Below are 57,671 nucleotides of genomic sequence, written 5' to 3' on the forward strand. Positions count from 1 at the left end.
GGTAAGCTCCACGCGCTCTGCCAGCCAGCCAGCCTTGAACGCCTCGGCAAGCTCTGCCACCTGCGCTGAGGTACGCACGCCGGTGAGCACACGCATCGGTGTCAGCGCGATGACGGTTTCAGGCTTGGAGTAGCGATCCTTGTAGTTACGGTGCGGAGCGTCAATGGCGATACCACGTGCCTGCTCATCCTCGAAGCCGGCAATAGCCTGCTCAGGGGTGGGGTGCACCTGAATCGACAGGGGTGCATCAATCGCAAGGATCTTAAGAGGAAAGGGAACCAGTCGGAGGTACGATCCGGGCGCAGGAATCGAGAGGGCTCAGCCTGAATCAGCTCGTTGAGCGGGGACTCGGTGCCGTCAACGGTTGCGCGGGAGGGAGCAGCCGGATGCGCACCAACCCACACCTCAGCCTCGGGCTGCTCGGTGGGCACGGGTACCCCGCGCATGCGTCCGAGAATTTCGCGGGAACCCCACGCATAATTCTGAATCTGGTTTTTTAGGGAAAAAATCTCACCCATGGGGGAAAATACCTCTCGACGTGAGTTGTTTGAAGCAAACGACGTGATAAAAAACCCATACATTCAGCGGAATTTATAAGGTTTTACCAGCCCATTATAGAGGCTAGTTGTATTTCTTTACCGCTAGAATAAAAGGCGTGACTACTATTAATCTACATGACTCATTCAAAGCGTACGACGTGCGTGGCATTGTCGGTGAAACCATTACCGCAGAGACTGTTCGCGCTACTGGCGCGGCTTTCGTAGACGTTCTGGGCCTGGAGGGCCAGACTATCCTGGTCGGCGGCGACATGCGCCCCTCCTCCCCTGAATTCATGGATGCATTCGCCCAGGGTGCAACCGCTCGCGGTGCAAATGTTGAGAAGATTGGTCTGATCTCCACTGACGTTCTGTACTTCGCATGTGGCGTTGAGAACGCTGCCGGTGTTACCTTCACCGCTAGCCACAACCCCGCAGAGTACAACGGCATGAAGATGGCTAAGGCTGGCGCTGTTCCGCTGTCTTCCGAGTCCGGCCTGTTCGACATTCGTGACCTGGCTCAGAAGTACCTGGATTCGGGCGAGATTCCTCCGGCTGAGAAGGTCGGCACCGTTTCTGAGAAGGATGTTCTCAAGCCTTACGCAGATTACCTGCGCAAACTGGTGGACCTGTCCTCCATCCGCCCCTTGAAGGTTGTTGTTGACGCCGGTAACGGCATGGGTGGTATGACCACTCCCGCTGTTCTGGGTAACACCATCCTGCCGGGCCTGCCTCTGGAAATCGTTCCGCTGTACTTCGAGCTGGACGGCACCTTCCCGAACCATCCGGCTAACCCGCTGGAGCCGGCTAACCTGGTTGACCTGCAGAAGGCTGTTGTTGAGCACGGTGCTGACATTGGTCTGGCATTTGACGGTGACGCTGACCGTTGCTTCGTTATCGATGAGAAGGGTGAGCCCGTCACTCCTTCGGCTGTGACTGCTCTGGTTGCTGAGCGCGAGATTGCTCGTGCGAAGGCAGAGGGCAACGAAGAGCCCGTCATCATCTACAACCTGATTACCTCGAAGGCTGTTCCTGAGCTGGTTGAGAAGCTGGGCGGCCGCTCCGTGAAGACCCGCGTGGGACACTCCTTCATCAAGGCTGTTATGGCCAAGGAGAACGGCGTTTTCGGTGGCGAGCACTCCGCTCATTACTACTTCAAGGACTTCTTCAACGCAGACACCGGCATGCTCGCTGCAATGCACGTGCTGGCTGCTCTGGGTGGCAATGACATGCCCCTCTCTGAGATTAGCGCGAAGTACTCCCCGTACGTTGCCTCTGGTGAGATTAACTCCGAGCTGGAAGACAAGGCTGCCGCTGTGGACCGCGTGCGTGCACACTACGCTAACGCTCCTGTGGTTATTGAGGACTCCGACGGCACCACCTTCACTAACACTGAAGAAGGCTGGTGGGTCAACCTGCGTCCTTCAAACACTGAGCCTTTCCTGCGCCTGAACCTTGAGGCACCGGATGCTGCGACCATGGAGCGCGTCCGCGACGAGGTTCTGGCTTTGGTTCGCCAGGGCTAAGCACTAGCTAGCTACTAAAAATCCCGCCCCGCAGATTATTTCTGCGGGGCGGGATTTTTGTTTTGAATTCTCAATCCGGCCATGTTCTTCTGTCTCAGAGAAAGAACCTAGTCGGCCATAAGAAAGCTAACCGGTAATCCGGTGTGCTCAGTTTTTAATCCTCGCGTGCCTGATCGTGGAGCATCCACTGGTCGGGGCCGAAGATTTCGTAGTTGATGTTCTTGCCGGGGACACCTGCCTCTACCAGCGCGGAGCGTACGCCCTGCATGAAGGGCAGCGGGCCACAGAGGTAAACGTTAGCGTTGGCGGGAACATCTAGCTTGGAGACGTCAACACGGCCGGTGAAGTCGCCGTCTTCACCCTCAATAAAGGATACGAGGCGTGCATTGGGCAGCTTACCGACGAGCTCGGTAAGCTCTTCACGCAGGGGCCAGGTATCCAGGCGGCGGTCTGCGTGCACTACGGTCACGGGACGCTCAGAGCCCTTCTCAGCCAGCTCGGAGAGGAAGCTGAGCATGGGGGTGGTGCCAATGCCTGCGGAGAAGAGGTACAGGGGTGCCTGGGGGTCGCCAAAGCCTTCTAGGGTCAGGTCACCGTAAGGGTTGGAAATCTCGACAACAGCGCCAACTTCGAGCTCGTGCAGGACAGAGGTCATCTCACCGTTGGGGTCGAGCTTCACACCAATGCGGCGCTGGTTCTTTTCGCTGGGCAGCAGGGTGTACTGGCGTGCCTGGCGCAGGCCATCGCGTGCGGGAACGATGATGGAGATGTACTGCCCGCCCTTGGACTCGGTCATGGGGGTCTTGTCGGCAGGTTCGAAGGTCAGCACGACAACGTTCTCCCCAGTCTCCTTGCGGTCAACGAGCTTGAAGGGTGCGAACATCACATCGTTTGCCTGAGAAGCATACAGGCCCTTCTCCAGCTTGATGAGGGCGTTGCCCATAAGCCAGTAGACCTCGGTCCATGCCTCAACAATTTCGGGGGTAGCCAGGTCGCCCAGGTTAGCGGCGATTGCCTCGAAGAGATACTTGTAGACGGTGGGGTATTCTTCTTCCTTCAGGCCCAGGGATGCGTGCTTGTGTGCTACGCGGGAGAGGACCTCGTCGGGGTAGGAGTCCGGGTTCTGGACGATATAGGAAGCGAACACAGCGATGGAGCCAGCCAGTGCCTTGGGTTGGGTTCCTTCGAGCTGAGAGGAGCGGGAGAACATGCCGTCCATCAGGTCGGGGCGAGCGGCGAACATTCGACGGTAGAAGTCGGGGGTGATGTCGTTGATGCGCTCAGCAATGATGGGTAGCGTTGCCTCAATAATGGGGCGGGACTTCTCGGAGAGCATGTCTTGCCTTCTTCCTGTACGGTCACCGCGGTCGTTGTGGTGACACCCTTGATATATGTGATGCGGGGGCGTTCACTCGGACAGCTCAGTTGGTGACGGAGTGTTTATAAAGCACCCTTACCGTAGCATTTTGCAGGGTGTTTGCGCTGAGTGCAGGTCACTCTCTAAGGGGTGTTGATGGGTTTAGGTGAGGCTTATGGTTCAGCCTGACTCAAAGAGAGAGCCCTGCATCACACTATATATTTTCAGCACTATCTTTGAGTTCGCCGCGTGACTAGCCCCGGAGTGTGCATAAAAATTCTGGCATCAAAATATATTTACTGCGGAAAGTATGCAATGCGGTGCAAAAATGAACATGGTCACATTTTCCGCATCTGAAAAGTAGATTTGCAATATTTTGTATTTCCTGCACAAATTTAGGATTCATGCAGACTCCAACAGCCCCCTCAAATAGAGGCAGTATACCCCCGATTTCCTTCGAAAACTCTATAGAAAGTCATCACAGAAAATCTCCAGCAACCCCGGTAGTGGTCACAGAATTCCCCTTTAAAACCCTGTGGAGCCTCCCGCCGGGAAGCTCCACAGGTATCACGTATCCCTTTTAGCATGCAGACTTACCACACAGACAGCGCTTCCTCCGGAGGTGCAAAGCCCAGCTCCACAAACACCGGACCCGCGGGGCGCGCACCGGCAGGCAACTCGCTAATCACAATCGAATCCACCGAAGCGTAGAACGCCTCACGCGCCTTCGCCAGCACATTGCGCAGTCGGCAGAACTTATCGAGGGGGCAGTGGCCGTTCTCATCCTCGCACTCAATCATGGGGATATCTCCCTCAGTAGCCCGAAGAACCATGCCGACGGTCACAGAACGACCCGCATCCGAAAGCATGACACCACCAGAACGACCACGAGTCGAATCCAGGTAACCCATGTTCACAAGGAAAGCCACAGCCTTCGCCACATGGTTATAGGGGGTGTCCACTCCCTCAGCAATCTTCTGAGTAGAGAGCTTCTGGCCGGGCTCCAGGGCAGACAGGAGCATCAGAACACGGAGCGAGACATCCGAAAATGCTGTCAAACGCATGGATACTCCTTCTATCCTCTCGTGTTAGCACCATCTTAACAGAGGCAATAACGGGTGCTCCGAACCGTCACAGGCTCAGAGCGCTCAAAATCTTACATTGGAATTGTATTCCGTGCAGTGAGAGTGCAAGAAATTAAGGTGAGCAATTACCAAACCTTCAGTGCTCCCCAAAAATTTTTTGAGTATTTCTCAAGAGCAAGTGGACTGCATAGCCTTGCACTCACACTGTTGAGAGAAAACTTATCATTTCACATCTGATAGGGATTCAAAAATTTCCCCTAAATACAAGGAAGGAGCGAAACCTCACAGCGAGATTCCGCCCCTTCCAAACGCCTAACCATGCGGTTCAGCAGAGAACTTTAGTCTTCCAGGGCCTTAGCCAAAGCATCGCGCTGCTCACGAACCTCAGCAGGCAACTTGTCACCGAACTTAGCCAGCCACTCGTCGATGCCAGGCAGCTCAGCAGTCCACTCTTCCTTCGAGACAGCCAGAGCAGCCTTCAGCTCATCCTCGGAGATTTCCAGACCAGTCAGGTCAAGGTCTTCCTTGGTGGGAACGGTGCCCAGGAAGGTCTCCTGGCCGCCAGCCTTACCGTCCAGGCGGTCGCAAATCCACTTCACAACGCGAGAGTTCTCGCCGAAGCCCGGCCATGCGAAGCTGCCATCGGGGGTACGGCGGAACCAGTTGACGTAGTAAACCTTCGGCATATTCTCAGCGCCGTGCTTCTTACCCAAGTCAATCCAGTGCTTGAAGTAGTCACCAGCGTTGTAACCGATGAAGGGCAGCATAGCCATCGGGTCGCGGCGAATCACACCGACAGCACCCTTAGCAGCCGCGGTGGTCTCGGAGGAGAGAGTAATAGCGCGGAAGACGCCCTGCTCCCAGCTCTCAGACTCGGACACCAGCGGGATGGTGGTCTTACGGCGACCACCCAGAACAATAGCGCTCAGCGGCACGCCCTCGGGGTCGTAGTACTCGGGAGCGAGCATGTCGACCTGGGATGCGGGGGTGCAGAAGCGAGAGTTCGGGTGAGCTGCCGGGCGGCCAGACTCGAGGGTCCAGTCCTGACCGGTCCAGTCAATTAGGTGCTCGGGAGTCTCGTCGGTCTTGCCCTCCCACCAGACGGAGCCGTCGTCGGTCAGTGCAACGTTGGTGAAGATGGTGTTGCCCTTTGCGATAGCCTTCATAGCGTTCGGGTTGGTGGAGTAACCGGTGCCCGGTGCCACGCCGAACAGGCCAGCCTCGGGGTTGACCACGCGTGCCTGGTGGTTCTCGTCGAACTCGATCCATGCGATGTCGTCGCCGACCATCTCAGCCTTCCAGCCGTCAATGGTGGGTTCCATCATTGCGAAGTTGGTCTTGCCACACGCGGAGGGGAACGCTGCGGAGATGTAGCGAACCTTACCCTCGGGGTTGGTGACCTTCAGGATGAGCATGTGCTCTGCCATCCAGCCCTCATCGCGACCGATAACGGATGCGATACGCAGTGCGTAGCACTTCTTACCGAGTAGTGCGTTACCGCCGTAGCCGGAGCCGAAGGACCATATTTCGCGGGTCTCGGGGAACTGGACAATGTACTTCTCGGGGTTGCAAGGCCAGGGGACATCTTCCTGACCGGGCTTCAGGGGTGCACCAACAGAATGCAGAGCCTTGACGAAGAAACCGTTGGTCTCGTTCAGCTTGGCAAGAACGTCCTTACCGATGGTTGCCATGATGCGCATGGAGCAGACAACGTATGCGGAGTCGCTGAGCTCAACAGCAATCTTGGGGTTCTTAGCCTTCAGGGAGCCCATGACGAAGGGAATGACGTACAGGGTACGACCGCGCATGGAGCCCTCGAACAGACCGGTCAGGGTCTGCTTCATTTCGACGGGGTCGCGCCAGTTATTGGTCGGGCCTGCGCCTTCTTCAGTCTCGGAGCAGATGAAGGTGCGCTCCTCGACACGTGCAACGTCGTCAGGATCGGAGAAAGCTGCATAAGAGTTCGGGAATTCGTGATCACTGAGGCGAACGAAGGTACCGGCGTCAACCAGTTCCTGTGCCAGGCGGTCATATTCTTCCTGAGTGCCATCCACCCAGTAGATGTGTGCGGGCTGGGTCAGTGCCGCAACCTCGCGAACCCAATCCAGGAGGCCCTGGTGGGTGGTGGGTGCGCTCTGCAGCTCCTTTTCGAGTTCAGCAGAGAGAGTACGAGTTGAGGTGTCAGCCATTGACGTTTTCCCCTTCAATCGGTGGCCCGGATACTACATTGATCCGGTTAGGTCTGCGGTAACAAAGAAGCAGTTAAACACTACAAGCGTGCAAACAAAGGTGAATATGCACGCTTGGACAGTCTCCACTTCCTCGTGATGCTTACAGAATAACGCATTAATGGCCTGCAGAGCTTTCTATGACGCCATTTCTTAAGTTCTGCGCATCACATTCTTAGAGTACGGGAGATTTTCTGTAAAGAATTTTTAGGTCGTATGGTGGGACCCTTCGGGGATTTCAGGGGCCCACAGCATCGATTTTAGGGCGCTGAGAAAATATTTTGAAAAAATTTTACGCCACCAAAAACCCTGGAATCATGCGGCAAAACAGGTTGTTATCAAATTTTTCGGAGAGAATTTTGGGTCAATTTCGAGCTTTTCGGCTTGCATACCCTTGGGGACATCCGTATAGTAATACCTGTTGCCGCGACGGGTTGAACAAATCCGAAACGAGGAACATGCGCCTGTAGCTCAACGGATAGAGCATCTGACTACGGATCAGAAGGTTGGGGGTTCGAATCCCTTCGGGCGCACCACCGATCCCCGGTTCTTCGGAACCGGGGATTTTTTATATACCCAGAAGGCACACCCGGGAAGATGTCTTTGGGAAACAAGCACACAGAAAACGCTCTGACACAAGCCCCGGGCAGAGCTCAAGCCACCGCATAGTACAACATGTTGCAGTACGACACGTTGCAGGGTCTAGCTAGGCGTAGCAAGGATGCTTCACCAGCTGACGCTGCCCCATCCGTGCCAAAAGCCGCACCTAAAAGTACCCCAACCTGTGAATTCACAGATTTACGCGCCCAGATGACGTGCTCCGGGGCACACCCGCCAAAAAACGCCTAGGATGGAAAGAGGACCCTCCACGCATAGGTTGGAGAGTAGACAACGCAAAGGAGTACTATGGCACAGCTATCCATTCCGCAGTCCCTGATAGGTACGCTCATTGATATTGCTGACTTGGGCACCCTCGATTACTTCCCACCCACCGAACGATGCGCCCACTGGTCCCTCTATGACGCGCATCGCCAAGAACTCCTCTGCCCTTGCGCACCCGCCGCCAACACCACCGCAGAAAAGCTCTTTGAGGCCGCGGCGAAGATTCTCTACGAGAATTTCCCCCGATATATCGACTCACCTGAGGAAATCATTCCTTATACTTCCCGTCAGGAACTCATTGCCGCCCTCCGACGCGGCGATGAGAAAACCAGCGACAGCAAGCCTCTTAAAGAAGAACAGAACGACCTGCAGGCAACCGAAACTACCGCAGACTCCACTGCTGAGGCTCCCGTTGCAGAGGCCAACGAGGGTGCAGTCAGTGAGGATGCCGTGGTAAGCGCAGCCGCCACTCCCAAGCCTGCAGCGCCGAAGCCCGCAGCCCCTACGTCTGCAGCCCCCAAGCCTGCAGTGCCTACTCCCGGTGCTCCCTCCCCCGGCATGTTCCGCAAGTCCACGCTAACCTACCGTCCGCCGCGCATCGAAGAGTACCTGGAGGGTCTGCATGCCCGTCAACAGACTGCCGAAGCTGCAGAAGCTACTCATACGGAAGCATCTAGCGAGCAGGCACCTGTTGAAGAGTTGCCCGTACTCAGCCAGCCCCTACCGAGTGCGCCCGCCGCCCCGGAGATGAGTGTCCCGAAGCCGAGCAAGCCGAAGCCCGCAGCCCCGATCCCCACGGCTACGGCAGCCATCAGCGCGCCCGCCACTCAGCCGGTAACCACTGAACCGACCGCGCCTCGCGGCATCAGCGAAGAGGACCGCGAACGCAGCTACCGCCTGCGCCCGAGCCTGCGTGCCCGCCTCGAACGCGAAAACATCAGCGAAGAGATCGTGCGCACCATCCTGCGTAAAGGCGCGGTAGAACAACTCAACGACTGGACGATTCGCTTCACTCACGATGATTACCGGGTGGACGTTAACACCGCCTCCGCAGAAATCATTACCGTCATTGACGAATACGACGCCGAATACAACGAAGCGGCACAAGTATCCCTGGCGCACGGCAAATACAACTCGCTCAACGCCCTGGAACTCGAATTCAGCGAGCGCGCCCGTACCTTCTTGAAGAAGAACCCGCCTTTCGTCTTCGACCTGATGCTTCATGCCCTGAGCAACCCTGAGAGCGTGCGTATGGCTGAAGGCTGGACCCGCATCTACGCGGCACAGGGTCTGGAAATTGCGATTTCGCCCGATGAGCGGACCGTTATGGCTCTTGCGAAGAGCCCGGACTTCCATCACCTGCACGCCGAAACCCTGCGCAAGGCGCAGCTCGAAGAGCTCAGTAATGCCCTGGCTCAGCAGGCGGAAGACTCAGAAAATGCCACTGACCAGGCAGAAGATGGCGTAACTCAGACAGAAAACACCACCGAGGAGGAAAATAATGTCCGTTAAGCAGATCACCGTTCCTCTTGAGGTGTACGTTCGTCTGCAGGAACTTGCCTCCCTCGCCGCCTATAGCTACCGCGATGAGCAGGGTTCCGAAGATAGCACTGCAAACAATAAGCCGTGGGATTTGCTCTCCAAGGACGGCGCATCCCTGCTCGATGAGAACGGTGCGCTCAAGCCCGAAGCAGCAGAGCTCTACTTCACCCTCCTACCGCTCATTGCCCAGGAATTCATGGAGCAGCAGCAGGCACTCGTGGACGCGTACCGTCAGGCACCCAAACCCGCCGCCGCACGCGCCAAGATTCGCCCCTCCAACCAACGCCTCATTCCGCTGACCGAGGTACCGCTGGAGAACCAGCGTATTGCCGCGCGCATTGAGAAGGAATTCTACGGTGACGTGCCGCCGCACCGCCGCATCTACGGTGTGCTCCCCGGTGTAATGGATTACATGATGCGCCACGGGCTCACCTACGAGCTGCTTCTGGATATCATCGAATCCCCCACAAGCACGGTGGTTCAAGAAAGCGCACAAGAGAACCGCTACGGCCGCGAAGTTACCCTCTACACGCATGAAGAGGAAGGCTACCAGGTGGTGCTCAACCCCCTGACCGCCGAAGTGCTCGCGCTACGCCCGCTGCAGGCTCTCGCTGGAGGCTATCAGCTCTCCCCCGAGGCTCAGGCTCAGCTCAAGTCGCTCGGACTGACCGGCGAGTACATTGCCCGCATCCTGGATGAGGCCGAGGACCGCCGCCCGATTCCCGGTAGTAGCCGCACCGTGTACTCGCTCAACGGCTACCAGATAGAGTTCTCGCACTCCGACCAGCAGGTAGTTCGTATTAGTCGCGGCACCGCGCCCAACCGTAACCCCTTCGAGTCGCAGCCGAGGATGAGCGGTACCAAGAGGCAGCGCGGCCGTAAGATCCCGCACGATGTGGATGCATTCGTGCACTTGCTGCAGGAGCACGGCTTCACCATCACTATGGGCGGTAAGCACTACGATATTCGCCACGAGAAGCTGGCTCCGGGTCAGAAGGCGGTCACCTCCGTAACCCCCTCGGATTCGCAGCGCTGGCACCTGAACTCGGCTCGCCAGATCCGCAATACCTTCGGTATCGACCTGCGCTACGCTGATCCGCGCGATAGTGTATGCGGTATTGTGCGCGGCCCCGGAGGAAGCGTCCAGAACGCCGATCACCACAGCGCAGACACGCAGGACACCGAGAAGACCTCGGAGAAGGAATCCGAGTAGGTCTTCGTCACCATTAAAGCGCGCCTACGTGCCGGTTCTCTATACTGCCCCCAGCATGTCTTTCCATCTGGGGGCAGTATTCATATATGCCTATATCCTGCGCTGTCAGGGCTTTAAGCGGTAGACTGGGAACAATACAGACATGCTATTCAGCATAAAAATTATTCTGCGTTCCCGTGATATGCGTGACGGTAGGGTTGGGGATACACCACAAAGTACGGTGAATAACAGTCCCTACCTCTACAATAGAAACGCATCACTACAGAAGAAGGAGAACGCATGGGCGTAACGATTAAGGTCACTGACGAAGCAGGCGTAAACTACGATATTCAGTGGGAAGACCACCACACCCTCCTGGAAGCCCTCCAGGCTAACGGCGTACCGGTCCTCGCAACCTGCGGTGGTAACGCATCCTGCGCTACCTGCCACGGCTTCATCGACCCCGAGCACTTCGAAGCTTCCGGTGAACGCACCGAAGCTGAGCAGGATCTGCTCGACATGGTCGATGATGTTGCAAACGAGTACTCTCGCCTGTGCTGCCAGGTCGAGTATGCCCCCGGTATGGACGGAGCAGAAATCCAAATGCAGGCGGCGATGTAACTATGTTCAAATCGGCTCAGGTGCTCGCATCAACCACCTTCCTCTGCTGCGCGCTCGCGCTCAGTGGATGCGGCGCGTCCCAGGCCGGTCAGGAAGCTGAAGGCACCTCAGCAAATCCGAGCGCATCAGCTTCGGTCAAGCCCGGCACGATTCGAGTAGCCTCTGACGGGGCTACCGCTTCGGTGACACCGGGCTCCATTACCGTGGTGAATTCCCCCGAGGCGGAGAACCACGAATCTTCCTCTGAACACTCCGAGTCTTCTTCCCACACCGAGACTCACAAGTCTGAGCAGAACTCTGACTCTCATTCTTCTGAGTCCTCCCGCGAGGGTTCCGATCAGAATAAGTCAGACAACTCTGCAGATTCTCAGAAGAGCTCAAACTCGTCTTCACAGTCGGGTTCCAACTCTTCAGGTAGTTCCTCGAACTCCTCGGGTTCTTCGAGCTCGTCGAATTCTTCCAATTCCTCGCGCTCCTCGAAGAAATCCTCTAGCTCCTCCAGCAATACTGTTGCTGAGGGCCCGACCCAGTGCGATCTGGATGATTTGAACATTTCAGTATTCATTGGAAATGGCTCTCCCGGCGCCCGAAACTATACCCTGTACTTCCAGAACTCTTCGGATTCTTCCTGCACCCTGCGCGGCTACCCGCGTGTGGTACATGCGGGTCCTTCAGGCACCTGGATTGGTCGTGAGGCATCCACCTCCGACGAGTATATGAACCCTGCAGGCGTAACCCTCAACCCCGGCGATAGCACCACCGCGGTACTGCGTTCGGTGTACCCGGCACGCTTCGGTGATGATTGCGGTAGCCGCCCGGTTCAGGGTTTTCTGGTGGGTCTTCCCTCGGGTTCCGGTGGCGTGATTGTTCCGCTGGATACTACCGCTTGTTCCTCATCTGTTCCGCAGCTGTCGGTGGGTCAGTTTGGTGCCCGCTAACGCGCCCGTTGCAGGTGTGAATACTCTGGCACCTCTTGTGGACCTATAGTTCAAGGGCGGTTCCCCATGATGGGAGAACCGCCCTTGAACTATCTATAAGTCTAAATCTAGGGTTTAGCTTTAGCTATACCGTAGGCGCTCGCTTAGAGAGAGCGAGTAATCTCATCGTAGCTGAAGCGTGCACCGCGCGGGTATGCGGGACCCTCACCGTGACCGAGGTTGACGATCAGGAACGGGATCTCGGCATTGTCCGCGAAGAATTCTTTCCTGATGCCGACGAAGTCTGCGCCGGTCATGGGGCCAGCATCCAGACCGAGGGCACGGATTGCGGTGATGAAGTAGCCTGCCTGCAGGTGAGCGCTCAGCTCAGCGGCGGGGGTGGCAAGCTCCTCAGTGGTGTAGTAGCTCTTGATGAAGCCGGCAGCATTGGGGTTGAAGGTGTCAGCGTGCTCTACCCAGTTTGCGTCTGCGGAGAGAATCGCAGTCACCGGTGCCGCCTGAGTCTTTGCCTTATTGCCGTCTGCCAGGTGTGCGACGAGGCGCTCGCGTGCCTCGGAGCTCTTGACCCAGGTGATGCGCAGGGGCTGGTTGTTGAAGGCGGTGGGGCCGTAGAAGGTCAGTTCCTGGATGCGGCGCAGCTGCTCGTCGGTGACGGGCTCCTCGGTGAAGGAGGAGGCGGTGCGCGGCTCGTGGAAGAGGTTGATGAGCTGTTCTTCGTTCAGGCGGGTCATGGTGAGGCTCCTTTTGGTTGTTCCCTCGGTCGATTACTTTACGGGTAAAACATTACATGCTCTGTAGAAACCCTGTCAAGCACATCTTCCTCCCCCAGCCCCCAACAATTCAAGAGGTGCACACCATAAACCCCGCCATAATAGATACATGACCGACGCACTCTCCCATTTCTCCGCCCCCGTACGCGACTGGTTCCGCGCCACCTTCAGCGCACCCACCGCTGCCCAAGAATGCGCCTGGGAGAGCATCCGCAACGGCAACAACACCCTCATTATTGCCCCCACCGGCTCCGGCAAAACCCTCGCTGCCTTCCTCTGGGCACTCGACGCCCTGCACCGCGAACACGAAGCCGGAACCACAGGCGGCACGCGCATCCTCTACATCTCGCCCCTCAAAGCACTCGGCGCCGATGTTGAACGCAATCTGCGCGCACCGCTGACCGGAATCACACGCCTGAGCGGAAACAACACAGACGAACCGAACATCAGCGTGGGCGTGCGCAGCGGCGACACCCCCGCACGCGAACGCCGCCAGCTCATCAGCAACCCGCCCGATATTCTCATCACCACCCCCGAATCCCTCTACCTCATGCTCACCAGCGCCGCCCGCAACACCCTCGCGGGCGTGACCACCGTGATCGTGGATGAGATTCACAACCTCGCCGCCACCAAACGCGGCGCACACCTGGCGGTCTCCCTCGAACGCCTCGACGCGCTCCTCGAAAAGCCCGCACAGCGCATTGGACTCTCCGCAACCATCGAAAACCCGGAGACAGTCGCCCGGTTCCTCGGCGGCATTCAGCCGGTGACCATCATGAGCCACCCGGGCACCAAAGAATGGGATCTGCGCCTGAGCGTGCCCGTACCCAATATGGCGGCGCTCGGAGGCGCCAACGACTATGGGCAAGGGCTCTACGCATCCTCGGAGGTAACGGGCGGCGGGGGCTCAGAATCTACCGGCTCACCGCGGGGCACAGCACACCCTACCTCTAGCGCAGCAAATACCCCGGCGAGCGTGCCCTACACCCTGGAAGATGCCATTGGCCTATTCCCCGGACAGGAAACCGGTCAAGAAACCGGACAGGCAAACCCGGCGAGAAAGGGCGATAACGCCGCGCCCGAAAATACGCTCACCGTTTCGGAAGAGGTATTGCGAGAAGGGGCGCTGCACGAAAAGGCGTTGCGAGACACAGCCAATAGCGAGCGCCCCGAGACCTCTATCTGGCCGCGTGTGCAGGAGCGCATCGTCGACCATATTGAGAACAACCGTTCTACGATTGTTTTCGTTAACTCGCGCGGACTAGCGGAAAAGCTCACCGCGGCACTCAACGATATTCACCTGCGCCGCGTCCTCGCAAAGCAGGGAATCGACCCCGAAGACTACACGGCAGGCATCTGCGACATCACCGAGGTACCACCGCTCGCCCGCGCACACCACGGCTCCGTATCCAAGGAACAACGCACCCTCATCGAGGAGGCACTCAAGGGCGGAACCCTGCGCTGCGTCGTCGCTACCAGCTCCCTGGAGCTGGGTATCGACATGGGCCACGTGGACCTCGTAATCCAGGTGGCCGCACCTCCCTCAGTCGCCTCCGCACTGCAGCGCGTGGGCCGCGCCGGACACCGCGTGGGGGAAATTTCGCGCGGATTCTTCTACCCCAAGCACCGCGGCGACCTGCTCGGTGCAACCGTCACACTCACCGGAATGCGTAGCGGAACCCTCGAACCGCTCACCATCCCCACCAACCCCCTGGACGTACTCGCACAGCAGACCGTCGCCGCCTGCGCGTTGGGCCCTATTAGCGTGGACTCCTGGTACGAGGCGCTACGCCGCAGCGCACCCTACGCCGAACTGCCGCGCGCCCTCTTCGACTCCGTGCTCGAAATGCTCGCCGGACGCTACCCCTCCGACGAGTTCGCCGAACTGCGCCCACGCATCATCTGGGACCGCACCCCCACCGAGGAGGCGCCCTCCGGCAGTATTGAGGGCCGCCCGGGCGCACAGCGCCTCGCAGTCACCAGCGGCGGCACAATTCCCGACCGCGGGCTCTTCCCCGTCTACCTGGTCAGCGGCGATGAAGAGCGCGGCCCGAAGCGTGTGGGTGAGCTCGACGAGGAAATGGTGTACGAATCCCGCGCCGGCGAGGTTATTACTCTCGGCGCGAGCAGTTGGCGTATTGAAGAAATTACGCACGATGCGGTGCGGGTCTCCCCCGCGCCCGGTCAGCCCGCGCGCCTACCCTTCTGGCACGGCGACCGCATGGGCCGCCCCTACGCCCTGGGCGTGCAGACGGGTGCATTCACGCGCGCGCTCTCCAGCCTGGACGCCATCGATAGCGCCGCCGCCCGCCAGCAGCTCGAACAGCTCGGACTGGACACCTGGGCGGTTGATAACCTGCTCACCTACCTGCGTGAGCAACGCGAATCCACCGGGGCGGTCCCTTCCGACACCCGCATGATCGTGGAACGGCACCGCGACGAACTGGGCGATTGGCGCGTGATCCTACACTCACCGCTCGGCTACGGGGTGCACGCGCCCTGGGCTCTAGCGGTACGCGCCCGCATTGAGGAGCGGTACGGGGTGGATGCCTCCGTCATGGCGAGCGATGACGGCTTGATTCTGCGCCTGCCCGCCATGGAGGATGTGCCACCCAGCGCTGACCTGTTCCTTTTCGACCCGGATGAGCTGGAGGCAATCGTCACTGAAAGCGTGGGCGATTCAGCGCTTTTTGCGTCTCGGTTCCGTGAGAATGCGGCGCGTGCCCTGCTGTTGCCACGCCGTGATCCGGGTAAACGCACCCCCCTGTGGCAGCAGCGTCAGCGCGCTGCGCAGCTGTTGGATGTGGCGCGTAAGTACCCTGACTTTCCGGTGCTTTTGGAGACGGCACGCGAGTGTCTGCAGGATGTCTACGATGTTCCGGCGCTAGTTCAGGTACACCGTTCGTTGCAGTCTCGGGCGGTGTCCATGCTGGAGGTTGAGACAAACGACCCTTCGCCTTTTGCAAGAACTCTACTCTTTGAGTACGTTGCCGAGCACCTCTACGACGGGGATGCGCCCGCCGCCGAACGCCGCGCCGCCGCGCTGTCGCTGGACCCCGCGCTACTGGCTGAGTTGCTGGGGTCGAGCGGTCTGCGTGACCTGCTGGATCCGGCGGTGCTGGTGCAGACTCAGCAGCGTCTGCAGCGCACAGGTGAGCGTTATCGTGCCTACGGTGTGGAGGGCGTGGCGGATCTTTTACGTCAGCTGGGTCCGTTGAGCGCGCAGGAGTTGAGTCTGCGTATGCGGACTGACAGCCTGCAGACTGCGGCGCACGGTTCGCAAGATTTCGGCGAGTCCGAGGACTCTGAACACTACGGCGAGGAGTACGGCGCGCACGCCAGCACGACTGAGGCGCATGCCCTAGCGGAGGAGCTGGTGCGCTCACGCCGCGCGTTCTCGTTCATGGGAGCTGCCGGTAGTTCCGCCGAGCCGCAGCTGTACTATGCGGTGGTTGAGGATGCCGCGCGCCTACGCGATGGACTGGGTATTATGCCCGCCGCAGCGCTTCCTACTGCCCTGTTAGAGCCGGTCGCCGAGCCTTTAGAGGATCTGGTTTCTCGCTATGCGCGCACCCATATTCCCTTTACGGCGCAGCAGGCGGCGGAGCATTTTTCGCGTCTGACCCCGGTGGGTGTGGGTGTGCTGGCTCCGGTGTTGCAGCGTCTTCAGCAGCAGCGCCGTCTGAGCTCTGGTGAGTTCCTGCCCGAGGTGTTGCGTGCCTCCGGGACGGCTGGTGTTGAGTGGGTGGATGCGCAGGTTTTGCGCACGATTCGCGCCAGTTCTCTGGCAGCGTTACGTGAGGAGATTGAGCCGGTATCGGCGCAGGTCTATGGCATTTTCCTACCTTCGTGGCAGAACGTTCGTTCTTTATCTGTGCGGGTTGCGCAGACCCTACCGGAGGCAAGCGCCTACGGTGCATTCATACCCTCCCGCCGCACCGCCGCTGTGGTGGGCGAGAGGGTGGCACCCCTCGGCTCGGCAGCACCCAACCCGATGGCACTCAACCCGGCGGCACACACCCCGATAGCACAGAACGGTGCAGAAAACGGCATCGCTCATGCGGGCCAGGATTCCGCCTCCACCACGGAGGATCTGCTCACCGCCATCGACCAGCTCGCGGGTGTGCGCGTACCGGCTTCTGCACTGGAGACGCTGATTCTTCCAGCACACGTGCCCGGTTACCAGCCGCACATACTGGACGAGGTCATGGCCAGCGGCAGGGTGTTCTTCACCGGTGCCGGTCAGCTCGGCGGGGGTAGCACGCAGAAGTCTGACGGCTGGATTCGCCTGCATTTGAGCGAGAGTTCTTCGCTGACTCTGGGTGAGGACTACCCGGAGCAGCTATTGCGCACGGAGAACCCGGAGCTCTGGGAGGCGCTGCAGGCTCCGGGCACGCTCGAGCACGCCATCTATGAGGCGCTGGCTCACGGCGGCCTGTTCGTGTCGGCACTGCGTGAGCGAGTGGTGCAGCTGATGAGGGCGGCGGCACCTGCTGGTCAGGTAGTGACTTTCCCGGATGCTGCGGAGGTTTCGGTGGCATTGTGGCGCTTGGTGTGGGCTGGTGCGGTGACGAACGATAGTTTCGCACCGGTTCGGGCGATGCTTGCCGGTGTCCGCAGTGCGCATCCGACTCCGGCGGCTGCCGCGCGTCTGTCGCGGGTAGGTCGCCGCGGTGCGGGTCGTATTGCGGCGGCACGCGCCTCCATGGGTAACGGCATGGCGGGCGGTTTCAATGCTGGCAGTTATGGTTCCGGCGGCTACTCTGCGCCTGCCACCGGGCGCGGTCTGCATTCCCTGCGCAACAGTTCCCTCCGCGGCGGGCTCCATACCATCACTCCCACTGTTGCCCCGCAGGATAGCGGTCGCTTTTCACGCGTGGACACGCTGCTACAGGAGCCCGTGGAGGCAACGGTTGCGGCACTCGCACGCGCCGACCTGTTACTGGACCGCTACGGTGTGCTGACTCGCGGATGCTTGCAGGTGGAGGATTCTACCGGCGGGTTCTCGCAACTGTACCGGATTTATTCGGCGGCTGAGGATCGTGCGCTGGTACGTCGCGGCTACTTTATTGAGGGTTTGGGTGCGGCGCAGTTCGCCGCCCCCGCAACCGTGGACCTGCTGCGTTCTACCGCCGATAATCTCAGCGTTCCCACAGGTCCACAGAGTTTTGGTGCGAGCGCCTACACCCCGCAGCGTACAGATACGGAACAGGTGTACGGCACGTTCACGGTGACCCTGTTGGCAGCAACCGACCCGGCGAACCCGTACGGTGCGGCGCTGAGCTGGCCCACGATTCCCTCCTTCGCGCATGAGGGGGCGGGAGTCGTCAAGCACCGCCCGGCACGCAAGGCGGGCGCCTGCGTAGTACTGGTGGACGGCGCACCGGTGCTGTATGTGGAGCGTGGCGCGAAGACCCTGCTGGCTTTTACCACCGACCCGATACTTCTGGAGGCGGCAGCCCCCGCCCTGGCGCGCCTGGTGTCTGCCGTTGGTGCGGAGAAGATTTCGGTGGAGAAGGTCAACGATGTGGAGCTTTTGAACACCCACACACTGGATACATCCCCACCGGGCGCATCTACGCTGGGCATCTCTGGCGGCGAGGTTATGGAGCATCCGCTGGAGGCACTGCGTGCAGCACTGCAGGCGCAGGGTTTCTACGCAACGGTTCGTGGCCTGTCGCTACACCGTTCCATTTAGGCTGAGCAGAACCTCAAACTTAGCATCAGATTGAATTATTTCTCTCACCCTCAACCTGAGCATCATAATGCCCCGCACCCCTCACGGAGGGGGTACGGGGCATTATGTTTCCCTACTCACGAACCGGGTGGTGTTTCCGGAATCCACCACGTCGCAAGCGGCGCGGCGGAGGAATAACCACCCGGATGCCCACGGCATCTTCACCCTGGAGCACATAACCAAACATCGGAGCGGGAAGTCTAGGGCGCTCCCCTAATAGCTTCAGAATTGTCGGCTAGTAGCCACCGGTGAGGGTGTCAACGGCACCCAGGCACAGGTCGATGGCTTCTTCGAGCCCGAGCCCGCGGGAGCGAACGGTACGCTGATCGCGGGGGTTGAGTTGCACAACGTGCAGGGCGAAGTAGTCGACAAGTTGCAGCCAGCCTCCGAGAATGACGCGGGTGCGGTCATTAATCGGCATACCAGTACGTTGAAGCATCCATTCGAGGTAGTCGGTGGGGTTGTTCGGGAAGTCCTCCCCACCGGGGGTGGGGACACCGGCTACAACGAGGAAGTAGGTGCGCAACGCCCTGCGGAGTGCTTCCTCGGGGTTTTCGTGATGCTCGCCAAGAGCCTCAAGGACTGAGTTGGCTTCGCGTCGGGTGACGGCTGCCGCCAGGGAGTCCTTGCCGGGGAAGTAGTGGTAGAGCAGAGCGCGGGTAATGCCTGCATCGCGGGCGATAGCGCTCATGGAGGCACCGAGCACGCCACGTCGAGCGAAATGTTCTGCAGCAATTTTTAGAATTTGCTCTTCGCGTTCGTGCGGGTCCATACGCAGGGCACCGGTGCGAGGCTCCGCATTCTTTTGTGAATGTTCCATACCCTCTCCTATCGCATTTTCCGGTGCTTTGGAATTGTCCGATTGCACCGCTGTAATTTGGGGTTTTCCTTTAATCTGTGCGCCCTTGCGCTGTTTCTGTCCCATTTCGACCCCTTCGTTCGAAATATCGAACTTCTGTTTCTTAATCGTACCGCTTTAAGGGTAATTTCAGTCTTTATTAAGGCTTTTATGACGTAGGTTGCCTAGCTTAGCAGGTCTTTAATTGCTTTACATCTTTTATACTTAGAAAAACCACAGGGGCTAAATTGAGGCTTATTAGTTTCTGATTTGACAGTATTTTCGAAAATACCGCACTTAAACGCTGTTTTTTGCAAAAATAATGCAGTTTTTTTAAATTAAATTCCCGATAATTTCAAGAATTTGTGAAGTTTTCGTTTTTTGTTCCACATATTCACACAAACATTCATGAGTGTCAGACAAAACTGATTCCCCAACCGCACATCAAACCCACGACAATATTTCTGTCTGCCTCATCAGCAGGCAATCCGGTTCAGCTTACCTCGACCCCAGCCCCGCTCAGGTGATAAGGTTCAGGCGGTAGAGTAGAGCCATGCCCACACAGAACACCGCACGTACACAGCCTAACGCACGCCCCGATACACAGCAGAGAATACAGCCCGGTGCCACCTATCAGGCAAAACCGGCACGCCGCACGCATCGCCGCCTACTGACCCCTCCGCTGACTCAGAAAAATGGTATCGACCCGATTCAGTTGACCCTGCCACTCTTTGAGGAGCTCCCCGCCGAGCTCACCCCAAACAATGCAGCTCCGGTAACCATTGCGGATTATCTGGTTGCGCGCTTCTACCCAAACGACCCGCAGATTATTCACGCCCGTTTCAATACCGGTGAGGTGCGTCTGGATGACGGCACGATTCTGAGCAGCGATAGCCCGTACATGCCGGGCGAGCGCATCTGGTACTTCCGTGAGCTTGCCGATGAGCCGCAGCTACCCTCCGATATGCCGGTGCTCTACGAGGATGAGCACGTGCTGGCGATTGATAAGCCGCATTTTCTGCCGACCACCCCGCGCGGCTCCTATATTGCGCAGACCGCGCTAACCAAGCTGCGGGTGCGTGAGCAGAACCCGTTGCTGATTCCAATTCACCGTCTGGACCGCCCAACCGCCGGCGTACTGCTTTTTGCTAAGACGGTTCAGGCGCGCCGCCCTTTCCAGATGATGTTTCAGCATCGTCAGGCGTCGAAGACCTACCGCGCTGTGGCGCCGGTTCCCGCCGATGTTACCGCCGCCGAGCAGGCGTTGAGTACGGAGGGACTGCAGGTGCGTTCGCATATTCAGAAGATTCGTGATCAGCTGCAGGTTCAGCAGCTGTCCGAGCAAGAGTGTGCGGCACAGGGCGTGGAGCCGAATACGCTAACGACCGTAAAGATTCTGCGGACTTTCACCCCGAGCGCGCAGGCTGTTGAGGGGTGGCGTGCCGAACCTGCACTGAACGAAAAACAAGAATGGGCGCTCTATGATTTGGAGCCTCACACCGGTAAGACCCACCAGTTACGGGCGCACCTGAACCTTTTGGGTTCCCCCATTCTGGGCGATGTGCTATACCCGCAGGTGCTGCCCGACACCCCAGACCGTCCCGAGTACCCGTTGCAGCTGCTGGCGTACAGCCTGCACTTTGAACACCCCATCACCGGCGAGCGGGTTGACCTACACAGTGGGCGTTCACTGGCCGCCGCCTAACCCGTTTTTGAGTGGCGTTCACCCCGTTCCCCGCATTGTGTCTTCTCGGCAGGCTCTCGAAAAGGGGTCACACCCGAGAGCCCACCCCACAGTGTTCAGGCGCTCAGAGGGCAAAAGGTGGGATAATTTCAGACGTAATACTTCACCACAACTACAGAGGGTCCATGAAATTCCAGCCGCCTTCCCACAACGAGCAGTCTCTGGAGTCGATTAGCGAGTACGCCCAGCGCACCTCCTCGCAGGCTGCTACCGCAGCCGACAGCGTCACCGACACCTTCGTGCACCGCATCCTCGGTGTTCCCGGCGCCCTCATCGGTTCGGTGCAGGTTCCCGACCCGCGCCCGCTGAGCCAGCGTCTGAGCACTTGGCACTACTGGTGGCAGGCGCACCTGCTGGACTGCATGATTGATGCCGGTCAGCGTCACCTGCGTGAGGGCGATATGACTGCCGCCCAGGAACAGTTGCACCGCGCCCGCGCACTATTGCGCGGCATTAACATGCGTAACTACGGCCGCTTCGCCAACGATTATTTTGACGATATGGCGTGGCTGACCCTCGCGGTGGACCGCATGAACTCCTTCTGCATTGACCTGACCGGCGCTACTGACGTTGCCGCCCAGGACGCTGGCGCAGCTCTTTTTGAGCAGCTAGCAAAGGGCTTCTCATCGGTGGGCGGCATGAGTTGGCGCAAGTCCAAGCGTGATTTTGTAAATGCTGCAGCGACCGCGCCAACCGCTCTGGCGTATGCGCGTGCAGGCGACCCGAAGACTGCCGCCGCACTCATGGACTGGATGAACGAAACCCTCTGGGATGCAGAGCATTCGCTCTATATTGACGGTGTAAACGTGCGCGGCGACAAGTACGAATACGAGCACAGCGAATTCACCTACAACCAGGGAACCGCCCTGGGCGCCCTACTGGGCCTCGCCGCATCCGATGTACCCTGCGAGGTGGACCCGGCAGAACGCGCCGAGCGTCTCATCGTCGGCATCGTCAAGCACATGACCGAAGAGGTAGAATTCCTCTCCGGTATGCGCGGCCGCATCCTCATCTCGCACGGTGACGGCGACGGCGGCCTATTCACCGGCATTCTTGTGCGTTACCTAGGCGTGGCGGCTTCTTCACCACTGCTCAGTGACGAGGCTCAAATACTCGCCTCGACCCTGGTGTACTCGACCGCACGCGCCCTGTGGGAGGGCCGCCGCGAGTTCGACCCCAACCTGCCGATGAACGAGTACGGCATTGACCCGAATGAGATTCGCGGTAAGGCGCTCGTGCAGTTCTCCCCGCGGTTCACCGAGCCGATGAGCAAAGTTGTGAAGCCCGGTGCGCCGGTGGAGCTGTCCACTCAGGTGCAGGCGTGGACTATTTTCGAGACGGCGGCACGCCTGGCACATGCGCGTCACCTCGCCTCCCACGACCTCTAAAAACTACGATTCTTTGCCCCACCCCTCATCTTCTCCGTTCAGCGCAGAAGGTTAGGGGTGGATTCATTGCAGGGGCGTACACACGGGCGTACGGTGAATTTTATGCTTGCTTCAGAATCACAACAGGTCACTGCCAGCCCGAACACTAACACCATTTTCATGGTCTGGAAGTTCAAGGAAGGTATCTCTCAGGACGCGCTCATTGAGGGGTTCCAGAACCTCTGCGGGCTCGTCATTAACCTTAACCACACCGCCGCGAACCGCTACTCGCCCGAGAATGCCAGCATTGTGCTGGGTATCAGCCACAGCGCGTGGCTGGCCCTGGACCTGCCCAAGCCGCTGCCGCAGGAACTCGTGGAGTTCGAGGAGATTCGGGGCCCCAAGCACACCGCAGTGTCTACTCCCGGCGACTTGCACTTCCACATCCGCACGACCCAGCCGTCCGTTGCCTACGATATGGCCTCCGCTATTACCGCGGCGCTACGCGATATTGCTGAGAGCGTGGATGAGGTACACGGCTTCCGCTACTGGGACGGCCGCTCCATTATCGGTTTTGTCGACGGCACCGAAAACCCGCAGACCCCCGCGGCACGCGAATACTTCGGCCTCATCGGTGACAACGACCCCATGTACAAGGGCGGCAGCTACCAGTTCGTTCAGAAGTACATCCATGACATGACCGCGTGGAATGCCCTGCCCGTCTCCGAGCAGGAGAAGGTCATTGGCCGCTCCAAGCACGACGACATCGAGATGAGCGAGGACGAGAAGCCCACCAACTCGCACTCCGCTATTGCCAATATCGGTGACGACTTCAAGGTCATTCGCGATAACATGCCCTTCGGCACCGTGGGCAACAACGAGCTGGGTACCTACTTCATCTGCTACGCCAGCACCTTCTCGACCGTTCAGAAGATGCTCATGAACATGTTCATGGGAGTGGATGGCGCCAACTACGACCGTCTACTGGATTTCAGCACCGCGGTGACTGGCACCCTCTTCTTCGTGCCAACCGTAGATATGCTCGGCGACTTCGCTGGCTAAGATCAGCTACCCTCAGCTGAAATCTCGTGAACTCCGACTCCGGCAAGAGAGGCGGGGTTTTCCGGTAGGCTAGGGTGTAGACATTCAGACGGAAAGCAAACAATCGAGAGAAGAATGAGCGTTCTAGATAACTCTTTCCCCACCGAGGACTTTGGCTTCGCTATCACCAGCCGCCTGGCGGACACCGCATCCCCCAGCGCTGAACGTATAGAAGCCAACGGCGGACAGTTCCGCGGACGCACCGGTGTTATCACCACCCCGCACGGACAGATCCAGACCCCCGCCTTCACCCCCGTGGGCACCAAGGCAACCGTCAAGGCGGTCCTGCCCGAATCCATGAAGGAGCTCGGCGCTCAGGCTCTGCTCTCCAATGCCTACCACCTGTACCTGCAGCCCGGCCCCGAAATCCTCGACGCGGCAGGCGGCCTGGGGGCCTTCATGAACTGGGACGGTCCCACCTTCACCGACTCCGGCGGCTTCCAGGTTATGAGCCTGGGCTCCGGCTTCAAGAAGGTGATCGACATGGGTACGGTCGCGGACGCTAAGGGGGCCGACGGCCGCCCCCTCGGTGACGACGACGTGGCACAGGGCAAGGAACGCCTTGCTCACATTGACGATGACGGCGTGAACTTCAAGTCGCATATTGACGGCTCAATTCACCGTTTTACTCCCGAGGTGTCCATGCAGGTTCAGCACCAGATCGGTGCCGACGTCATGTTCGCCTTCGACGAGCTGACCACCCTCTACAACTCCCGCGGCTACCAGGAGGAGGCGCTCGAACGCACCCGTCTGTGGGCGCTGCGCTGCATCGCTGAGCACCAGCGTCTGACCGCAGAGCGCGTGGGCAAGCCCTACCAGGCACTATTTGGCGTCATTCAGGGTGCACAGTACGAGGACCTGCGCCGCAAGGCATGCCAGGACCTCGGCTCCATGCCCTTCGACGGCTTCGGCATCGGTGGTGCGCTCGAGAAGGAAAACCTCGGAACCATCGTGCGCTGGTGCGCCGAAGAGCTGCCCGAATCCAAGCCCCGCCACTTGCTCGGCATCTCCGAACCCGACGATATCTTCGTCGGCATCGAAAACGGTGTAGACACCTTCGACTGCGTCTCCCCCACCCGCGTGGCACGCAACGCCGCCCTCTACTCCCCCACCGGCCGCTACAACATCACCAACGCGCGCTTCAAGGCGGACTTCTCGCCCATCTACGAGGGCTGCGACTGCTACACCTGCACCCACTACACTCGCGCCTACCTGCGTCACCTTTTCAAGGCGGACGAGCGTCTGGCGGCCACCCTCGCCTCCATCCACAATGAGCGCTTCATCGTGCGCATGGTGGACGACGCCCGCAAAGCCATCAAGGACGGCACCTACTTCGAGTACCGTGACGAGTTCCTCGGCAACTACTACTCCGGCAAGAAGCCCTAAACCCGCTCTTCAACCCGTTTAAGGAGAACCCTATGAGCATCACTCATGTTCCCGATGAGGAGCTTCTCGTCTTCGACCACGAGATCGCAGCCTCGGTCGAGGATATCTTCGGCGCCTACCTGGATCCCGAACTGTTGGTCCGCTGGTACGGCCCTGCCGGCTGGCATGTGCGCCCCACCGACGTTGTGGTGGAGCCCGTCGTCGGCGGTCTGCAGCGTCTGTCCATGATCAACGAGGTTGACCCCTCGGTGTCCTGCATTCTGCAGAGCCGCTTTTTGAGCCTTGAACCGTTCAAGGAGCTCGAATACGCCGAGCAGCTGCCCGACCACCTGGGCAACCCCGGTAGCGTGCTGGTGTACCAGCGTCACCGTTTCTTCCCCGAAACCGTGATTACCGCCGACGGCGTGGGTTCCGGTACCCGCATCGTCATTGAGATTGGACCCATGCCCGCCTCGGTCCACGAGGAGGTGCGCACCACCTGGCGTTCGACCTTCGCCCGCCTGGATGATGTGCTTGCCGCCCGCGCTCGCGGAGAGTTCTAACTCGCACCAGCTCTAATTCTGCCCGGCTGCAAGTGGGAATACTAAAGCGCCGCGTTGACGAATGATTCGTCAACGCGGCGCTTGTGTGTAATACCCATGCCTTGCCGGGTGCGCCTAGCCGGGTGTGAGTCGTAAACTAGTTGGTCAGCTTTACAGTAATGACGGTGCTGCCACCATCCAGGGACACGCACTCGGGGGTTGCACGATCCGCGCCGTCACCCGGCTTCCAGTAGCAGCGCGCCGACATGACGGTACGCTCACCATTCGCCTTATCGGTCACCTCGGCGGGGTTCTGCACCACAAACTGGCGAATCAGCTCACGCGCAAACAGGCAATCCACCGCGCCAGAGGCTACCTGCACGGTCGCATTATGCTTCAGGTAGCCGGTAGCGTCCATACTGCCGCAGCTACCGCCCGCAGACTGAACGTCCGAGCTGGATAGACTCGCGGTGCTCGACGCCTTCGCCACTTCACTCGCCGAAATATTCGCCTTAGCCGATGCCGCCGCGTTCGCCTGAGCAGTCATTACCGGGCTTACGGTAGTGATGGTTCCGGGGCTCACGGTAGCCGCCGCGGTGGGGGTGTGCACAGTACCGGCAGTCGGAGTGCTTTCAGTGACCGTTGCGGTGCGAGTGAGGCTGGGGGTCGCCTTCGCGCTCGTAGCACTGGGGCTAGGGATTCCGGTGGCGCTCGGGGAGGCGGTGGTGGCGGCACCGGAGCATGCCGACATCGTCAGCAGCAGCGTGGCACCGAGTGCTACGGGACTGTAGGTGCGGAGCGTAGTAGAACGAGCCTGGGTAGAAGTCTGGGTAGCGTAATTCTGTGCCGGGTGCATAGTGACCTTTCTGCGTCATCGGTTCGGGTTCCTAACCAGTATTCTAAAGACGCTACCTGTGAGCTAGCTATACGGTATCTTAGAAACCCGCAGGATGACCCCTCTAGGGTACAGCGGGAAAAGGCAATAAGAGGGGCTCCCCGGTATTGCGGGGAGCCCCTCTTAGCAAGTCACAAATCAATGACAGCTCATTGTCTCTGATGCGGACGCGAGCGCATAGCCTTCGCGCCTGCCACCGACCGCAATAGTACGACCGTTCCCGTCATGGCAGGTCATCGAGCCAGTCTCAATCTCGCCTAAGCAGGTCAGTTGCTTGCCCTCAGTAACGGGCAAGATCACCACATTCAAGGCGTTCATTCTCTTCGTGTTTGCGGTGGTGGTGACGTACTCGGTCATCAGGTCCAGGACGTGGGCGCAGTCCACGGTACCGCGCAGCACCATGATTTCCGCACCGGTCTTCAGGTAGCCCTTGCGGCCAATGTGTCCGCAGCGATCACCGGCGGCGGCGCATCCGGTGGCACGCATCGTGCGGCGACCTCATCCGGCGGGGTCTCACTGAGCGTGGTAAAACGACATTGTTATCTCTCCCGGGAATACCTTTTGCTCCCTTTGCAGAAGGTCTTTAAAACATACGTTTATCCCCGTTCAATACCATTCTATTACAGCGGAGCACCCTCTACTTCTCCGGCAGGTAGGAGCTCAGCAGTTCACGCTGCTCGGGGGTCAGTCGAGTCAGTCGCCCCGCAATGGAGTCCCAGAATGCCAGCACGGTAAAAGCACGCACACATTCACCGCCGTCCACCGGGGAGAGAATCGAGTAGCCAATACGCACAGATGCGGCACTGACCTTCTCCACGCTCAGGCGTACCGGCACCTGCTCACCGGTATAGGGCAGCTGAGCCAGGTAGCGGATGCTGTGCTCGGCAATGAGCGCCTGCACGCCCTCGGTAACCAAGTCAAAAAGCGGAATCGGAGGCTGCGGTGCCACGGTAGGCTTCTGCCCGGAGGACGGCGGCGGACCGAAGAGCGCCACACGGGCTTCTTCCATGACCGAGAGGATGGCAACGTTGTTGACGTGCCCGTAGGCGTCCATATCGCCCCAGCGGGCGGGTACGTACACCAACAATTCGTCGGTGGTGCCAGCTTCAGAGGTGGGAATCTTTTCGGGGGTATTTTCGCGTTTCTTTTCGTGGCTTTGCATGGTTTTAACTCTACCCCCCCCCGCCGCCGTGAAGGGGGTATTCGTACGAATCTGCAAGGTACAGCAAATGAATCAGCTGATGATAATTCGGGTACTAGAAATATATTTGGTGGGTTAAAGCGATGAGGCTCGAAAGCTACGATGCTTTCGAGCCTCATCCAACACACAGACATTTGAACGCATACAAGATCATACGGTTCACTGTCTATGATAGACCCGCTCTGAGGGTCAACGGCATTTTTACGGTTTTATTACGAGCAATTCCAGAGATTTTCCGTATTTTTCGTTTATTGCCTTCTTGGAGTCTCAGCAGTCTCCAACACAAGCCTTCCCGGCAGCTACAGAACCTTAACGGCCCAGCTTTGCCGCAGTCTCCAGAGCATGATCAGCGTCATACTTCATGGCGTCGTACTCGGCAGTTGCCTGCTGAGCCTCCACGAAGGTCTGCTCATCAATCACGTGAGTGTGGCGAATACGAGCGAAGTACAGCAGGCTCAGCACCACAAAATACCCCACGCCCACGATCGCCGGAACCATGGAACCACGCACCATGAAGAGCGCAATCCACACCGCGAAGAGCAGCAGAACACCGAGCGCCGCGGTGAACTGGCCACCCCACAGGCGGAAACCATCAGTTACTGGCTCAACACGCTTGTACACGATGTAAGCGAAAAGAATCAGAACCCACACGGTCAGCGCGCACACCATAATCACAAAAATCATGGAGAGGAACGCTTCCTTTGGGCTGTACAGAGCCAGCAGAATAGCAATCACCATACCGCTGGTTGACAGCCATACCGAACGAGCCGGAACGCCAGCACGGTTCACCTGAGCCAGCTGACGAGGCGCCATGCCGTCAGCCGCCAACGAGTGCATCAGACGCGCACCCGCGTACAGGTTCGCATTCGCACTCGACAGCGCTGCAATCAGCACCACAAAGTTCACAAAGTGCGCCACACCGTGCACACCCAGCTGCTCAAAGACCAGAACAAACGGGGAAGCTTCCACCGCATCGCCCAGACCGGACGCCGAACGCCAGGGAATAACAGCCACAACAATCAGAACTGCCAATACGTAGAAGGTTGCCAGTCGGATCATCATCGCCTTCGCTGCGGAACGCACCGAACGAGAAGGATCCTTCGCTTCCGCAGCGGAGATCGAGATCATCTCAATACCACCGAAGGAGAACATCACAACAGCCAGCGACAGCCACACCGACTGGGGGCCATTCGGCATAAAACCGCCGTCGTTGAAGAGGTTCGCGGTACCCACCGCAGCGTGACCGGGCAGACCGAAGAAAATCAGGCACAGGCCCACCAGCAGGAAGGCAACAATCGAAATGACCTTAATGGACGAGAGGAAAAACTCCAGCATGCCGAAAGACTTCACACTCGTCAGGTTCAGCACAATCAGCGCCACGCCAAACACAGCAATACCAGCCCACAGCGGCAACTGCGGCCACCAATAATTCAGGTAGGTAGCCACCGATACTAGCTCAACACCGGCAATCAGAACAGTCGCCGTCCAGTAGGCAATGCGAGTCAAAAAGCCCGCGAAGGGGCCCAAGTAGCGGGTAGCAATAGTACCGAAACCGCCACGGACAGGGTAGCGAACCGCCATTTCACCGGTTGCCGCACCAATCACCGAAGCAAGCGCAGAACCAATAGCGTAGGTGAGAATGACCGCAGGACCAGCCATCGCAATGGCGGTGCCCGATCCCAAGAAGAGGCCCGTACCGAGCGCAGAACCCATCACGATCATGGTCATCTGTCCGTGGGACAGAGAACGCTTCAGGGTGCGTGATCCGGCGGTCCCCGCTGCAGCGTGGCTGCGGGTATCGTCGTTGTGGGACACGAAGGTGCCTTCCGTCAGTACGCCTTAAGGGGCGTGATGTGCAATGTGTGCTCGCACCCGACTTCTGCAGCTTCTAGTCTCGTTGACGGGTACGAATAGTTAACTATTCTACGGGCACACTCCCATCGCTCAGAACGTCACCGTCTAGAGCACACAAGCGAAAGGCACCGAACGGGGGTACTCCCCCATCCGGTGTCTTTTATGTTTTAGCCTCGCGAGGCTTTCACGCTATTTAATTTAATGCTGCGCCGCGCTGGTGTCCTCGTCGGCGTGCATAGCGTCCAGATCGGGGCGCTCATAACCGCCCTGAACCTTCGAGGAGATGGTGTAGCCAATAGAAATCAGCACAAAGAAGACGATACCGACCATGATGGATTCCTGAACGCCCGAGCCGGGCAGCATGAACATTGCCGCCAGGGTTGCCAGAACACCCGCCAGAGCCAGACCTGCGGTGACGCGGCCACCCAGCACGGTGAAGGAGGAAGCATCCTTCTGATCCTTCTTGTACGCCTGGTAGGTCAACAGAATCATGACCCACACAACCAGGATGCACAGGGTCACCAGCGCCATGAGCAGCGCAAAGATATCGCCAATCTTGGCAACAGCCATCACGGTCGCTACGACAACGCCGGTGAAGGAGATGAGCAGAGCCACCACCGGCACGCCGCGCGAGGAGGTGCGTGCAGCCACTGCAGGAGCCATACGGTCAGAGCCCAGGGCATGCAACAGGCGGGTTGCCGCGTACAGGGAGGCGTTAGCGCCAGAGAGCGCAGCAACGAGTACCACAAAGTTCATGATGTCCGCCGCGAAGGGGATACCCAGTTCAGAGAAGACGAGCACGAACGGCGACTCGGTCAGCGCCGAGTTCTGTGCGGCGGTCTGCCAGGGCACCAGGCACAGAATAATTGCCATAGACACCACGTAGAAGGTGGACAGGCGCCAAATCATGGCCTTCACGCTGGTTGCCACCGAGCGTGCTGGGTCTTTCGCCTCCGCTGCGGAGAGAGAAATCATTTCCACACCACCGAAGGAGAACATGACAACAGCCATCGAAATCCAGATGGAGGCCGGGCCGTTGGGCAGGAAGCCACCGTCATTCACGAGGTTTGCGGTACCCGCCGCGGCGTGGCCGGGCAGGCCCACGAACACCAGCAGTACACCAATCACCATAAACACGATGACGGCAGAAACCTTAATCGAAGAGAGCATGAACTCCAGGGCACCGAAGGACTTCACGCTCACCAGGTTCAGCACCAGAATAATTGCCCCGAAGAGAACGACGAATACGGCCAGGGGAACATCCGGGAACCAGTACGCCATGTAGTGGCCAACCGCCACCAGCTCAGCACCAGCCAGCGGCACGGTGCATGCCCAATATGCCCAGCGAGTCAGATAGCCGCTAAAGGGGTTCAGGTATCGGCTCGCAATGGTGCCGAAACCGCCCTGGACGGGGTGACGCACAGACATTTCACCCGCACACGCAGCAATGGTTGCCGCAATCATCGCACCAATAGCGTAAGAGACGATTGCACCGGGGCCCGCAATTTTAATGGCTGAGGAGGACCCCAGGAACAGGCCCGTACCCAGCGCCAAGCCCATTGCAATCATGGTCAACTGGCCGTGGGAGAGGGAACGATTCAATGAGTCGTTCTTCTCCGACTGCTCGGGGGTATTCCCCTGCAGTTTAGACATAACGTATCTCTTTCTTAGACATGCTGTGTATTGAATAAAGCTGAAATGGCAACGCCGCCCAGGCATTAGGCCGGGCGGCTCTGCACATCAGCTATAAGGAGGTTAGCTTACGCCACGTACTCGAGTTCGTGACGCTTGAACCAACCAATAATCGGGTAGCTGATCGGCATGAGGAGCACCTCGACCAGGCACTTGTAGATATAGCCAATCAGTACGTAGTTGATGAATGCTTCCGCGGTATCGATGCCGAGCACCGGTGCCGCGATGGAGCAGAAGATGAGGGTGTCGAGTAGCTCACCAACCAGGGTGGAGACAATCATGCGTAGCCACAGGAAACGGCCTTTGCATGCCTTCTTCATTGCCACCATGACCCAGGCGTTCAGGGTCTGACCGAAGAGGTAACCGAGCAGAGAGCCCGCAAAAATCTGCCAGACCGGGCCAAGAACCTGCGCGAATGCCTCCTGGCCGGTGTAGAAGCTCGCAGCGGGCAGGTGCACGATCAGCAAGAAGCATAGGGCAGCAAAAGCAGCCGAGCTGAAGGACGCCACAATCGCGCGGCGGGCACGCTTGAAGCCGTACACCTCAGAAAGAAGGTCGCCAATCACGTAAGCGAGCGGGAAGAGAAAGAAACCACCATCGGTGACAATGGTCGAACCAATCAGAGGCAGTTCGAAGGGTAGCGGACCGAACTCCACACCCTTGGTTGCACCAATATTCGAGATGATTAGGATGACACAGGATGCGCCCAGCAGCAGATCAAAGTAGCCGCGGCGACCAGCCCAGGGCACCGTAACGGTGCTCGCCTGAGCCTTAGATTCGCTAACGGGTTTAGCCATTACTTTCCCCAAGTCTTTCTTCATGCGATGTGTTTCTTCACGTAAGGTACGAGCCTTCACGCGTGGTGGTAAGCCTGCAATGCAGGGCAGGGTTCACCAGCTCGTCTGCCACCCGAGCCTATCTAATAGTACATATATGCCGTGCCGGCGGCAGGTTTATGGGCTTCGTTCAAGAGTGTGGACGCTATATGCGCCCGGCTATCCGGTGTGGGGTGCTTGCGGAGCCGCCTTATCCCGGCGGAGGCGGAACCCTCACACCTACACAATGGAGGTATGAAGAGTCTGAGCCGCAGATTTCGTCACAGCGGAGTTCACCGTACCGGTGCTCACCATACCGGGCCGGTGGCGTCCCCACTGGGGGCTGGGCGTACTTTACGCGCCTCGGTGCGCCGCTTGGTTCGGGGCTCTATACGGCGAGCGCGGAGGTGGCGGCACCGTAACCAGCGGCAGCTGAATGCGCATATTCCGCGTCTGCATCCGTTTTTTTGACTATGCGGCGCGCGCAAATTTCTTGGTGACACATTTAATCAATTCGTCATTTACTGACGGTTTGGGGTAGAGTGTCACTATGCCTCGTATCTCTGCAGCAACCAACGCCGCCCAGCGTGAGAACACCAAGCGTGCCATTCTCGACTCCTTCGGCGAGATCCTCTACACCCGCGGCCTGCCCGGCCTGACCATGACCGACGTCGCCAAGAACGCCGGTATCGGTCGCACCGCGGTCTACAACTACTTCGCTGACATGGGCGAACTGCTGGTCGCCTACGCCCTGGACGAGACTGAACGCTTCCTCAACGAGCTGCGCGTCGGCCTGGATGGTATCGAGAACCCGATTGACCAGCTCGCGGTCTACGTTCGCCTGCAGATCAACGATTTGGCGCGCCGTCACCTGCCTCCGGGCCCGGCGATGCGTTCCATGCTTTCCCCCGAGTCCTATGCGAAGCTCGGCAAGCACGTGCACGAGCTGCAGATGGTGTTGGCGCATATTCTTTCTGCCGCCATTGCTGAGAACTACATTCCGAAGAACGATATTCGTGAACTGGCGATGCTCGTGCACGGTTCCCTCTCCTCAAGTGCGGGCCGTGCGGAGGACGCGCCGGATGAGGAGACTCGTGAACGCCAGATTCTGAGCACAATTCGTTTTATTCAGATGGGTTTGGGTGCCCGTTTTGATGCTCAGGGTGCCCCAGTTCGCTTGGATTCTCAGGAGTCCCTGCCAGAGCAATCGCCTGTGCAGGAGGTAAACCTGAAGGTTGCTTCCTAAGGGTTTAGCGGGCTGAATAGCTACATATAATGCCGCGGACCTAATGCTTCTTTGTATTGGTCCGCGGCATTTTCTGTATTCGGGTGGGTTTTTATGCGCCGGACAATAGTGCCGGGGAGATGGAGTCCAGGTCTAGTACGCGCGCGTACATGACGGCACGGCGGTGCAGGGCGTTACGCAGTGCGCGGTGCACGCCGTCTTCGAGGTAGAGTTCGCCGCCCCATTTGACCACGTGCGGGAAGAGGTCGCCGTAGAAGGTGGAGTCTGCGGCAAGTAGGGTCTCGAGGTTGAGGGTTTTTTGGGTGGTGATGAGGGTGTCGAGGCGCACCTGCTGCGGCGGGATTCCTCCCCAGTCGGCGTGGGTCATGCCATGCTGGGGGTAGGGGCGACTGTCGCCTACTTTTTTGAAAATCATAGTGGTGCTTTCTACAGGTATGGGGAGCCTCGGCGGCACGTGCAACCGTGGGGTTCTGAAGAAATAGTACCAAGGGGCGTAAAAAATCCCCGGTCTTAGAATCTAAGACCGGGGATCGGTGGCGGAGGATGGGGGATTTGAACCCCCGAGGGCTGTTAACCCAACACGCGTTCCAGGCGTGCGCCATAGGCCGCTAGGCGAATCCTCCAGCTATGTTTTCTACGCATTGCGTAGGCAACTAATAAAACTTTACTACGCTTTTGCAAAACGCGCAAGCCCTGGATAGGAAAAGTAACAGAAAGCACACTTGTGAATGCTGGTGCCCCTGCTTTTGGGCGGAGCACCAGCGGAGCGGGCACGCAGTGCATATGACGGGTGCAAACTATCCAGGTGCCTGATTTTGGGTATGAAAAAACCTCCTACGCAACCGCTGAGGATTCGGATTCTGAGCGAGCGAAGAACAAATCCGGATCCGAAGCCGCGGAGCGCCAGCGGAGCGGGCACGCAGTGCATATGACGGGTGCAAACTATCCAGGTGCCTGATTTTGGGTATGAAAAAACCTCCTACGCACCCGTCATAGCTCGAATACCCTTGCTACCTTCCGGTCCTGGGGGAGTTTTCCAAGATAACGCCACGTAAGAGGCAAGACCCAGTATACCGGATTTTTGGGTTCTTGGGAATTCGGCGTGTCTGCGGTATTTCTGTGGGCATACATATCACCCGGGCGAGCATCCGGGGTGGTGGTGTGATGTGTTCGCTGGTGACTGTCGGCCACTCGGGCTGGGGGTAAAACGTCTAAAATGGTATGGATTGTCCTATCCGCACCCCCGAGTTGAAGAGGTTGCCGTGAGCACTGCCCTTTATCGTCGTTATCGTCCCGAGACCTTTGCTGAGGTTATCGGGCAGGAGCACGTGACCGAACCTCTTATGGTCGCCCTGGAGAAGAACCGTGTAAATCACGCGTACCTGTTCTCGGGTCCGCGTGGTTGCGGTAAGACCACGTCGGCGCGTATTTTGGCGCGTTGTTTGAACTGTGCGCAGGGTCCGACTCCTACTCCGTGTGGTGTGTGTGATTCGTGCCGTGAGCTCTCGCGTGATGGTGGCGGTTCCCTTGATGTGATTGAGATGGACGCGGCGAGCCACGGCGGTGTGGATCATGCCCGTGACCTGCGTGAGCGCGCTACTTTGGCGCCGGTGCGTGACCGTTACAAAATCTTCATTATTGATGAGGCGCATATGGTGACCCGTGAGGGTTTCAATGCGCTACTAAAGATCGTAGAGGAGCCGCCGGAGCACGTGAAGTTTATCTTCGCGACGACTGAGCCGAATAAGGTGCTGGGTACTATTCGTTCGCGTACTCACCATTACCCGTTCCGTTTGGTTCCGCCGGAGGTTCTTCTGCCATTCCTTCAGAGTCTGTGCGACCAAGAGCAGGTGGCTGTAGAGCCGGGTGTGCTGCAGCTGGTGATTCGTGCTGGTGGCGGTTCGGTGCGTGATTCGCTGTCGATTCTTGATCAGCTGATGGCTGGTGCGTCTTCGCAGAGCGGTATTGAGTATGACCGTGCGGTAGCACTGCTGGGTTATACCCACGCACAGCTTCTGGATGAGGTTATTGAGGCGTTGGGTGCGAAGGATGCGCCGACTCTCTTTGGTGCGGTTTCTCGTGTGGTGGCGACTGGTCAGGATCCTCGCCGTTTTGTGGAGGATTTACTCGAGCGTCTACGTGATTTGATTGTGGTGAAGGCTGTTCCGCAGGCTGCCGGTCAGATCTTGCAGGGTATTCCGCAAGATCAGTTGGAGCGTTTGGCTCAGCAGGCTCAGGCTCTGGGTGAGCGTGAGCTGACGGTTGCTGCGGGTACGGCACATGAGACTTTGAATGGTATGACAGGTGCGGCGAATCCGCAGCTTCAGCTGGAGTTGCTGTGTGCTCGTCTGCTTCTGCCTGCGGTGGAGAGTTCTGCCGGTGGCACTGAGGTTGCGGCATTGGCTTCTCGACTGCAGGTGTTGGAGCGTCGCGTGGCTTCTGGTTCTGCTGGTTCAGTTCCGGCGCAGGGTGGCATGTCTGTTGCTCGTGCGGCAGGTATGGCGGCTGCTGGCCTGGCGCCTAAGACTCCTAATGCGCAGGTTCCTAGCACCCCGATTCAGGAAGCGGTTCAGGAGCCGGCTCAGCCCGTGCAGCAGCTTACTTCCCAGCAGGCACCCCCTCAACAGAGCGGTTCTCAGCAGGCTAGCGCCGGTGCACCCCCGCTGGCGGGCGCGCCCCTTAGCACTGCACCTCTGGCACGGACCGTGCAGGCCCCTGCACCTCAGGTTGGTGCTCCCCTGGCGGGTAACACCCCTGCAGCACCTCATGCTCCGGAGGCTCCGAATGCCCCGACTTCTGCTGCAGCTGATGCCACTGCGTCGGGTACCCCCTCCGCGCCTTTGAAGCTTAACCCGAACGATCCGCTGGCGGCTGTTCAGGGTAATTGGCGTGCCATCCTTAACCGAATGAGCATTCCGGGTGCGGCGGAGCAGCTGATGAAGGTGCGTCCCGCCCGGATGGACGACGCGACCCTGTACGTGAGCGCCGACATTGCGACTTTGCGTGCGGTTAAGGGCTTTGTACCCGAGCTGACCGCCCGCGTGAGTGAGTTCCTGCGCCGTCAGGTGACCATTCACGCTCAGGTGGCGAAGCCCGGTGAGCAGGCCAGGCCTGCAGTTCAGCCTGCCCCTGTAGCTCAGTCCACAGCCCCCAGTGCTGCCGCAACGCAGCCTGCAGTTCCGGCGGCTGTCGCCCCGCAGGCGTCTCAACCGTCCGTTCAGCAGACTCCCCCGCAGTCCGCGCAGCCGGCGCCACTGGCTGATGGTCTGCGCGGCGGTGAGGATGCGTGGCGTCGCCACGGTCAGCCGCTGACCGGCGCAAACACCCCCGAGTCTACGAGCGTGGATGCGCCCCTGGGTGCATGGGAGGTTGCCACGATTCCGCAGAGCGCCACCGAGGAGGCACCTCAGCAGGCTGCCCCGGTTGCCCCGCAGGCACCGGCTGGCCCGCTTGCACCTGAGCCCCCGGTAGCCCAGCAGGTTCCGGTTGCTCCGGCGGGCGGTTTTGGTGAACGTGATTCCTTTGCGGCCTCCGGTAGTGGGGTTCCACAGCAGGAGAGCGCTGCTGAACCCCAGCATGCCCCAAATCCCCAGGGTGAGCAGGAGTCTCCGTTCTCGCAGGAGCCCCCTCACCTGGAGGAACCTCCGTATGAGGAGGAGCCCACCTTTGAGGATGAGCCTGCCTACACTGAACCGGTTGAGGCACCCGCGATGCCCGCAGCGCCTGTAATGCCTGCTACGCATGCAGCACCGGCTGGTCCGCTCGCTACTCCGGTTGCCCCAACAGACCCCCTTGCTGCGGCAGGTCCGTTGGCAGAGACACCGCAGACGACTGCGGCTGATAATACTCCAGCAAGCGATGTGAAGCCCGCAGCGCCAGCTTCTAACGCACCTACCGTGCCGACTCCTAACGCACCGGCGGGACCGGCTCGCCCGCCACACGCCGCATCCGATGAAGACTACGTCTCTGAGGATGACGAGAAGCTCGAAAACAGCGCCTTTATCGGTTTGCGCGCTATCGAAAAAATTATTGGGGGCACCGTCATTGACGAACGCCCCCTGCACCAGCCCTAACACGGGGTCGTAGGTGCCGCGCCCGCCATCGCACCGATGGCGGGCGCACTCATTCCACCCGCATACTCGCTACGCGAAACGCCCCTAAACTGTCGGGGGTTGGGTGCATACTCATAACGTCGCCCAAGAACAACACACCAGCACGACACACCACATCTGAAGGAGAAGCCATGTACGAGGGAGCAGTTCAAAACCTCATTGACGAGCTCGGCCGCCTGCCGGGTGTGGGCCCCAAGTCGGCTCAGCGCATCGCTTTTCACATTCTGAATGCGGATGCTGCCGATATGGCGCGCCTAGCCAACGCCATTTCCACGGTGAAGACCAGCGTGAGCTTCTGCGAAGAGTGCGGCAATGTTTCCGAGACGAAGCTGTGCACCATCTGTCGTGATGAGCGCCGCGACCCGTCCGTGTTGTGTGTGGTCGAAGAATCAAAGGATGTGGTGGCGATTGAGCGCACCCGTTCTTTTACCGGCCGCTACCATGTGCTCGGTGGCGCCATTAACCCGCTGGCGGGTGTGGGCCCGGAGCAGTTGCGTATTCGTGAGCTGGTGTCCCGCCTGGCGGATGAGCGCATTCAGGAGATTATTCTGGCAATGGATCCGAACCTTGAGGGTGAGGCAACCGCAACCTACCTGTCACGCATGCTTGTGCCTCTGGGTGTGCGCCTATCGCGTCTGGCGTCGGGTCTGCCGGTCGGCGGCGATCTGGAGTACGCGGACGAGATTACCCTAGGCCGCGCGTTGGAGGGCCGCCGCGTTATTAGCGAGGGCACAGCGGTGGCTCATACTGCCGCCGAGGACTTTGAGCGCGTGAACCGCGAGGAGGAACAGGAGCGTGAGCAGGCGGCTCAGGTTCAGGCTCAGGAGGCGAAGCAGAGTCGTCGCCGCTGGAATTCGAGCATGTTTGATGACCTGGATTCTGAGGATTCTGCCGGTGCCCGCACGGAGGCACCCGCCGCTGAGGGTGTGCAGGGCACAGTTGATGAGCAGCTGATTGAGCAGGTTCTGCAGGAGGCTGAGGAATTCGGCGACAAGGAATCCGGCGAGGAGGTCTCACCCGCCGATTCTGCTAATACTGAAACCACCGCAGAAGCCACCCCTGATCTGGGCGAAGACTCCGGCAAGGACGCCCCAGCGAGTACCGCCTCCGAACCCGCCGAAGCACCCGTAGCCGAGCAGGCAGAAAATGCGCCGGAGGTGTTCCGCACCCCCGACTATGAAGAGAAGATCCGCTCGATTCAGAACGCCCCGTTGCGTACCCCGAAGCCGGATGTTCCGCCGCTGCCGGGTGTCACTTACGTGAACCCGTGGACATAAAAACTCGCCTCCGCGGGCTTGCCGCACCCACCTCCACATTCCGCATCACTACCGCGTAATACTACGTAATATTTCACGGGACAATACATACGGGTGCACAGTTCGCCGCTTGTGCTGAACGCCGTCTACTATAAACGAGAGGCCGGCGTCTGCCGGTAGCACACAAGTAACTGACCTGGAGATATCAATGAGCCTGATCGTCCAAAAGTTCGGCGGTTCCTCCGTAGCGGATGCGGAGGGTATCAAACGCGTTGCCCGCCGCGTCGTGGACACTCAGAAGGCAGGTAACGATGTAGTCGTCGTGGTGTCCGCTATGGGTGACACCACCGATGAGCTGCTCGACCTTGCCGCAGAGGTCACCAGCAATGTCACTCCTTCCCGTGAGCTGGACATGCTGCTGACTGCCGGTGAACGCATTTCGACCGCAATCCTGTCGATGGCAATTAACGACCTGGGTGCTAAGGCCCAGTCTTTCACTGGTTCTCAGGCTGGCATGATTACCGACGGCGTGCACGGTTCTGCGCGTCTGGTAGAGGTCAAGCCGGAGCGTATCCGCGAGTCGATTGACGCCGGCAATATTGCGATTGTTGCTGGTTTCCAGGGTATGAACCGTCAGAGCGGCGATATTACGACTCTGGGCCGTGGCGGTTCTGATACGACCGCTGTTGCGCTGGCAGCTGCACTGAACGCTGACGTGTGCGAGATTTACTCGGATGTTGACGGCGTGTTCACTGCTGACCCGCGCATCGTTCCGACCGCGCATAAGCTGGATACCGTCACCAGTGAAGAGATGCTGGAGATGGCGGCAAATGGTGCGAAGATTCTGCACCTGCGCTGTGTCGAGTATGCTCGCCGTTTTAATTTGAAGCTTCATGTGCGTTCTTCGTTCTCGAACCTTGAAGGCACCATTGTGATCCCGGAGGACTCCGCGGAACTGACCCCCACCCATCTGAAGGAGATTCCCTTGGAACAGCCCCTGATTTCTGGTGTTGCACACGATCGTAGCCAGGCGAAGATTACCGTTGTTGGCGTTCCGGACGTTCCCGGTTCGGCAGCTAAGGTGTTCGGCCTGATCAACGAGGCGAAGGTTAACCTGGACATGATTGTTCAGAACGTGCCGACTGACCGCCCGAACGTGACCGATATTTCCTTCACTCTGGATCAGGCTCAGGGCGATGCTGCGCTGAAGGCGCTGAAGGCTGCGCAGGCTGAGCTGGGCTTCCAGGAGGTTATTTACAACGAGTCGGTTGGTAAGCTGTCGCTGGTTGGCGCGGGTATGAAGACTAGCCCGGGCGTTTCGTTCACTTTCTTTGACGCACTGTCTTCTGCTGGTGTGAACATTGACATGATTTCGACTTCTGAGATTCGTATTTCTGTGATTACTGAGCTGAGCAAGCTGGATGAGGCTGTGCGCGCGGTGCACACTGCGTTCGGCTTGGACACTGAGGGCGAGGCTACTGTTTACGGTGGTACTGGCCGCTAGGGCTCGTTTGTGAGCTGTACGCTTCGGGAGGGGCGGTACCGGGTTTTCTCGGCACCGCCCCTTCGTCGTATTTTTATGCATAGTTTAGGCTAGAAGCATGAGTAGTGTTGTATTTTCCCAGGTGATGGGTGCCCGCGAATGGCGTGCCGCCCAGTCAGCGCATGAGGCGCGTGCCGGCCGCTACGCCGACCCGTTTGCGCAGCGTCGCGCCCGCCACGAGGCGCACCCAGTGGAGGATTTCCTCTTCACCTACTACACGCTCAAGCCCGGCCAGTTTAAGCGCTGGCACCCCGGCGCCGGCATCATCCTGCTGGATGCACCCGAGCGCGCCTCCTGGCGTTTTTACCGGCCCGCAACCGAACAGGAGCTCCTTGACGCTGGCTGCACTCCCGAGGTAGCGCGCACCCAGGCAGAGGCCGCCTCCGCCGTCACCGTTGACGTCACCGATTTTGTGGAACGCCGCGCTACCGCTCTTGCTTTTACTCATGAAATTCTGCGCAATACCGCGACGAAGAAGGGGCAGTTCGGCTGCTTTGGCATGCACGAGTGGGCGATGGCATACAAGTCGGTGGAGAACAATATCCGCCACGACTACCTGCAGTTGCGCCTGGGTGCGGAGGGCACGGACCATGTGGTGGAGAAGCACCACATCCGTTGCTCCCACTTTGATGCGTTCCGTTTCTTTATGCCGCAGGCCGCACCCATGAACGAGCTGCAGCCGACCCGCGAGTCCCAGCGTTTTTTGGAGCAGCCGGCGTGCCTACACGCGAATATGGACGTGTACAAGTGGGCATATAAACTGTTGCCGCTGGTTGATTCGACCCTGGTCATGGATTGTTTCGACCTGGCGTGGGATGCGCGCGAACTGGATATGCGCGCGGCCCCCTACGATATTCGTGACTGGGGGTACGAACCGATTCCGGTGGAGACGACCGAGGGTAAGGCTGAGTACGTGCGGATTCAGCGTGAGCTCTCGGAGTATTCGATTGAGCTGCGTGAGCGCCTACTGAGGGTGTGCGAGCAGTATCTACCCCCGTTGGGTGATTAGCGGCCGGTGTTTACTATTTTGTCGGGAACTACTCGCGGATGGGGTTTCTAAGGCTCTGCTGCTGGCCCAGCGCATGAGAAAAAGACAGGTGATGGGTCGCTCATTTGTTCATTGGTAGGTCTCGCCATCTCACTTTTTGCTTCACTGGGGTAGAATGAGATACGGCTCATACAGAACCCACGCACCCAAGGAGTGCCCACACATGGCCCGTATTGTTGTTGATGTTATGCTCAAGCCCGAAATTCTTGACCCGCAGGGTAAGGCTATTTCTCACGAGCTTCCCCGTATCGGCGTCGATTCCTTCGTGGATGTTCGCCAGGGTAAGCGCTTCGAGCTGACCGTCGAGGGTGAGGCTACTGAGGAGCACCTCGCAGCTGCCCGTAAGGCTGCTGAAGAGTTGCTGTCGAACCCTGTCATCGAAGACGTTGTGAACGTTTCGGTTCTGGAGGACTAAGACCTATGGCTGAGTCCCTCGCACCTACTGAAGTCCCCCTGGTTGGCGACTTTTCTACTTATTCTCCGAACCCCGCTTTCGCCGATGCGCGCGTTGGCGTGGTGACTTTCCCCGGCACCCTGGATGACCGTGACGCTGCGCGTGCTGTCCGCCTGGCTGGCGGTACTGTTGTCGAGCTGTGGCACGACGACGCTGATTTGAAGAACGTTGATGCCGTCATTATTCCTGGCGGTTTCTCCTATGGTGACTACCTGCGTGCCGGCGCTATTGCTGCGAAGGCTCCCGTGATGCATTCGGTGATTGATGCCGCTAACGCTGCTGGTACCTCCGGTTCTGCTCCCCTGCCTGTTCTGGGTATTTGCAATGGTTTCCAGATTCTGACTGAGTCTCACCTGCTGCCCGGTTCGATGATTAAGAACGATCACCGCAAGTTCATTTGCCGTGACCAGGTTCTGCGCATTGAGAATAACTCCACCTCCTGGACGAGCAACTACGCTGCTGGCCAGGAGATTGTTGTTCCTCTGAAGAACCAGGACGGTCAGTATGTTGCTGACCCGAAGACTCTGGAAGCGCTGGAGGCTGAGGGCCGCGTGGTGTTCCGCTACGTTGGTTTCAACCCGAACGGTTCCCGTAACGACATTGCTGGCATCAGCAATGAGCGCGGTAACGTGGTCGGTCTGATGCCGCACCCGGAGCACGCTGTGGAGCCTGGCTTCGGTCCTTCCTCTTCCGGTTTTGGTGAGGTTTCTCTGCGCGGTGGCGCCGATGGTCTCGGCGTATTCACCTCGGTTCTTGCCAACCTGATTAACGCCCGCTAACGCACGACAAGGATTCTAAGAAGTTATGAGCGAAAAGCAGTTTAACCTCGACACCGTCGAGCACGCGGCGGCAACCCCGGACACTGAACTCCCCTGGGCTGAGCTGGGCCTGAAGGAGAACGAGTTCGAGGATATTAAGGAGATTCTTGGTCGCCGTCCTACCGCGGCTGAGCTGGCGATGTACTCGGTCATGTGGTCCGAGCACTGCTCTTACAAATCTTCTAAGGTTCATCTGAAGCAGTTCGGTGCGAAGGTCACTGATGAGATGAAGAAGGACCTGATGGTCGGTATCGGCGAGAACGCCGGTGTGACCAACATTGGTGACGGCTGGGCTGTTACCTTCAAGATTGAGTCCCACAACCACCCGTCGTATGTGGAGCCTTACCAGGGTGCTGCTACCGGTGTGGGCGGTATTGTGCGTGACATTATTTCCATGGGTGCACGCCCGATTGCTGTGATGGATCCGCTGCGTTTCGGCGCGATTGATCACCCGGACACCGCCCGCGTTATTGGCGGCGTGGTTGCCGGTATTGGTGGTTACGGTAACTCCCTGGGCCTGCCGAACATCGGCGGCGAGGTTGAGTTCGATGCCTGCTACCAGGCAAACCCGCTGGTCAACGCACTGGCTGTGGGCATTATGCGCCACGAGGACATCCGCCTGGCGAACGCATCGGGCGTGGGCAACAAGGTTGTTCTGTTCGGTGCACGCACCGGTGGCGACGGCATCGGCGGCGCGTCGGTGCTGGCTTCTGAGTCGTTCGATGACACCAAGCCTTCGAAGCGTCCTGCTGTTCAGGTGGGCGACCCCTTCGCTGAGAAGGTTCTGATTGAGTGCTGCCTGGAGCTGTTCAAGGGCTCCGTGGTTGAGGGTATTCAGGACCTGGGTGCTGCGGGTATTTCCTGCGCAACCAGCGAGCTGGCTTCTAACGGTGAGGGCGGCATGCACGTCGACCTTACCAAGGTTCTGCTGCGTGACCCCACTCTGACTCCAGGTGAGATTCTGATGTCTGAGTCTCAGGAGCGCATGATGGCTGTTGTCTCTCCCGAGAACGTGGAGCGCTTCGAAGCGATCATGAATAAGTGGGGCGTGGAGTACTCCTTCCTCGGTGAGGTCACCGATTCTGGTCGCCTGGTCATCGAGTGGGACGGCGAGGTCATCGTGGATGTTGACCCCCGCACCGTTGCACACGACGGCCCCACCTACGAGCGTCCTTACGCACGCCCCGAGTGGCAGGATGACCTGCAGGCTAACCACTTCACCGGTTCGCCTGCTGACGATTCCCGCCCGCGCGGTGAGGAGCTGGGCGAGGCAATCAAGGCGTTCATGGCGTCCCCGAACATGTGCTCCAAGTCCTGGATTACCAACCAGTACGACCGCTACGTTCAGGGCAACACCGCCCTGTCCATGCCGGACGATGGCGGCGTGGTGCGCGTGGACGAGAACACCAACCTCGGTGTTGCTCTGGCGACCGACGCCTCCCCGCGTTTCACCTACCTGGATCCGTACGAGGGTGCTCGCGCGTCCTTGGCTGAGGCGTACCGTAACGTTGCGACCGTTGGTGCACGCCCCGTGGCTGTGTCTGACTGCCTGAACTTCGGCTCTCCCGAGGATCCGGACGTCATGTGGCAGTTCGCTGAGGCTGTTCGCGGCCTCGCTGATGGCTGCATGGAGCTGGGTGTTCCGGTGACCGGTGGTAACGTGTCCCTGTACAACCAGACCGGTGGCAAGGCTATTAACCCGACCCCCGTGGTGGCGATGATGGGTGTGATGGATGACGTCACTCGCCGCACCCCTTCGGGTTGGGCTCCTGAGCATGACGGTCAGGCTATCTACCTGCTGGGTACTACTCGGGATGAGCTGGACGGCTCCGAGTGGGCTCGCTTCAAGGGCCACCTGGGCGGTCAGCCGCCGAAGGTTGATCTGGCTCTGGAGCGTCAGCTGGGTGACATGCTGGTGAATATGTCTCGTGACGGCATGATTGATGCCGCACACGACGTGTCTGCTGGTGGTCTGGCTGCGGCTCTGTCGGAGGCTTGCCTGCGTTTCAACACCGGTGCCCGCATTGGTCTGGGTGAGGTTGCTGAGCGTGACGGCGTGGACCTGTTCACCATGCTGTTCTCTGAGTCCCTGGGCCGCGTTGTGGTTTCGGTTCCGCGTTCTGAGGAGGTGCGCTTCAAGGATATGTGCACTGCTCGCCAGTTCCCCTTCGCACGTATTGGTGTGGTGGATGCTAAGTCGAACGCTCTGGACTTCCAGGATGAGGTTTCTATTGACCTGGATGAGCTGCGTGCAGCTCACGAGGGTACTCTCGCTTCTTACTTCGGTGAGGTTGCGAAGGGCTAGTTTTCGACTAGTTTGAGACTAACGCCGAAAGGGGCGGATGCTTGTGAAAGCATCCGCCCCTTTTGTTATGCCCGCAGGCTTGTGCGTTGGACGTTTAGGCGTTCAGGTTTATGCCTCGGCGACCTTGCGGCCCAGCTGCGCGAACAGGGAAGCGTTGATGCGGAAGCCTTCGACGCATTCTTCGATGAGAGCTTCGCGCTGTTCGTCGGTCAGGGGTGCGTTGTCGAGCAGTTCTCGGTAGCCGTCCTTGAAGACCTTGGGCTTGGGCAGTTCGGTGAAGCGGTACATGCTCAGTGCTTCGGCTGGGATGCCGTAGTGCCGGGTGACCAGCGCTGCGACTGCCTGGCCGCCGGAGAGGTCACCGAGGTAGCGCAAGTAGTGGTGTGCGAGGTAGCGTTCGGGGGAGTTGATGGTGGCGCGGATGCGCTCTACGTATTCTGCGGTTGCGGGCAGGGGCGCGTCGATGTCTCCGTCCTGGCCGAGCGCACGGATGTCTGCACGGATGTATTCTGCACGGTCGAGGCCGGGGTGGATAAAGGGTTCGGTGATGGGGCTGGGTTCTGCGCGGTAGTGTTCGGAGACTGCTTCGAGCGCTTCGTAGATGTGCACGTACTGGTTGATGAGACGCAGGTATGCCTCGGTGTTGAGGGAGCCGCCCATGAGGTCTTCCATGAAGGTGGAGTGTTCGGCGTTGTCATGGACGTGTTTGGTGCTTTCCTTCAGGCGTGAGGAGAAGCGTTCCTGGGTGGTTTCGGGGGCGGTCACGGTCATTGTGAGTTCCTAAAGTAGCTTGTGGGTGAACAATAAATGCTTTAGTGACACAATGTCACCAAACATGATACTGACATATTGTCACCAAAAACCGGTTTTGGCAATAGTTTTCAAAAACTTTTGCTAAGGTTTACCTCAGGCGCAAGTCATCCTAGGCATTAAGTTACACAAATATAGGCTAATAAGGCTAGACTTGATACGAACACCACAATCGCAAAATTCAAGGAGACACCGAATGTCTACCCCCTCTCTCACCAAGCGCACTTGGGCGTTCTTGGCTTCAGCAACCATCGGCCTCAGCGGCGTCGCTGGCGTACCCGCGGCCTTCGCAGCTGAAACCAACTCCCACATCAGCGCCGGTGAGGTAACCGCAGCCTCAGAGCAGAGCCTGCAGGACGTCACCGTCAACTGGGGTCTGAAGAAGTCCTTCCGCTCCTACATCAACGGCGCCTTCTCCCAGGGCTCCCAGAAACTGACCGGCGTCACCACCAACGAAGACGGCTCCTACCACTTCACCTCCGCCGAAGGCACCGTAGCCAACGGCGAATACTCCGTCACCTTCACCGGCTCCTCGATTCACTACACCGCACACCACGGTCTGCTGGAAGTCATCATCTCCGACCTCTCCGTCACCATTAAGGACGGCGTGGGCACCGTACGCGCCAACGTTCAGTCGCGCCCCTACAACGGCAACACCACCCCGAACGACCTGGTCGAAACCAAGAATATGACCATTGGCACTTTCAACGCTTCCGGTCTGAAGGTTGAGGGTAACACCATCACCCTGCCCAGCGTTGACGAGGAAAACGGCACCCGCGTCAAGCTTGCCGAAGAGGCAACCGGCGCCTTCGCGGGCTTCTACAGGGCAGGTCAGGAGCTGGATGCACTCGGCTTCTCCGCAACCATCGTGACCAAGGAAGCACCCGCGCCGAGCACTAAGCCCAGCGCTGAACCCAGCGCCGAGCCGACTGCTGCGCCGACCGCAGAGCCGACTGCCGAGCCCTCCTCCGCACCGACCACTGAGGCACCCAAGCCCGCAGAGCCCACCTCTGCAGCACCGAGCGCTGAGCCCTCCCCCACGGCACCTTCCTCCCCCGCCGCAACCACCGAGCCCAAGCGTGAAGAAAAGGTCACCGGCAACGTCGTCGAGTCCGGCACCCTCAGCTGGGATATCCGCGAGTCCTTCCTGAAGTACCTGACCGGCTTCGCACACGGCTCCGTGAACGTTGAGGGCATGGAGAAGACCGCGGCTGGCGGCTTCAAGTACACTCAGGCATCTGGCGTGTACAACCCCGAGACCAAGACCGGCCAGATCAACTTCGCGGGCATCGCAGAGTTCACCGGCCACAACGGTCAGCTCAAGAGCACCATCAAGAACATGCGTCTGGTCGTCGTCAACGGTAAGGGCACCCTGGTCGCTGACGTAGACGCACTGACCCGCGACGGCAAGTCCATTTCCAAGACCGGTCTGGCTATCGCTGAGGTGGACCTCTCCGGCGCGAGCGTGAAGGACGGCTTCTTCTCGGCGCAGAACGCGGCAGTCACCCTCACCGATGAAGGTTCCGATGTGCTCTTCGCGGGCCAGTACCGCGGTGCCGACAACGCCATGGCACCGCTGAACTTCTCCGTAAAGCTCAGCGAGCAGATCGCAGAGAACACCGTTGAGGTTCCCCGCATCTCTGAGAACAAGTCCTCCGAGAGCGGCACCTCCGATAACAAGGGTTCTGAGAACGGCTCTTCTAACGAGGGCTCCTCGAACTCCGGCGCTAACGGCTCCGGTTCTAACGGTTCGGCAGGCGCCTCCGGCAGCGTTTCTAACGGCGGTTCTTCCTCGAACGGTTCTGTCAGTAACAACCCGGCACAGCCGGTCTGCGTACCCGTCACCCGCACCCGCGAGGTGCAGGAGCAGGGCGCATCCGACGGCACCATTAAGAGCGCAAACCTTGGCTGGGGCGTGCGTGATTCCTTCCGCAACTACCTGCGCGGCGGCATTGCAAACGGTAGCTGGGAGCTGAACGGCACCTCCTACTCTTCGGAGGCGTTCAACTGGTCTAACGGTACCGGCACCTTCAATGGCGGTAAGGGTTCTATCTCCTTCAGCGGTTCGGTTCGTTTCACCGGTCACCACGGCATTCTGGATACCACCATTGCGAACCCGCGCCTTGAGATTAACGGCAATTCCGGCACTCTCTACGCGACCATGACCAGCAATGATCCCTCCGGCAAGGCAACTAACTACGGTGAGGTGGCACTGCTGAAGGTGGATCTTTCGGGTCTGCAGAGCTCCGCTGAGGCTGTTAGCGTCAACGGTGCGGCAACCGCCCTGACCGCTGAGGGTGCGAAGGCGTTCGCTGGCTTCTACGATGCCGGTAAGGACATGGCTCCGCTGAGTTTCTCCGCAGCGGTTAACAGCGCGAAGACCACCACCAAGACCGTGACCGAGACTGTCTACGAGGGTGAGGGTTGCGACCCGGTCACCGGCAAGCCTCTGGCTTCCACCGGTGCATCCGGTGTTGAGGGCACCCTGGTTGCAGGTTTCATCGCTGTTGCAGCTGGTGCGGGTACCGTCGTGTACACTCGCCGCCGCAAGAAGGCATAACGGCACCTCACGAGGACGCCCACACTATCGGCTCGCCTGTGAGACTCAACTATGAGGTTCGCCGGTGAGCCGACACGGTCCTGCGGGGGTGCAGATTTTCACTGCACCCCCGCTTCAGGTGCCAGGTTTTGCCCCGGCGCCCACCCCAGTTTTTCTAGCTCCCCTTTTTCTGAGAGACGACGATGTTTTCTTCCCTTTCCTCTTCTGCCCTGAACCGCCGCGATGCAATGAAGTATGCGGCGTTCTCTATCACTTCCGCGTTTCTGCTGAGCTCTTGCGGTGTGGGTACTCAGAACCCGGCTGCTTCTTCAAGTGCTTCGCAGGCTGTGGTGGATGAGCAGAGCACCCGCACCGTTTTGGAGAACCTGGCGGATCAGTTGCGTTCTTCTATTGCCCCTGATCAGAAGGCTCTGCGCGGCCCCAATAGCGCCGCGGACACCCCCGAAATTCAGCCGATGGTCGATACCCCCACTCCGGCTTTCCCGGTAACGTTCAAGGATTTCAACGGCACTGAGGTGACCGTTAAGTCCGCTGACCGTGTGCTGGCGCTGGACCTGTACGGCACTCTGGCTCAGCAGATGATTGCGCTGGGTCTGGGCGGTCGTCTGGTCGGTCGTGTCACCTCCTCGACTGAGCAGTCGCTGGCTCATCTGCCGCTGGTGACTCAGAACGGTCACGACCTGAACGCTGAGGCGATTCTGGCGACCTCCCCGGACCTGGTGCTGTGGGATAAGAGTAACGGCCCGATTGAGGTTGTAGATCAGCTGCGCGCGGCGGGTGTGACTGTCGTGGTCTTCGACCATGAGCGTCGTATGGATAAGATCATTCCGCAGCTCAAGGCTGTTGCGCAGGCGCTGGGTGTTCCAGAAGCGGGCGAGCAGGTTGCTACCCGCGTGCAGAAGGACCTGGATTACGCCCTGCAGGTGCTCAAGGACGTTGCCCCGAAGGGGGAGCAACAGGTGTCGTTCGCGTTCCTCTACGTGCGCGGTACCGCTGGTGTGTTCTTTGTGCTCGGCAAGGGTTCGGGCGCTGATGATTTGATTCAGGCTATTGGCGGCAAGGATGTGGCATCTGAGCAGAACGCGACGAATATTATTCCGGCAACCAGTGAGGCGCTGGTGAAGCTGAACCCGGACGTGATTCTGACAATGAGCGGCGGCATTAAGTCCACCGGTGGTTTGGATGGTTTCTTGGCTCGCCCGGGTGTGGGTGAGACGAATGCCGGTAAGAATAAGCGCATTATCGATATGGGTGACGGCCAAATTCTGTCCTATGGCCCGAATACTCCAGCGGTGTTACTCTCGCTGGCTAAGGCTGCGTACTCCACTCCTGCAGGAGCCCAGTAGTGGCTGCTATGAAGAGTGCGGCGGGTACGCGGGATTATCGTGCTTCGCGTCGGCGTCGTGCCGGTCTGACGTTTACGTTTTTGGCGGTGGCGCTGTGCGCTGTGATGGTGTTGTCTGCGGGTTTGGGCCAGTACAATATCCCGATTGATCAGGTGGTTGCTTCTGTTGGCCGCCGTCTGGGTCTTGCACCGGAGAACCCGGCGATGCAGCTGGCGGATAGCACTCTGTGGAATATCCGTTTCCCACGTGTGCTGTTAGGCGTGCTGGTGGGTGCCGCTTTGGGTACTTCCGGCGCGGTGATGCAGTCGGTGTTTGGTAACCCGTTGGCTGAGCCGGGCGTGATTGGTGTTTCCTCGGGCGCGGCGGTTGGCGCGTGTTTGTCGATTGTGTTGAACCTGCAGTTCTTCGGTATTTTTACGACTCCTGCATTCGCGTTTGTGGGTGCGTTGGCGGCTACTGCACTGGTGTATTTCCTGTCGCGTTCTTCGGGCCGTGCGAAGGTTCTGTCGATGATTTTGACGGGTATTGCGGTGACTGCGGTGGCGAATGCGATTATTGCGTTCCTCATGTTTATTGCTGATACGACGAGCCGCGATCAGATTGTGTTCTGGCAGATGGGTTCGCTGAACGGCTCCACGTGGAAGGCTGTGGCGAGCGTGTGGCCGGTTATTCTGATTGGCTTGGTGGCGTGTTTTGTGATGGCTTCTTCGCTGGATGTTTTGGCATTGGGTGAGCGTGCGGCGCAGCATTCGGGCGTGAACGTGGAGCGTCTACGTGCGGTGTCTATTGCGGCGACGGCTTTGTTGACGGGTGCCGCGGTGGCGTATGCGGGCATTATTGCGTTTATTGGTCTGATTATTCCTCACCTGTTGCGCATGATTTTGGGTCCGTCGAATCGTGTGTTGTTGCCGGCTTCGGCGTTGGGTGGTGCCCTGTTGATTGCGCTGTCTGATTTGGGTGCGCGTACGCTGGTACCTTTTGCTGATTTGCCGATTGGTATTTTTACGGCTTTGGTGGGCGGCCCAACGTTCTTCGTGTTGTTGCGTCGTTCCCTGGGCCAAAGCGGAGGTGCTTCGTGAGTGAGTTGTTGAGCCTGTCCGGTGTGTGTTTTAGCGCTGGTGGGCGTCAGATTTTGAATGATGTGTCCCTGTCGGTTTCTGCGGGCGAGGTTATTTCGCTGATTGGTCCTAATGGTGCCGGTAAGTCGACTCTGCTGGGTGTGATTGCTGGTGATATTGCGCCCAGTAGCGGTGAGATTCTGCTGGATGGCGCCCCTTTGGGTTCGATTCATGCCCGTCAGATGGCGCGTCAGCGTGCGATGCTGCTGCAGAAGTTGAATGTGGCGTTTTCGTACACGGTGCATGAGGTGGTTCAGATGGGCCGTACCCCGTGGAAGGGTACGGAGCGCGCTGAAGAGGATGACGCCGTGGTTGCTTCGATGATGGAGCGTACGTCGGTGACTCATTTGTCGGATCGCGATATTACGACTCTGTCCGGTGGTGAGAGTGGTCGTGCGCATTTGGCGCGTGTGTTTGCTCAGCAGACTCCGCTGATTCTTTTGGATGAGCCGACTGCGGCGCTGGACATTACGCATCAGGAACAGACATTGCGAGTGAGCCGCGAGTTAGCTGCTGAGGGCGCTGCGGTGCTGACAGTGCTTCATGACCTGGACGTGGCGGCTGCGTATTCTGACCGTATGGTGTTGTTGCGTGGTGGTGAGGTGGTTGCTTCGGGCGCCCCTAAGCAGGTATGTTCGGCGGAGTTGTTGTCTGAGGTATATCAGCATCCGATTGAGGTGTTGAGGCATCCGGTGACGAATCGTTTGTTGATTCTGCCGGAGCGCTGATTCTGCTGGTGTGCTGATTCTATGGGGTGTTAGCGAACCGTCCCACAAACACTTTCTACCTCAAAATATGCCAGTATTCGCATACATTAAATCTCCGTCCCGGAATGGCTGTAAATATCAAGCTCATTAACAGGGCGGAGATTATCTTTATCCCCTTCTGCACAGATACACTGAAAGGTACTGTCCGCAATACTGAACTCTATTCAGTTCAGCATTCCATCCATTCGAGAAAGAGACCCCTGCATGGATCCTCAGCAGAAAACGGCAGCGCCTGCTGTTGCCGGCTACATTCCCGAATATTCTGAAACACCGCATAGCGGATCTTTCGATATTGCCCAGCACGGTTTGAGTAGCAATGATGTTGCTCGCCTGACTGCTGAGGGTAGGGTCAATACCCAGAACACTAAGTCTTCTCGCACGCTGTGGAGCATTATGCGTGCGCACTTGTTCACGGTCTTCAACTTTGTGTTGGGTGCCTGTGGCGCTGTGGTGATTGCATACCAGCGTTGGGCTGATTTGCTCTTCCTAGCGGCTGTTATCGCTAACGTGGTGATCGGTTTTGTGCAGGAGTACAAGGCGAAGCTTGAGCTGGACCGCATCTCCCTGCTGGATCGCTCCCCCGCTACTGCTGTGCGTGACGGTAAGAGCGTTGAGGTTCCGATGGAGCAGCTGGTTGAGGGTGACGTTGTCATCCTCAAGCGCGGCGATCAGGTTCCTGCGGACGCTATTGTGCTCACCTCCGATTCTTTGGAGCTGGATGAGTCTCTGCTGACCGGTGAGAACGACCCGATTGCTAAGCGCCCCGGTGATATGGTGCTGTCGGCGTCAAGTGTGCTGGGTGGTACCGGCCGCGTCCTGCTCTCTCACGTGGGTGCTAATTCTCGTGCAAGCAAGATTTCTGATGAGGCGCGCCAGTTCTCGCGTATTCAGTCTGAGCTGCGTGATGCGCTGAACCGTGTGGTCCGCTGGATTACGGTGGGTCTTGCGGTCATTATTCCTGTGGTGTCGTGGGGGCAGATTCAAGCTGCTGGTGGCCTGGAGACCGTGCGGCAGAACCACCTGTGGGAGCAGGTTTCTATTGCTGTGGTGTCCTCGGTTGCATCGATGATTCCGCAGGGTCTGGCACTGATGACCACTCTGGCGTTTGCCGCAGCGGCTGTGGCGCTGGGTCGTAAGCACAACATCCTGGTGCAGGAGCAGCCTGCGGTTGAGGTTCTGGCTCGTGTGGATGTGGTCTGCTTCGATAAGACCGGCACCCTGACTGAGGGTGGCGTGATTTTTGATTCGGTACGCCCACTGGACACCGTTGCTGAGGCTGAGGGCCCTACCGTTAACTCGGCGGAGCACACTTCCTGGCGTGCTTCTCTGCCTGCCGGCTGGAATGAGGCGCTGGCGTGGTTTGGTCACGATGAGAACGCGAACCCGACCGCTGCGGCTCTGACCGGTGGTTTCCCGGATGCTTCGTCGGCGTCGGTGAGCGGTATTGTGCCGTTCTCCTCGGCTCTGCGTTTTAGTGCGATTGAGTTTAAGGATTCGGGTGCGTGGCTTCTGGGCGCTCCGGAGGCGCTTCTCGCCAAGGGCACCGCTGAGCGGGAGCGTGCCGCCGAACTGGCGGCGCTGGGTCTGCGCACGATGGTTTTGGCGCATGCTTCTGCGGTGGTTCGCAACGAGAAGGATGAGCCGATCCAGAAGATCCCGTCGGATGCTGCCCCGGTTCTGTTCGTCATTTTCCGTGAGAATGTGCGTGCGGATGCGCCTGAGATTGTGGAGTATTTCCACCGTCAGGGTGTGACTTTGAAGGTCTTCTCGGGTGATAATCCGTTCACTGTGGCTGCGGCTGCGAAGACTGCGGGCATGGATACGTCTGCGGGTGCGGTTGATGCTTCGACTCTGCCTGAGGACGGTCCGGAGCTCGCTGAGGCTGCGGCTACTCACAATATTTTCGGTCGTGTGTCGCCCGAGCAGAAGAAGAACATGGTGATTGCTCTGAAGGAGCGTGGCCATGTGGTGGCGATGACCGGTGACGGCATTAATGACGCTTTGGCACTCAAGCATGCAAGCTTGGGTATTGCGATGGGTAACGCTGCTCCGGCGACGAAGGCTGTTTCTCGCCTGGTTCTGTTGGATGGTAAGTTCTCGTCTCTGCCGGCTGCGTTGGAGCAGGGACGTCAGGTCATTACGAATATTGAGATGGTGGCGAACCTGTTCTTGACGAAGACTGGTTTCGCGATTCTTCTGGGTGTTATGTTCAGCCTCTTTGGTTTGACCTTCCCGTTCTTGCCGCGTCAGTACTCAACTGCGGACTTCTTGATTGTGGGTGCATCGTCCTTCGCATTGACCCTGTTGCCGAATTCACGCCGTTATGTGCCGGGCTTCTTGCGCCGCGTGCTGAATTACACGGTTCCGAACTCGATTATTGTGGTTGCGATGCTGTTGGCGGTGACATTCACGGCTCGTGGTATGGGTGTTGAGGATATCCGTCAGATTCAGACGGCTTCGTTCATTACCCTGGTAATGATGGGTCTGTGGAACTTGGCTGCGGTGGCTCGTCCGTTCAACCGTGCTCGTGTTCTGCTGTTTGGTGCGTTGCTGGCAGTATTCTTTGCAGCGCTGTTCGTGCCGATTCTGGTGGAGTACCACCAGTTCGTTGCTGTGCTTCCCCACCTGCTGTGGACCGCTCTGGGCGCAGGCGCTCTGGGTGCCGTGCTGATTGAGGTGAATGCGCACCGTAACCGCCGCTGGCAGAAGCGTAATTACCCTGAGTTGGAGGTTGCTCCGCTGAATTTCTTCCCGGCTAAGAAGTAGTTAGTCGGAAGGTAGTTACTTCGGTAGCGTGTGGGCTCCGTATCCTGTGGATGCGGGGCCCTTTCGCGTTATCGAAAGCACCCCGTCCGGTGTGTGTGGGGATTTACCGGGGCACGCTGGAGCCCTGCCGGAGGCTCCCCACAAACGATGCCGAGAGTGTGTCTCAGCGATCACTTGAGTGGACTTTTAACAGCTTCTGATACCGCCCTGCTCCCACCTTGCTCTTAACCTGGGAAAACCCTTAGAGTTACAGGGAACTATTTGAGAAGGGAAACCTTCTTCAGGGTTGTTACTGGTTTGGCAGGCAAGACCTGAGTTACTCAACACCGTATGGGACGGCAGTATGTACCTGCCGAGAATCCCCTCTATTTGCTGTACCGAAGCTCTATAGTGAGCACGAGTGTAGTGCTTCCGGTGATTGAGAGACTCGGGTCTTTTGTGTTTTCTGAACGTATTTTCCGGGGCTTTTCGGCTACCGCAACGTCAGGTAGGCACAGCCTCCGGCAGCAACAGTATAGACATTGACCGCATATCTAAGGAAGTATCGTGAATAACCGCGAACTTGGCGAGAAGATTCTTGACGGCCTGGGTGGCCCCGAGAACATCGCGCACATTACTCACTGTGCAACCCGCCTTCGTGTCACTCCTGTATCCAACGATGCAGTGCAGAACAAGAAGATTGAGGGCCTGCCCGGTGTTCTCTCTGTGATTGAGCAGTCCGGCCAGACTCAGGTTGTTCTGGGCGAGCGCGTTGAGGCTGTGTACAACGAGATCAACGCTCTGCCCGCTATGGCTGGTCACGCTGAGGGTGACACCAAGGTTGAGGCTGAGGGCAAGAAGTCCGGCTGGCTTACCAACGTCTTCGACGTTCTGTCTGACTCCTTCCGTCCGCTGCTGTGGGCACTTCTGGGTACCTCGATGATTCTGACCCTGATTGTGTTCATGCAGCAGCTGGGCTTCTTCGGCCAGTACACTGACTTGACCGGTCAGAGCGTGAACATCGACATCATTAACGGTGCTCGTGTGGCTGACCCGGAGGAAGCTAAGGCTCTGAACACCCAGTGGATGCAGCAGTTCGCTTTCTGGTACATCCTGAAGGCTGCTTCGCTGTCTGTTCTGAACTTCATGCCCATCATGCTGGGTGCTACCGCTGCTAAGCGTCTGGGCGCGAACATGTGGGTTGGTGCGGCTATCCCCGCTGCGCTGATGACCGGTACCTTCACCGATCTGACTGCTCTTGCTGACCCCGCCACCAAGGTTCTGAACGTTCCGTTCTTCGGTCTGGATCTGCCGCTGTACGCATTCAGCTACACCGGCCAGGTCTTCCCCCCGCTGCTGGCTGTTGCTCTGCTGGCTCCGCTCGAGCGCTTCCTGAAGAAGGTTATTCCTTCGATGCTGCAGATGGTGTTCGTGCCGATGATTTCGGTCATCATTCTGGTTCCGGTGACCGCGTTCCTGGTTGGCCCCATCGGTATTGGTGTGGCTATGGGCATCTCTGACTTCCTGAAGATGGTTAACGACCAGGCTCCGGCTCTGGTTGGCGCTCTGATTGCTGGCCTGTACCTGTTCATGGTTCCGCTGGGTCTGCACTGGCCGCTGAACGCTGTCATGATTAACAACCTGCAGACCATGGGTACTGACTTCATTCAGTCCCCCATGGGTGCTTACAACTTCGCTGTGTTCGGTCTGGTCACCGGTGTGGCTATCAAGGCTAAGCACGACCGCGAGCTGCGTCAGACCGCTGTTGGTGCGTCGATGTCCGGTCTGCTCGGTGGTATTTCTGAGCCGTCCCTGTACGGTGTTGTGCTCCGTTACAAGCGCGTGATTCCGATTATTCTGGTTCCCGCTGTTATTGGTGGCGCTACCATTTCCTTCCTGGGTGTTAAGTCCCACGCATTCGCATTCACCTCGCTGCTGTCGATTCCGGCGATGCAGCCCTCTCACCTGTATGTGATTGGTCTGGCTATTGCGTTCTTCGGTGCTATGACCGGTGTTCTGCTGTTCGGTTACGAGTCGAAGGCTGAGGCTGTGAAGCATGCTGCTGAGCGCGCGGCTGAGACTACTGAGGAGCCCGCTCCCAAGGCTGAGGCTGTTGCTGCTAAGGCTGCTCCGGCTGCCGCTGCTTCCGCTGGTGAGGTCATCGAGCTGCACGCTCCCATTGAGGGTACTGCTGTTGCTCTGTCTGATGTTCCGGACCCGATTTTCGCTGCTGGCAAGCTGGGCGAGGGTGTGGCTATTGAGCCGACCGGTACCACTGTTGTTGCTCCCGCTGCCGGTAAGGTTGCTGCAACCTACCCCTCGGGCCACGCTGTGGGTCTGAAGCTGGAGAACGGCATTGAGCTGCTGATTCACGTTGGTCTGGATACCGTGAACCTGGACGGTAAGGGCTTCAGCGTGAAGGTTGCTAAGGGCGATGTTGTTGCTGCTGGCGACGCTCTGATTGAGTTCGATCCTGAGGTTATCAAGGAGGCGGGTTACCCGCTGATTACCCCGGTTATCGTGACCAACACCCGCAAGTTTGCTGAGGTCAAGGGTCTGCCGGGCGTTGCTCACCAGAACCTGAGCACTGTCCTGAAGGTGACCACTAAGTAGTTCGCTATATAGGCTCTAAGGGGCCCCACCATTACGGTGGGGCCCCTTTCCTTATATCACCCCTTTCCTTATATCACCCCTTTTCATATGCTCTGCTTCCTGATGTGCTGATTCTTTGGGTCGGGTTTGCTGGGGCGTATGCACTAGCCGGGGGTATTTCTGCTAATGTAAGAATAAGCTCAACAAGGAAGTTCTCAAGTGATAGGGAGTACGATGATGTCTTCTGATACTAGGACATGGGATACCGGGGTGTGGGAAGAGCAGCAAAAAGAGCTACGCGCTCTTTCTCCTGTTCGGCGGCTGATGCGCCGGCTCAATCTTGAGGCGCTCGTTTACGAGTCCGCGCCGTTCCCGGTTCTGTTGCGTAAGCTCTCCGCGCTGATTCCAGCCTGCCTTCTGTGGTGGGTTATCTACGAGCCGCACCGGCTTGCTTCCTCCACCAGCCTCCCCGAGGGTACTCATGCTATTACGCTACTCCCCGGAGCCTGGGGTGACCCCGCTACGGGGGCTTATGGAGGTCTTCCTGAGCTGCCGGGGGTCCTCGTGCGCTGGGTGCTGTGCATCGCGGCAATGGTGGCTGTCGTTCATCTCTGCGGCGTCAAGGCGAAGGGTCAGAGCTTCACCATTCCTCACGATGCGCGTTCACGGCTGATTGCGCTGATGCAGGCTCTGGGCATTTTCGGTGCTTTCGCCCTGGTCGTCTGGATCGAGTACATGATGACTCCGCTGACCCTCATGTTTGAAACCGTGTACGCGGGCCCGACCGCAGCCTATAGCGGCGACGGCATGATTCCCCTGCACCTGTTCCTGTCCTCCTCGTTGAGCGCTATTTTCTTGGGCTATTTTTGTGTGAACATTCTTGCCTCGCTGAATATCCCCGGGTACCTGGGCATCCCCGCAATTATTTACGTGGGGGCGCTCCCATGGGCTCAGGCGGAGCGGCACCAATTCACCTTGGCGCTGGCGTGGGTCATTGCGGTGACGCTCGTGAGTTGGCTGGTACGCGGCATGTGGGGCACCCTGCTGGCATGCGTGGGCTATTCTCTCTGGATTGTGCTGGTGGCAACCAGCGGTGATCCTTTTGACCTGTCCGCCAATATGA

General features: G+C 58.7%; 39 protein-coding genes, 2 tRNA genes, 1 other RNA gene and 1 pseudogene (2 of these 43 running past the window's edge). 27 read left to right on the forward strand and 16 right to left on the reverse strand.

All coding sequences use genetic code 11. The annotated features are described in order from the left end of the window. A pseudogene (gene manA, locus QFX07_RS07595) lies at nucleotides 1-581 on the reverse strand (mannose-6-phosphate isomerase, class I) (it extends 669 nt beyond the left edge of the window). A gap of 74 nt (nucleotides 582-655) precedes the next feature. On the opposite strand from manA, the gene QFX07_RS07600 reads away from it, so the two are divergent. Then, entirely contained in the window at nucleotides 656-2,062 is a 1,407-nt protein-coding gene (locus tag QFX07_RS07600) for a phosphomannomutase/phosphoglucomutase (RefSeq protein WP_279742193.1), read from the forward strand. 154 nt (nucleotides 2,063-2,216) lie between these two features. Here the strand turns inward: QFX07_RS07600 and QFX07_RS07605 are convergent, their stop codons facing one another. The 3 genes from QFX07_RS07605 to QFX07_RS07615 all read right to left on the reverse strand — a co-directional run bounded on the left by QFX07_RS07605 (nucleotide 2,217) and on the right by QFX07_RS07615 (nucleotide 6,693). Beyond that, nucleotides 2,217-3,398, reverse strand: a complete 1,182-nt coding sequence (locus QFX07_RS07605; protein ID WP_279755177.1) for an FAD-binding oxidoreductase — start codon at nucleotides 3,396-3,398, stop codon at nucleotides 2,217-2,219. Nucleotides 3,399-4,012: 614 nt separating this feature from the next. Then, nucleotides 4,013-4,483: an RrF2 family transcriptional regulator gene (locus QFX07_RS07610; RefSeq protein ID WP_279742195.1), complete on the reverse strand. Its 471-nt coding sequence runs from the start codon at nucleotides 4,481-4,483 to the stop codon at nucleotides 4,013-4,015. A 359-nt stretch (nucleotides 4,484-4,842) separates the two neighbouring features. Beyond that, the gene (locus QFX07_RS07615) at nucleotides 4,843-6,693 is read right to left on the reverse strand and encodes a phosphoenolpyruvate carboxykinase (GTP) (protein ID WP_279755176.1); all 1,851 of its coding nucleotides are present in this window, start codon (nucleotides 6,691-6,693) and stop codon (nucleotides 4,843-4,845) included. Nucleotides 6,694-7,192: 499 nt separating this feature from the next. Here QFX07_RS07615 and QFX07_RS07620 point away from each other — a divergent pair. The 5 genes from QFX07_RS07620 to QFX07_RS07640 all read left to right on the forward strand — a co-directional run bounded on the left by QFX07_RS07620 (nucleotide 7,193) and on the right by QFX07_RS07640 (nucleotide 11,907). Further along, nucleotides 7,193-7,268: transfer RNA gene (locus tag QFX07_RS07620), tRNA-Arg, on the forward strand. A 370-nt stretch (nucleotides 7,269-7,638) separates the two neighbouring features. Continuing rightward, nucleotides 7,639-9,126, forward strand: a complete 1,488-nt coding sequence (locus QFX07_RS07625; RefSeq protein ID WP_279755175.1) for a DNA repair protein — start codon at nucleotides 7,639-7,641, stop codon at nucleotides 9,124-9,126. Next, a complete protein-coding gene (locus tag QFX07_RS07630) occupies nucleotides 9,116-10,369 on the forward strand; it encodes a cell wall biosynthesis glycosyltransferase (RefSeq protein WP_279755174.1) in 1,254 nt (417 codons plus the stop codon). Before QFX07_RS07625 ends, QFX07_RS07630 begins: the two co-directional genes overlap by 11 nt. 279 nt (nucleotides 10,370-10,648) lie before the next feature. Further along, nucleotides 10,649-10,969 carry a 2Fe-2S iron-sulfur cluster-binding protein gene (locus tag QFX07_RS07635; RefSeq protein ID WP_005507166.1) on the forward strand — a complete coding sequence of 107 codons (321 nt, stop codon included), beginning with the start codon at nucleotides 10,649-10,651 and terminating at the stop codon, nucleotides 10,967-10,969. Nucleotides 10,970-10,971: 2 nt separating this feature from the next. Next, nucleotides 10,972-11,907: a DUF4232 domain-containing protein gene (locus QFX07_RS07640; protein WP_279755173.1), complete on the forward strand. Its 936-nt coding sequence runs from the start codon at nucleotides 10,972-10,974 to the stop codon at nucleotides 11,905-11,907. 143 nt (nucleotides 11,908-12,050) lie between these two features. Here QFX07_RS07640 and QFX07_RS07645 read toward each other — a convergent pair whose 3' ends face one another. Beyond that, nucleotides 12,051-12,638 carry a malonic semialdehyde reductase gene (locus tag QFX07_RS07645; protein ID WP_279755172.1) on the reverse strand — a complete coding sequence of 196 codons (588 nt, stop codon included), beginning with the start codon at nucleotides 12,636-12,638 and terminating at the stop codon, nucleotides 12,051-12,053. A 148-nt stretch (nucleotides 12,639-12,786) separates the two neighbouring features. Between QFX07_RS07645 and QFX07_RS07650 the strand changes: the two genes are divergently transcribed. Further along, the gene (locus QFX07_RS07650) at nucleotides 12,787-18,375 is read left to right on the forward strand and encodes a DEAD/DEAH box helicase (protein ID WP_279755171.1); all 5,589 of its coding nucleotides are present in this window, start codon (nucleotides 12,787-12,789) and stop codon (nucleotides 18,373-18,375) included. Nucleotides 18,376-18,649: 274 nt separating this feature from the next. Here the strand turns inward: QFX07_RS07650 and QFX07_RS07655 are convergent, their stop codons facing one another. Next, nucleotides 18,650-19,234 (reverse strand): TetR/AcrR family transcriptional regulator, encoded by a 585-nt coding sequence (locus tag QFX07_RS07655; protein WP_279742202.1) that lies wholly within the window; start codon nucleotides 19,232-19,234, stop codon nucleotides 18,650-18,652. A 571-nt stretch (nucleotides 19,235-19,805) separates the two neighbouring features. Here QFX07_RS07655 and QFX07_RS07660 point away from each other — a divergent pair. The 5 genes from QFX07_RS07660 to QFX07_RS07680 all read left to right on the forward strand — a co-directional run bounded on the left by QFX07_RS07660 (nucleotide 19,806) and on the right by QFX07_RS07680 (nucleotide 25,392). Further along, nucleotides 19,806-20,957: a pseudouridine synthase gene (locus tag QFX07_RS07660; protein WP_279755170.1), complete on the forward strand. Its 1,152-nt coding sequence runs from the start codon at nucleotides 19,806-19,808 to the stop codon at nucleotides 20,955-20,957. A 164-nt stretch (nucleotides 20,958-21,121) separates the two neighbouring features. Then, nucleotides 21,122-22,384, forward strand: coding sequence for a glycoside hydrolase family 76 protein (locus QFX07_RS07665; RefSeq protein ID WP_279755169.1), 1,263 nt, complete (start codon nucleotides 21,122-21,124; stop codon nucleotides 22,382-22,384). 102 nt (nucleotides 22,385-22,486) lie between these two features. After that, entirely contained in the window at nucleotides 22,487-23,425 is a 939-nt protein-coding gene (locus QFX07_RS07670; RefSeq protein WP_279755168.1) for a Dyp-type peroxidase, read from the forward strand. 114 nt (nucleotides 23,426-23,539) lie between these two features. After that, nucleotides 23,540-24,850: a tRNA guanosine(34) transglycosylase Tgt gene (tgt, locus tag QFX07_RS07675; RefSeq protein ID WP_279755167.1), complete on the forward strand. Its 1,311-nt coding sequence runs from the start codon at nucleotides 23,540-23,542 to the stop codon at nucleotides 24,848-24,850. A gap of 32 nt (nucleotides 24,851-24,882) precedes the next feature. Continuing rightward, a complete protein-coding gene (locus tag QFX07_RS07680) occupies nucleotides 24,883-25,392 on the forward strand; it encodes an SRPBCC family protein (RefSeq protein ID WP_279755166.1) in 510 nt (169 codons plus the stop codon). Nucleotides 25,393-25,528: 136 nt separating this feature from the next. Here QFX07_RS07680 and QFX07_RS07685 read toward each other — a convergent pair whose 3' ends face one another. From QFX07_RS07685 to QFX07_RS07710, 6 genes are all read right to left on the reverse strand, one after another. Beyond that, nucleotides 25,529-26,227 carry a hypothetical protein gene (locus tag QFX07_RS07685; protein WP_279755165.1) on the reverse strand — a complete coding sequence of 233 codons (699 nt, stop codon included), beginning with the start codon at nucleotides 26,225-26,227 and terminating at the stop codon, nucleotides 25,529-25,531. A 177-nt stretch (nucleotides 26,228-26,404) separates the two neighbouring features. Beyond that, entirely contained in the window at nucleotides 26,405-26,752 is a 348-nt protein-coding gene (locus QFX07_RS07690; RefSeq protein ID WP_279755164.1) for a hypothetical protein, read from the reverse strand. A 151-nt stretch (nucleotides 26,753-26,903) separates the two neighbouring features. Next, entirely contained in the window at nucleotides 26,904-27,428 is a 525-nt protein-coding gene (locus QFX07_RS07695) for an acyl-CoA thioesterase (protein WP_279755163.1), read from the reverse strand. 348 nt (nucleotides 27,429-27,776) lie between these two features. Then, nucleotides 27,777-29,282: an amino acid permease gene (locus QFX07_RS07700; protein ID WP_279755162.1), complete on the reverse strand. Its 1,506-nt coding sequence runs from the start codon at nucleotides 29,280-29,282 to the stop codon at nucleotides 27,777-27,779. 237 nt (nucleotides 29,283-29,519) lie between these two features. Continuing rightward, nucleotides 29,520-30,974 carry an amino acid permease gene (locus tag QFX07_RS07705; protein WP_279742211.1) on the reverse strand — a complete coding sequence of 485 codons (1,455 nt, stop codon included), beginning with the start codon at nucleotides 30,972-30,974 and terminating at the stop codon, nucleotides 29,520-29,522. Between the two features lie 107 nt (nucleotides 30,975-31,081). Beyond that, nucleotides 31,082-31,810 (reverse strand): queuosine precursor transporter, encoded by a 729-nt coding sequence (locus QFX07_RS07710; RefSeq protein WP_279755161.1) that lies wholly within the window; start codon nucleotides 31,808-31,810, stop codon nucleotides 31,082-31,084. Between the two features lie 568 nt (nucleotides 31,811-32,378). Between QFX07_RS07710 and QFX07_RS07715 the strand changes: the two genes are divergently transcribed. Continuing rightward, nucleotides 32,379-33,074 carry a TetR/AcrR family transcriptional regulator gene (locus QFX07_RS07715; RefSeq protein WP_279742213.1) on the forward strand — a complete coding sequence of 232 codons (696 nt, stop codon included), beginning with the start codon at nucleotides 32,379-32,381 and terminating at the stop codon, nucleotides 33,072-33,074. Nucleotides 33,075-33,165: 91 nt separating this feature from the next. Here the strand turns inward: QFX07_RS07715 and QFX07_RS07720 are convergent, their stop codons facing one another. The 3 genes from QFX07_RS07720 to ffs all read right to left on the reverse strand — a co-directional run bounded on the left by QFX07_RS07720 (nucleotide 33,166) and on the right by ffs (nucleotide 34,138). Next, a complete protein-coding gene (locus tag QFX07_RS07720) occupies nucleotides 33,166-33,489 on the reverse strand; it encodes a type II toxin-antitoxin system VapB family antitoxin (RefSeq protein ID WP_279742214.1) in 324 nt (107 codons plus the stop codon). Between the two features lie 119 nt (nucleotides 33,490-33,608). After that, nucleotides 33,609-33,697: transfer RNA gene (locus QFX07_RS07725), tRNA-Ser, on the reverse strand. A 344-nt stretch (nucleotides 33,698-34,041) separates the two neighbouring features. Beyond that, nucleotides 34,042-34,138, reverse strand: an RNA gene (gene ffs / locus QFX07_RS07730) — signal recognition particle sRNA small type. Between the two features lie 198 nt (nucleotides 34,139-34,336). Between ffs and QFX07_RS07735 the strand changes: the two genes are divergently transcribed. The 7 genes from QFX07_RS07735 to purL all read left to right on the forward strand — a co-directional run bounded on the left by QFX07_RS07735 (nucleotide 34,337) and on the right by purL (nucleotide 44,610). After that, a complete protein-coding gene (locus tag QFX07_RS07735; protein ID WP_279755020.1) occupies nucleotides 34,337-37,147 on the forward strand; it encodes a DNA polymerase III subunit gamma and tau in 2,811 nt (936 codons plus the stop codon). 170 nt (nucleotides 37,148-37,317) lie between these two features. Continuing rightward, complete coding sequence (gene recR, locus QFX07_RS07740; protein WP_279755019.1) at nucleotides 37,318-38,463, forward strand: recombination mediator RecR; 1,146 nt, start codon at nucleotides 37,318-37,320, stop codon at nucleotides 38,461-38,463. A 187-nt stretch (nucleotides 38,464-38,650) separates the two neighbouring features. Continuing rightward, nucleotides 38,651-39,946 carry an aspartate kinase gene (locus tag QFX07_RS07745; protein ID WP_279741391.1) on the forward strand — a complete coding sequence of 432 codons (1,296 nt, stop codon included), beginning with the start codon at nucleotides 38,651-38,653 and terminating at the stop codon, nucleotides 39,944-39,946. Between the two features lie 97 nt (nucleotides 39,947-40,043). Then, nucleotides 40,044-40,994 (forward strand): 3-methyladenine DNA glycosylase, encoded by a 951-nt coding sequence (locus QFX07_RS07750; protein ID WP_279755018.1) that lies wholly within the window; start codon nucleotides 40,044-40,046, stop codon nucleotides 40,992-40,994. Between the two features lie 202 nt (nucleotides 40,995-41,196). Next, entirely contained in the window at nucleotides 41,197-41,448 is a 252-nt protein-coding gene (gene purS / locus QFX07_RS07755) for a phosphoribosylformylglycinamidine synthase subunit PurS (protein ID WP_005507194.1), read from the forward strand. A gap of 5 nt (nucleotides 41,449-41,453) precedes the next feature. Next, complete coding sequence (gene purQ, locus QFX07_RS07760; protein WP_279741396.1) at nucleotides 41,454-42,266, forward strand: phosphoribosylformylglycinamidine synthase subunit PurQ; 813 nt, start codon at nucleotides 41,454-41,456, stop codon at nucleotides 42,264-42,266. Between the two features lie 25 nt (nucleotides 42,267-42,291). Continuing rightward, nucleotides 42,292-44,610, forward strand: coding sequence for a phosphoribosylformylglycinamidine synthase subunit PurL (gene purL, locus QFX07_RS07765; RefSeq protein ID WP_279755017.1), 2,319 nt, complete (start codon nucleotides 42,292-42,294; stop codon nucleotides 44,608-44,610). Between the two features lie 108 nt (nucleotides 44,611-44,718). Here the strand turns inward: purL and QFX07_RS07770 are convergent, their stop codons facing one another. Then, on the reverse strand, nucleotides 44,719-45,381 hold the full coding sequence (locus QFX07_RS07770) for a biliverdin-producing heme oxygenase (RefSeq protein ID WP_279741399.1): 663 nt from the start codon (nucleotides 45,379-45,381) through the stop codon (nucleotides 44,719-44,721). 235 nt (nucleotides 45,382-45,616) lie between these two features. On the opposite strand from QFX07_RS07770, the gene QFX07_RS07775 reads away from it, so the two are divergent. From QFX07_RS07775 to QFX07_RS07805, 7 genes are all read left to right on the forward strand, one after another. Further along, nucleotides 45,617-47,980 carry an HtaA domain-containing protein gene (locus tag QFX07_RS07775; RefSeq protein WP_279755016.1) on the forward strand — a complete coding sequence of 788 codons (2,364 nt, stop codon included), beginning with the start codon at nucleotides 45,617-45,619 and terminating at the stop codon, nucleotides 47,978-47,980. A 182-nt stretch (nucleotides 47,981-48,162) separates the two neighbouring features. Continuing rightward, nucleotides 48,163-49,326 carry a heme/hemin ABC transporter substrate-binding protein gene (locus QFX07_RS07780; protein ID WP_279755015.1) on the forward strand — a complete coding sequence of 388 codons (1,164 nt, stop codon included), beginning with the start codon at nucleotides 48,163-48,165 and terminating at the stop codon, nucleotides 49,324-49,326. Then, the gene (locus QFX07_RS07785) at nucleotides 49,326-50,405 is read left to right on the forward strand and encodes a FecCD family ABC transporter permease (protein ID WP_314079102.1); all 1,080 of its coding nucleotides are present in this window, start codon (nucleotides 49,326-49,328) and stop codon (nucleotides 50,403-50,405) included. The genes QFX07_RS07780 and QFX07_RS07785 overlap by 1 nt, the downstream gene beginning before the upstream one ends. After that, nucleotides 50,402-51,172, forward strand: coding sequence for a heme ABC transporter ATP-binding protein (locus tag QFX07_RS07790; protein WP_279755014.1), 771 nt, complete (start codon nucleotides 50,402-50,404; stop codon nucleotides 51,170-51,172). The genes QFX07_RS07785 and QFX07_RS07790 overlap by 4 nt, the downstream gene beginning before the upstream one ends. 243 nt (nucleotides 51,173-51,415) lie before the next feature. Next, the gene (locus tag QFX07_RS07795; RefSeq protein WP_279755013.1) at nucleotides 51,416-53,977 is read left to right on the forward strand and encodes an HAD-IC family P-type ATPase; all 2,562 of its coding nucleotides are present in this window, start codon (nucleotides 51,416-51,418) and stop codon (nucleotides 53,975-53,977) included. A gap of 546 nt (nucleotides 53,978-54,523) precedes the next feature. Further along, complete coding sequence (locus QFX07_RS07800; RefSeq protein WP_279755012.1) at nucleotides 54,524-56,569, forward strand: glucose PTS transporter subunit IIA; 2,046 nt, start codon at nucleotides 54,524-54,526, stop codon at nucleotides 56,567-56,569. A gap of 213 nt (nucleotides 56,570-56,782) precedes the next feature. Further along, on the forward strand, nucleotides 56,783-57,671 hold the 5' portion of the coding sequence (locus QFX07_RS07805; RefSeq protein WP_314066256.1) for a dihydrodipicolinate synthase. The gene runs 140 nt beyond the window's last position; the window shows 889 of its 1,029 coding nt (coding positions 1-889); its start codon is at nucleotides 56,783-56,785; its stop codon lies beyond the right edge, outside the window.

Source organism: Rothia similimucilaginosa, from assembly GCF_029850985.2.
In the GTDB taxonomy this organism is placed as follows: domain Bacteria; phylum Actinomycetota; class Actinomycetes; order Actinomycetales; family Micrococcaceae; genus Rothia.

Excerpts from the sequence above, each read along its gene's own strand:
- QFX07_RS07650 (WP_279755171.1), top strand. The coding sequence starts at position 12,787 with ATGACCGACGCACTCTCCCATTTCTCCGCCCCCGTACGCGACTGGTTC.
- QFX07_RS07745 (WP_279741391.1), top strand. The coding sequence starts at position 38,651 with ATGAGCCTGATCGTCCAAAAGTTCGGCGGTTCCTCCGTAGCGGATGCG.
- QFX07_RS07690 (WP_279755164.1), bottom strand. The coding sequence starts at position 26,752 with ATGCGTGCCACCGGATGCGCCGCCGCCGGTGATCGCTGCGGACACATT.
- QFX07_RS07715 (WP_279742213.1), top strand. The coding sequence starts at position 32,379 with ATGCCTCGTATCTCTGCAGCAACCAACGCCGCCCAGCGTGAGAACACC.
- QFX07_RS07640 (WP_279755173.1), top strand. The coding sequence starts at position 10,972 with ATGTTCAAATCGGCTCAGGTGCTCGCATCAACCACCTTCCTCTGCTGC.
- QFX07_RS07750 (WP_279755018.1), top strand. The coding sequence starts at position 40,044 with ATGAGTAGTGTTGTATTTTCCCAGGTGATGGGTGCCCGCGAATGGCGT.
- QFX07_RS07795 (WP_279755013.1), top strand. The coding sequence starts at position 51,416 with ATGGATCCTCAGCAGAAAACGGCAGCGCCTGCTGTTGCCGGCTACATT.
- purL (WP_279755017.1), top strand. The coding sequence starts at position 42,292 with ATGAGCGAAAAGCAGTTTAACCTCGACACCGTCGAGCACGCGGCGGCA.
- QFX07_RS07615 (WP_279755176.1), bottom strand. The coding sequence starts at position 6,693 with ATGGCTGACACCTCAACTCGTACTCTCTCTGCTGAACTCGAAAAGGAG.
- QFX07_RS07780 (WP_279755015.1), top strand. The coding sequence starts at position 48,163 with ATGTTTTCTTCCCTTTCCTCTTCTGCCCTGAACCGCCGCGATGCAATG.
- purS (WP_005507194.1), top strand. The coding sequence starts at position 41,197 with ATGGCCCGTATTGTTGTTGATGTTATGCTCAAGCCCGAAATTCTTGAC.
- QFX07_RS07710 (WP_279755161.1), bottom strand. The coding sequence starts at position 31,810 with ATGGCTAAACCCGTTAGCGAATCTAAGGCTCAGGCGAGCACCGTTACG.
- QFX07_RS07660 (WP_279755170.1), top strand. The coding sequence starts at position 19,806 with ATGCCCACACAGAACACCGCACGTACACAGCCTAACGCACGCCCCGAT.
- QFX07_RS07685 (WP_279755165.1), bottom strand. The coding sequence starts at position 26,227 with ATGCACCCGGCACAGAATTACGCTACCCAGACTTCTACCCAGGCTCGT.
- QFX07_RS07680 (WP_279755166.1), top strand. The coding sequence starts at position 24,883 with ATGAGCATCACTCATGTTCCCGATGAGGAGCTTCTCGTCTTCGACCAC.
- QFX07_RS07645 (WP_279755172.1), bottom strand. The coding sequence starts at position 12,638 with ATGACCCGCCTGAACGAAGAACAGCTCATCAACCTCTTCCACGAGCCG.
- QFX07_RS07670 (WP_279755168.1), top strand. The coding sequence starts at position 22,487 with ATGCTTGCTTCAGAATCACAACAGGTCACTGCCAGCCCGAACACTAAC.
- QFX07_RS07630 (WP_279755174.1), top strand. The coding sequence starts at position 9,116 with ATGTCCGTTAAGCAGATCACCGTTCCTCTTGAGGTGTACGTTCGTCTG.
- QFX07_RS07635 (WP_005507166.1), top strand. The coding sequence starts at position 10,649 with ATGGGCGTAACGATTAAGGTCACTGACGAAGCAGGCGTAAACTACGAT.
- QFX07_RS07625 (WP_279755175.1), top strand. The coding sequence starts at position 7,639 with ATGGCACAGCTATCCATTCCGCAGTCCCTGATAGGTACGCTCATTGAT.
- QFX07_RS07770 (WP_279741399.1), bottom strand. The coding sequence starts at position 45,381 with ATGACCGTGACCGCCCCCGAAACCACCCAGGAACGCTTCTCCTCACGC.
- QFX07_RS07705 (WP_279742211.1), bottom strand. The coding sequence starts at position 30,974 with ATGTCTAAACTGCAGGGGAATACCCCCGAGCAGTCGGAGAAGAACGAC.
- QFX07_RS07610 (WP_279742195.1), bottom strand. The coding sequence starts at position 4,483 with ATGCGTTTGACAGCATTTTCGGATGTCTCGCTCCGTGTTCTGATGCTC.
- QFX07_RS07720 (WP_279742214.1), bottom strand. The coding sequence starts at position 33,489 with ATGATTTTCAAAAAAGTAGGCGACAGTCGCCCCTACCCCCAGCATGGC.
- purQ (WP_279741396.1), top strand. The coding sequence starts at position 41,454 with ATGGCTGAGTCCCTCGCACCTACTGAAGTCCCCCTGGTTGGCGACTTT.
- tgt (WP_279755167.1), top strand. The coding sequence starts at position 23,540 with ATGAGCGTTCTAGATAACTCTTTCCCCACCGAGGACTTTGGCTTCGCT.
- QFX07_RS07775 (WP_279755016.1), top strand. The coding sequence starts at position 45,617 with ATGTCTACCCCCTCTCTCACCAAGCGCACTTGGGCGTTCTTGGCTTCA.
- QFX07_RS07605 (WP_279755177.1), bottom strand. The coding sequence starts at position 3,398 with ATGCTCTCCGAGAAGTCCCGCCCCATTATTGAGGCAACGCTACCCATC.
- recR (WP_279755019.1), top strand. The coding sequence starts at position 37,318 with ATGTACGAGGGAGCAGTTCAAAACCTCATTGACGAGCTCGGCCGCCTG.
- QFX07_RS07695 (WP_279755163.1), bottom strand. The coding sequence starts at position 27,428 with ATGCAAAGCCACGAAAAGAAACGCGAAAATACCCCCGAAAAGATTCCC.
- QFX07_RS07655 (WP_279742202.1), bottom strand. The coding sequence starts at position 19,234 with ATGGAACATTCACAAAAGAATGCGGAGCCTCGCACCGGTGCCCTGCGT.
- QFX07_RS07665 (WP_279755169.1), top strand. The coding sequence starts at position 21,122 with ATGAAATTCCAGCCGCCTTCCCACAACGAGCAGTCTCTGGAGTCGATT.